Source organism: Nitrospirillum viridazoti CBAmc, from assembly GCF_000730165.1.
In the GTDB taxonomy this organism is placed as follows: domain Bacteria; phylum Pseudomonadota; class Alphaproteobacteria; order Azospirillales; family Azospirillaceae; genus Nitrospirillum; species Nitrospirillum viridazoti.
In genome coordinates this window covers 1,562,033-1,617,655 of sequence record NZ_CP022110.1, presented here as the reverse complement: position 1 = coordinate 1,617,655, position 55,623 = coordinate 1,562,033, and the positions used below count along the sequence as shown (strand labels likewise).

52 protein-coding genes and 1 tRNA gene (2 of these 53 only partly in view) are annotated in these 55,623 nt (G+C 67.8%); 18 read left to right on the top strand and 35 right to left on the bottom strand.

All coding sequences use genetic code 11. The annotated features are described in order from the left end of the window. The 7 genes from Y958_RS07490 to Y958_RS07460 form a co-directional block, all read right to left on the bottom strand. On the bottom strand, window positions 1-205 hold the start of the coding sequence (locus tag Y958_RS07490; RefSeq protein ID WP_088871502.1) for an SRPBCC family protein. Its footprint begins 329 nt before the window's first position; the window shows 205 of its 534 coding nt (coding positions 1-205); the start codon lies at window positions 203-205; its stop codon lies beyond the left edge, outside the window. 34 nt (window positions 206-239) lie between these two features. Continuing rightward, a complete protein-coding gene (locus Y958_RS07485) occupies window positions 240-710 on the bottom strand; it encodes a VOC family protein (protein ID WP_088871501.1) in 471 nt (156 codons plus the stop codon). Between the two features lie 99 nt (window positions 711-809). Beyond that, the gene (locus Y958_RS07480; RefSeq protein WP_088872546.1) at window positions 810-2,084 is read right to left on the bottom strand and encodes an RNA polymerase sigma factor; all 1,275 of its coding nucleotides are present in this window, start codon (window positions 2,082-2,084) and stop codon (window positions 810-812) included. Window positions 2,085-2,088: 4 nt separating this feature from the next. Continuing rightward, window positions 2,089-2,472, bottom strand: coding sequence for a YciI family protein (locus Y958_RS07475; protein ID WP_088871500.1), 384 nt, complete (start codon window positions 2,470-2,472; stop codon window positions 2,089-2,091). A gap of 113 nt (window positions 2,473-2,585) precedes the next feature. Beyond that, window positions 2,586-3,641: a serine hydrolase domain-containing protein gene (locus Y958_RS07470; RefSeq protein ID WP_088871499.1), complete on the bottom strand. Its 1,056-nt coding sequence runs from the start codon at window positions 3,639-3,641 to the stop codon at window positions 2,586-2,588. Between the two features lie 191 nt (window positions 3,642-3,832). Further along, window positions 3,833-4,261 carry a VOC family protein gene (locus Y958_RS07465; protein ID WP_186291109.1) on the bottom strand — a complete coding sequence of 143 codons (429 nt, stop codon included), beginning with the start codon at window positions 4,259-4,261 and terminating at the stop codon, window positions 3,833-3,835. 79 nt (window positions 4,262-4,340) lie between these two features. Then, on the bottom strand, window positions 4,341-5,486 hold the full coding sequence (locus tag Y958_RS07460; RefSeq protein ID WP_088871497.1) for a sialidase family protein: 1,146 nt from the start codon (window positions 5,484-5,486) through the stop codon (window positions 4,341-4,343). A 138-nt stretch (window positions 5,487-5,624) separates the two neighbouring features. On the opposite strand from Y958_RS07460, the gene Y958_RS07455 reads away from it, so the two are divergent. Continuing rightward, complete coding sequence (locus tag Y958_RS07455) at window positions 5,625-6,800, top strand: glycosyltransferase family 4 protein (protein WP_088872545.1); 1,176 nt, start codon at window positions 5,625-5,627, stop codon at window positions 6,798-6,800. A gap of 11 nt (window positions 6,801-6,811) precedes the next feature. Then, window positions 6,812-7,780 (top strand): alpha/beta hydrolase, encoded by a 969-nt coding sequence (locus tag Y958_RS07450; protein ID WP_088871496.1) that lies wholly within the window; start codon window positions 6,812-6,814, stop codon window positions 7,778-7,780. Window position 7,781: 1 nt separating this feature from the next. On the opposite strand, the gene Y958_RS07445 is transcribed toward Y958_RS07450, so the two are convergent. After that, window positions 7,782-8,684, bottom strand: a complete 903-nt coding sequence (locus tag Y958_RS07445; protein ID WP_088871495.1) for a LytTR family DNA-binding domain-containing protein — start codon at window positions 8,682-8,684, stop codon at window positions 7,782-7,784. A gap of 133 nt (window positions 8,685-8,817) precedes the next feature. On the opposite strand from Y958_RS07445, the gene Y958_RS07440 reads away from it, so the two are divergent. Next, window positions 8,818-10,041 carry an acyltransferase family protein gene (locus Y958_RS07440; RefSeq protein ID WP_088871494.1) on the top strand — a complete coding sequence of 408 codons (1,224 nt, stop codon included), beginning with the start codon at window positions 8,818-8,820 and terminating at the stop codon, window positions 10,039-10,041. Between the two features lie 69 nt (window positions 10,042-10,110). Here the strand turns inward: Y958_RS07440 and Y958_RS07435 are convergent, their stop codons facing one another. Together Y958_RS07435 and Y958_RS07430 are read right to left on the bottom strand one after the other, a co-directional pair. Then, a complete protein-coding gene (locus tag Y958_RS07435; protein ID WP_088871493.1) occupies window positions 10,111-11,070 on the bottom strand; it encodes a PAS domain S-box protein in 960 nt (319 codons plus the stop codon). 246 nt (window positions 11,071-11,316) lie between these two features. Continuing rightward, window positions 11,317-12,186 (bottom strand): LytR/AlgR family response regulator transcription factor, encoded by an 870-nt coding sequence (locus Y958_RS07430; RefSeq protein WP_186291108.1) that lies wholly within the window; start codon window positions 12,184-12,186, stop codon window positions 11,317-11,319. A gap of 173 nt (window positions 12,187-12,359) precedes the next feature. Between Y958_RS07430 and Y958_RS07425 the strand changes: the two genes are divergently transcribed. From Y958_RS07425 to Y958_RS07410, 5 genes are all read left to right on the top strand, one after another. Further along, window positions 12,360-13,589, top strand: coding sequence for an acyltransferase family protein (locus Y958_RS07425; protein WP_211098470.1), 1,230 nt, complete (start codon window positions 12,360-12,362; stop codon window positions 13,587-13,589). 188 nt (window positions 13,590-13,777) lie between these two features. Continuing rightward, window positions 13,778-15,673: a methyl-accepting chemotaxis protein gene (locus Y958_RS07420; RefSeq protein ID WP_088871491.1), complete on the top strand. Its 1,896-nt coding sequence runs from the start codon at window positions 13,778-13,780 to the stop codon at window positions 15,671-15,673. Between the two features lie 621 nt (window positions 15,674-16,294). Next, window positions 16,295-16,705, top strand: coding sequence for a helix-turn-helix domain-containing protein (locus tag Y958_RS07415; protein ID WP_040843606.1), 411 nt, complete (start codon window positions 16,295-16,297; stop codon window positions 16,703-16,705). A 104-nt stretch (window positions 16,706-16,809) separates the two neighbouring features. Continuing rightward, complete coding sequence (locus Y958_RS31880) at window positions 16,810-16,983, top strand: hypothetical protein (protein WP_186291107.1); 174 nt, start codon at window positions 16,810-16,812, stop codon at window positions 16,981-16,983. Window positions 16,984-17,298: 315 nt separating this feature from the next. Next, window positions 17,299-18,126 carry a ProQ/FINO family protein gene (locus Y958_RS07410; protein WP_145727827.1) on the top strand — a complete coding sequence of 276 codons (828 nt, stop codon included), beginning with the start codon at window positions 17,299-17,301 and terminating at the stop codon, window positions 18,124-18,126. A gap of 139 nt (window positions 18,127-18,265) precedes the next feature. Here the strand turns inward: Y958_RS07410 and Y958_RS07405 are convergent, their stop codons facing one another. Beyond that, on the bottom strand, window positions 18,266-20,983 hold the full coding sequence (locus Y958_RS07405; protein WP_088871489.1) for a DUF3369 domain-containing protein: 2,718 nt from the start codon (window positions 20,981-20,983) through the stop codon (window positions 18,266-18,268). 261 nt (window positions 20,984-21,244) lie between these two features. Here Y958_RS07405 and Y958_RS07400 point away from each other — a divergent pair, with 261 nt between their 5' ends. Beyond that, window positions 21,245-21,904, top strand: coding sequence for a Spy/CpxP family protein refolding chaperone (locus Y958_RS07400; RefSeq protein ID WP_186291106.1), 660 nt, complete (start codon window positions 21,245-21,247; stop codon window positions 21,902-21,904). A gap of 86 nt (window positions 21,905-21,990) precedes the next feature. Here Y958_RS07400 and Y958_RS07395 read toward each other — a convergent pair whose 3' ends face one another. Continuing rightward, the gene (locus tag Y958_RS07395) at window positions 21,991-23,436 is read right to left on the bottom strand and encodes an MFS transporter (RefSeq protein WP_088871487.1); all 1,446 of its coding nucleotides are present in this window, start codon (window positions 23,434-23,436) and stop codon (window positions 21,991-21,993) included. Window positions 23,437-23,544: 108 nt separating this feature from the next. Here Y958_RS07395 and Y958_RS07390 point away from each other — a divergent pair, with 108 nt between their 5' ends. After that, on the top strand, window positions 23,545-24,171 hold the full coding sequence (locus tag Y958_RS07390) for a helix-turn-helix transcriptional regulator (RefSeq protein WP_088871486.1): 627 nt from the start codon (window positions 23,545-23,547) through the stop codon (window positions 24,169-24,171). Between the two features lie 2 nt (window positions 24,172-24,173). Here Y958_RS07390 and Y958_RS07385 read toward each other — a convergent pair whose 3' ends face one another. From Y958_RS07385 to Y958_RS07365, 5 genes are all read right to left on the bottom strand, one after another. Then, a complete protein-coding gene (locus Y958_RS07385) occupies window positions 24,174-24,596 on the bottom strand; it encodes a type II toxin-antitoxin system VapC family toxin (RefSeq protein ID WP_088871485.1) in 423 nt (140 codons plus the stop codon). Between the two features lie 3 nt (window positions 24,597-24,599). Next, entirely contained in the window at window positions 24,600-24,881 is a 282-nt protein-coding gene (locus Y958_RS07380) for a hypothetical protein (protein ID WP_145727826.1), read from the bottom strand. A gap of 98 nt (window positions 24,882-24,979) precedes the next feature. Then, the gene (locus Y958_RS07375) at window positions 24,980-25,978 is read right to left on the bottom strand and encodes a glycoside hydrolase family 18 protein (RefSeq protein ID WP_186291105.1); all 999 of its coding nucleotides are present in this window, start codon (window positions 25,976-25,978) and stop codon (window positions 24,980-24,982) included. A 130-nt stretch (window positions 25,979-26,108) separates the two neighbouring features. Then, on the bottom strand, window positions 26,109-27,536 hold the full coding sequence (locus Y958_RS07370; protein WP_186291104.1) for a M20/M25/M40 family metallo-hydrolase: 1,428 nt from the start codon (window positions 27,534-27,536) through the stop codon (window positions 26,109-26,111). A gap of 131 nt (window positions 27,537-27,667) precedes the next feature. Further along, window positions 27,668-31,579 carry a two-component regulator propeller domain-containing protein gene (locus Y958_RS07365; protein WP_145727825.1) on the bottom strand — a complete coding sequence of 1,304 codons (3,912 nt, stop codon included), beginning with the start codon at window positions 31,577-31,579 and terminating at the stop codon, window positions 27,668-27,670. Window positions 31,580-31,810: 231 nt separating this feature from the next. Between Y958_RS07365 and Y958_RS07360 the strand changes: the two genes are divergently transcribed. After that, window positions 31,811-32,230 (top strand): response regulator, encoded by a 420-nt coding sequence (locus tag Y958_RS07360; protein WP_186291103.1) that lies wholly within the window; start codon window positions 31,811-31,813, stop codon window positions 32,228-32,230. Between the two features lie 147 nt (window positions 32,231-32,377). Here Y958_RS07360 and clpA read toward each other — a convergent pair whose 3' ends face one another. From clpA to Y958_RS07345, 3 genes are all read right to left on the bottom strand, one after another. Continuing rightward, window positions 32,378-34,693, bottom strand: coding sequence for an ATP-dependent Clp protease ATP-binding subunit ClpA (clpA, locus tag Y958_RS07355; RefSeq protein ID WP_088871479.1), 2,316 nt, complete (start codon window positions 34,691-34,693; stop codon window positions 32,378-32,380). Window positions 34,694-34,698: 5 nt separating this feature from the next. Beyond that, on the bottom strand, window positions 34,699-35,043 hold the full coding sequence (gene clpS / locus Y958_RS07350; RefSeq protein WP_040843733.1) for an ATP-dependent Clp protease adapter ClpS: 345 nt from the start codon (window positions 35,041-35,043) through the stop codon (window positions 34,699-34,701). A gap of 261 nt (window positions 35,044-35,304) precedes the next feature. Beyond that, window positions 35,305-35,865: a phasin family protein gene (locus tag Y958_RS07345; RefSeq protein ID WP_088871478.1), complete on the bottom strand. Its 561-nt coding sequence runs from the start codon at window positions 35,863-35,865 to the stop codon at window positions 35,305-35,307. A gap of 528 nt (window positions 35,866-36,393) precedes the next feature. Between Y958_RS07345 and Y958_RS07340 the strand changes: the two genes are divergently transcribed. Continuing rightward, the gene (locus tag Y958_RS07340) at window positions 36,394-37,797 is read left to right on the top strand and encodes a D-alanyl-D-alanine carboxypeptidase family protein (RefSeq protein WP_244909222.1); all 1,404 of its coding nucleotides are present in this window, start codon (window positions 36,394-36,396) and stop codon (window positions 37,795-37,797) included. Between the two features lie 11 nt (window positions 37,798-37,808). Further along, window positions 37,809-38,750: a CPBP family intramembrane glutamic endopeptidase gene (locus Y958_RS07335; RefSeq protein ID WP_145727824.1), complete on the top strand. Its 942-nt coding sequence runs from the start codon at window positions 37,809-37,811 to the stop codon at window positions 38,748-38,750. Window positions 38,751-38,808: 58 nt separating this feature from the next. On the opposite strand, the gene pgmG is transcribed toward Y958_RS07335, so the two are convergent. The 3 genes from pgmG to galU all read right to left on the bottom strand — a co-directional run bounded on the left by pgmG (window position 38,809) and on the right by galU (window position 42,681). Next, window positions 38,809-40,200, bottom strand: coding sequence for a phosphoglucomutase/phosphomannomutase PgmG (gene pgmG / locus Y958_RS07330; protein WP_088871475.1), 1,392 nt, complete (start codon window positions 40,198-40,200; stop codon window positions 38,809-38,811). Window positions 40,201-40,230: 30 nt separating this feature from the next. Further along, a complete protein-coding gene (locus Y958_RS07325) occupies window positions 40,231-41,550 on the bottom strand; it encodes a UDP-glucose dehydrogenase family protein (protein WP_088871474.1) in 1,320 nt (439 codons plus the stop codon). A 261-nt stretch (window positions 41,551-41,811) separates the two neighbouring features. After that, window positions 41,812-42,681: a UTP--glucose-1-phosphate uridylyltransferase GalU gene (gene galU, locus Y958_RS07320; protein ID WP_088871473.1), complete on the bottom strand. Its 870-nt coding sequence runs from the start codon at window positions 42,679-42,681 to the stop codon at window positions 41,812-41,814. Window positions 42,682-43,235: 554 nt separating this feature from the next. On the opposite strand from galU, the gene Y958_RS07315 reads away from it, so the two are divergent. The 3 genes from Y958_RS07315 to Y958_RS07305 all read left to right on the top strand — a co-directional run bounded on the left by Y958_RS07315 (window position 43,236) and on the right by Y958_RS07305 (window position 46,017). Then, window positions 43,236-43,886 (top strand): LuxR C-terminal-related transcriptional regulator, encoded by a 651-nt coding sequence (locus tag Y958_RS07315; protein WP_088871472.1) that lies wholly within the window; start codon window positions 43,236-43,238, stop codon window positions 43,884-43,886. A 39-nt stretch (window positions 43,887-43,925) separates the two neighbouring features. Beyond that, complete coding sequence (locus tag Y958_RS07310; RefSeq protein WP_088871471.1) at window positions 43,926-44,924, top strand: SAM-dependent methyltransferase; 999 nt, start codon at window positions 43,926-43,928, stop codon at window positions 44,922-44,924. A 184-nt stretch (window positions 44,925-45,108) separates the two neighbouring features. Then, entirely contained in the window at window positions 45,109-46,017 is a 909-nt protein-coding gene (locus tag Y958_RS07305; protein WP_088871470.1) for a sterol desaturase family protein, read from the top strand. Between the two features lie 45 nt (window positions 46,018-46,062). On the opposite strand, the gene Y958_RS07300 is transcribed toward Y958_RS07305, so the two are convergent. The 7 genes from Y958_RS07300 to Y958_RS07270 form a co-directional block, all read right to left on the bottom strand. Beyond that, a complete protein-coding gene (locus tag Y958_RS07300) occupies window positions 46,063-47,268 on the bottom strand; it encodes a BaiN/RdsA family NAD(P)/FAD-dependent oxidoreductase (RefSeq protein ID WP_088871469.1) in 1,206 nt (401 codons plus the stop codon). Window positions 47,269-47,277: 9 nt separating this feature from the next. After that, the gene (gene arfB, locus Y958_RS07295; RefSeq protein ID WP_040849022.1) at window positions 47,278-47,694 is read right to left on the bottom strand and encodes an alternative ribosome rescue aminoacyl-tRNA hydrolase ArfB; all 417 of its coding nucleotides are present in this window, start codon (window positions 47,692-47,694) and stop codon (window positions 47,278-47,280) included. Window positions 47,695-47,862: 168 nt separating this feature from the next. Then, window positions 47,863-48,618 (bottom strand): Crp/Fnr family transcriptional regulator, encoded by a 756-nt coding sequence (locus Y958_RS07290; RefSeq protein WP_145727823.1) that lies wholly within the window; start codon window positions 48,616-48,618, stop codon window positions 47,863-47,865. A 162-nt stretch (window positions 48,619-48,780) separates the two neighbouring features. Then, complete coding sequence (locus Y958_RS07285) at window positions 48,781-49,395, bottom strand: hypothetical protein (protein WP_088871467.1); 615 nt, start codon at window positions 49,393-49,395, stop codon at window positions 48,781-48,783. A gap of 239 nt (window positions 49,396-49,634) precedes the next feature. Continuing rightward, a complete protein-coding gene (gene rpsI / locus Y958_RS07280) occupies window positions 49,635-50,117 on the bottom strand; it encodes a 30S ribosomal protein S9 (protein WP_050898408.1) in 483 nt (160 codons plus the stop codon). A gap of 3 nt (window positions 50,118-50,120) precedes the next feature. Continuing rightward, entirely contained in the window at window positions 50,121-50,582 is a 462-nt protein-coding gene (gene rplM / locus Y958_RS07275; RefSeq protein ID WP_004273148.1) for a 50S ribosomal protein L13, read from the bottom strand. 286 nt (window positions 50,583-50,868) lie between these two features. Then, window positions 50,869-51,366 carry a PaaI family thioesterase gene (locus tag Y958_RS07270; RefSeq protein WP_088871466.1) on the bottom strand — a complete coding sequence of 166 codons (498 nt, stop codon included), beginning with the start codon at window positions 51,364-51,366 and terminating at the stop codon, window positions 50,869-50,871. 105 nt (window positions 51,367-51,471) lie between these two features. Here Y958_RS07270 and Y958_RS07265 point away from each other — a divergent pair, with 105 nt between their 5' ends. Next, entirely contained in the window at window positions 51,472-51,927 is a 456-nt protein-coding gene (locus tag Y958_RS07265; protein WP_088871465.1) for a CoA-binding protein, read from the top strand. Between the two features lie 2 nt (window positions 51,928-51,929). On the opposite strand, the gene cutA is transcribed toward Y958_RS07265, so the two are convergent. Then, window positions 51,930-52,262: a divalent-cation tolerance protein CutA gene (gene cutA, locus Y958_RS07260; protein ID WP_186291102.1), complete on the bottom strand. Its 333-nt coding sequence runs from the start codon at window positions 52,260-52,262 to the stop codon at window positions 51,930-51,932. A 183-nt stretch (window positions 52,263-52,445) separates the two neighbouring features. Between cutA and Y958_RS07255 the strand changes: the two genes are divergently transcribed. Next, window positions 52,446-52,778, top strand: coding sequence for a hypothetical protein (locus Y958_RS07255; RefSeq protein WP_425600658.1), 333 nt, complete (start codon window positions 52,446-52,448; stop codon window positions 52,776-52,778). Between the two features lie 58 nt (window positions 52,779-52,836). On the opposite strand, the gene Y958_RS07250 is transcribed toward Y958_RS07255, so the two are convergent. The 4 genes from Y958_RS07250 to Y958_RS07235 all read right to left on the bottom strand — a co-directional run. Next, window positions 52,837-52,913 (bottom strand) — tRNA-Pro (locus Y958_RS07250). A gap of 344 nt (window positions 52,914-53,257) precedes the next feature. Next, window positions 53,258-54,025, bottom strand: coding sequence for a MerR family transcriptional regulator (locus tag Y958_RS07245; protein ID WP_244909221.1), 768 nt, complete (start codon window positions 54,023-54,025; stop codon window positions 53,258-53,260). A gap of 48 nt (window positions 54,026-54,073) precedes the next feature. Further along, on the bottom strand, window positions 54,074-54,385 hold the full coding sequence (locus Y958_RS07240; RefSeq protein WP_040847058.1) for an integration host factor subunit alpha: 312 nt from the start codon (window positions 54,383-54,385) through the stop codon (window positions 54,074-54,076). A 279-nt stretch (window positions 54,386-54,664) separates the two neighbouring features. Beyond that, on the bottom strand, window positions 54,665-55,623 hold the 3' portion of the coding sequence (locus Y958_RS07235) for a beta-ketoacyl-ACP synthase III (protein WP_088871463.1). The gene runs 16 nt beyond the window's last position; the window shows 959 of its 975 coding nt (coding positions 17-975); the start codon falls outside the window, past its right edge; the stop codon is at window positions 54,665-54,667.

The window sequence follows — 55,623 nt, the reverse complement described above, 5'->3', positions numbered from 1 at the left end:
TGGTGAAATCGCCGGCCCCCGCCGGCGGCTTCATGCCGTAGAAGAAGGTCCCGCCGGGCCGCAGGTCCAGATCGCCGCGCACCCAGGTGAAACCCTTGGGCCCCCACCACAGGCGCAGCCGCTCCGGCTCGGTATAGGCTGACCACAGCAGGCAGGGGCTGGCGGCGAAGCGGCGGGACAGGCGGAATTCGGGGGTCTCGGTCATGGTGCCGGGTCCTTCTGCTGTCGTGTGTCGGGTATCAGCCGGCTTGGCCGGCGGCCAGCGGGCACGGCTCACCGGGTGCCGCCAACGGATGGGCGAAGCTCCACAGATGGCCGAAGGGGTCGGCCACCTGGCCGTAGCGGGCGCCCCAGAAGGCGTCCATGGCCGGCATGGTGACCGTGGCGCCGGCGGCCACCGCCCGTTCCATGGCGGCGTCGCAGTTGGGCACCTCCAGGTGCAGGACCGCGCTGGTGCCCTTCAGCAGATCCGGCGGGGCGCTGGTGCCGCCGTGCTCCGCCCGGTATTCGGGAAAGTCGTCGCGCAGGAACAGGCGGGCGCCGTTCACACGGATCTCCGCGTGCAGCAGGCGGTCGCCGTCCTGGGCCGGCATGCGGAACACCTCCTCCGCGTCCAGGCCCTGGACATAGAAGGCCAGCGCCGCCTTGGCGTCGCCGACCATCAGATGGGGGATGACGCCCTGCTGAATGGGCTGAACGGTATCGGACATGGTTGTGCTCTCCCGTTTGGTTGGGCCCGTTTTTCTTTCCGGAGCCTGGTCCAAGGACGATGGACGCCGTGCCCTTCCGACAGGGCTTGCGGCTTTTTTTCAGGGCGGGGCCACGTCCCGCGCCAGCCGGTCCAGGTGCTGGCGGATGTGCGCCGCCTCCGCCGGGGTGTGGGCCAGGGCGATGGCGCGGTCGAAGGCCACGCGCGCCTCCGCCGTGCGGCCGAGCTGGGTCAGATAGGCGCCCTTCACCCCGAAGAAGTGGAAGTAGCCGGCCAAGCGCTCACCCAGCGGCTCGATCATGGCCAGCGCCGCGGCCGGCCCCCGCACCTTGGCCGTGGCGACGGAGCGGTTCAGCGTCACCACCGGCGAGGGCTGGATATGTTCCAGCGTGGCGTACAGCAGGTCGATCTGCGTCCAGTCGGTTTCGGCCGCCGTGGCCGCGCGGGCATGCAGGGCGGAGATGGCGGCCTGCACCAGGTAGGGCGTGGGCCGGCCGTGGCGCATGGCCTTGTCGATCAGGGCCAGGCCCTCGGCGATCATGGGGCCGCTCCAGCGGCCGCGATCCTGGTCCTCGAGCAACACCACGTTGCCCTCGGCATCGAACCGGGCGCCGGCGCGGGCCTGCTGCAGCAGCATCAGCGCCAGCAGGCCCATGATCTCCGGTTCCGACGGGAACAGGCGCAGCAGCAGGCGTGCCAGGCGGATGGCTTCATGCGCCAGGGGCCCGCGCCGCTCCACCGTGTCGCCGCCGGCGGAATAGCCCTCGTTGAACAACAGGTACAGCATGGCGGCGACGGCACCCAGCCGTTCCGCCCGTTCCGGCGCGCCCGGCGCCTCGAACGGCACGCCCGATCGCGTGATGCGTGCCTTGGCCCGGGTGATGCGCTGTTCCATGGCGCCGTCGCTGACCAGGAAGGCGCGCGCGATCTCCGCCACGCTGAGGCCGGAAACGATGCGCAGGGCCACGGCGATCTGTTGTGTGGCCGGCAGATCCAGCGGGCAGCAGATGAACAGCAGGCGCAGGATGTCGTCGCGGTAGCCGGCGCCGTCCAGGCGTTCCGCCAGTTCGGCCTCGGCATCCCCCTCGCCGCCGTCGCTGTCGGCCAGCGTATCCTCGTCCGGCAGGGGCTGCTGGCGCGCCAGGCGGCGCACCGTGTCCAGGGTGGCGTTCCGTCCGACGAAGATCAGCCAGGCGGCGGGATCGCGCGGCGGACCATTGCGCGGCCATGCCTTCAACGCCCGCAGGGATGCTTCCTGGAACGCCTCCTCCGCCGTGTCCAGGTCGCGGAAATAGCGCAGCAAGGCCCCCATCGCCTGGGGCCGGGCGGCCGTGAGGGCGGTGTTGATCCAGGCCATGTCCGCGCCCTCGGCCATGATCTCACGCCCCGGCGGCAACGGGGGCAGGCGCCGGGTGGTAGAGGCCCACCGGGCGGATCTCGTAGCTGCCGCCCGGGTTGGCGCGGCCCAGCTCGCGGGCGGTGTCCAGGATTTGCCCCAGCGTCTCGCCCTCCACCAGATAGAAGCCCAGCAGCTGCTCCTTGGTCTCGGCGAAGGGGCCGTCGATCACCAGCGGCGGGTCGCTGTCCTTGCGTAGCGTGGTGGCGGCCGTGGTGGGCAGCAGCCGGGCCACGGGGCCAAGGCGGCCCTCGCGCGCCAGCTTCTCATGCACCACCGACAGCTTGGCCATGACGGCGTCATCTTCCTCCTTGGTCCAGGAACCGACGACGTCTTCGCGGTGATAGCACAGGATGGCGTACAGCATGGGTGATCCTCCAGCGGCGGGACGGCCGGTTTGAAACCGGTTCTTCCCCAGGACGGCCGAGTATGCCCGGATCCGACGCCGCCGCCGGAAAAATCTTCGGTGTAATTCCGATCTTAAGACTGCCCGCGCAGGTAGGCCAGGAAGGTGGGGCTGGCGCCCAGCGTCTCGAACACCGGTAGCACCAGTTGGAAACCGTTGTCGCTGTTGGTCAGGAACACCGCCCCCTTGCGGGTGGTCGGGCTGTACCACGCGAAGGTGGCCACCCCCTCGTCCCGGCCGGTGTGCATCATCACGGTCTCGCCGTTGAACTCCAGCACCTGCCAGCCCAGGCCGAAGCCGGCATTGGTCGGGCAGGTGGCGGCCTTGGCGCCGGCGCACATCTCCGTCCTCTGGCTGACCTGGATGTGGCGGCGGTCGGCGGCCAGGCTTGCGGTCAAATCCTGGTCCCTCATCACGCTGGTGATGAAGCGGGCGTAGTCGCCGGCCGTGGTGTAGATCAGGTCGGCGGCATTGTACGTGGTGGCGTAGCCCGGCTGCAGCGCTTTGCCGGACGCGTCCGTGGGCACGGCGACGCGGCCATCGAACCACGGCTTGTGCCCGCTGGCGGTGTCGTTCATGCCTGCCGGCTTGAACAGCACGGCCTGGGCCAGGCTCTCGAAATCCTGCCCCGTCTTCTTCTCCACATAGCGGGCGACGTACTGGTAGCCCTCCCCCGAGTAGCCGTAGGAGGTGCCCGGCGTGAACTGGAAGGCCAGCGGCTTTCCCGGCCCGCGCCAGTTGGGGAATCCCGTCTGGTGGCTGAGCGCCAGGCGCGGGGTCAGCAGCTGACGGCGGTCGTCATTGGCGATGTCGGGATCGGTCCAGTAGTCGGCCATGGGCGCGTCCAGCGACACCGTCTTCCGCGCGGCTAGGCGCAGCACCACCTCCGCCGTTATGGGCTTGGTCAGCGAGGCGATGTTGTACAGCGTGGCCGGTGTGGCGCGCACGCCGGGACTCTGCTCGCCATAGGCGGCGGTCAGCGCGACCTTGCCATCCTCAATCTCGGCGATGGAAACGCTGGGCACCTTGGCGCCGGCCAACAAGCCGGGAACCGCCTGGTCCAGCGCCGCCCGAACCTCCTTGGGCTCTGCCGCCAGGGCGCCGCCGTCCAGAGCCAGAGCGACGGCCATCACCGGCACTCCCCACATCGTCCGTCTCATGGTCACTCCCCACCTTGAGAAAAGTCTTGTGAGGACAAGACACCATGGGGCGGCGGGACCGGGAAGCCCAAGAAACGCAAGCGTTGCAATACCGTAGCAATTTTCCCTGGCCCTGCAACAAAGGCCGCCGCCGGTTACGGGCGGTTACTTGTTACGGGCGGTTACTTGGCGAAGATCAGGGACTCATCACGAAACGCTTTGAATTCCAGGGCGTTGCCGCTGGGATCGTACAGGAACATGGTGCCTTGCTCCCCCACCTGGCCCTTGAAGCGGACATAGGGTTCGATGACGAAGGCCTGCCCGCCGTTGCGCAGGCGGTCGGCCAGCGCGGCCCAGTCGTCCCAGGCCAGGATCAGGCCGAAGTGGGGCACCGGCACCTCGTGGCCGTCCACCGGGTTATGATCGTCGCTGGGCGCCGGCGCCTTGCCCGGCACCAGATGGGCCACGATCTGATGGCCATAGAAGTCGAAATCCACCCATTCCGGCGAATTGCGCCCCTCCGGGCAGCCCAGCAGCTCCCCATAAAAGGCGCGGGCGGCGGCCAGGTCGTGAACCGGGAAGGCCAGGTGGAAACGCGGGCGTTGCGTCATCTTCATCCACTTTCTTAAGATCGGATATTTTAAAGATAAACCAGTGAATTGGCCGATCAGTCTCAGGTGAGAACTCACATTAGATTGGCGCATCCATCACCGTGGCGTCGATGCGGCGGATGCCATCCTCACCGGCGAAATAGTACACCACCAGCACCCGCCCGTCCGCCAGCACCGTCGCCCAGGGATAGCCCAGATCCGGCCCCGGCCCATCGTCGCGCAGCACGATCTCCTTCCCGTCCTCCGGCTGCTGGGTGTCCGGATCGTAGATGCGGGCGCGGATGCCGTAGGGGGCATGGCGGTAGCCGTAAGCCAGGAACACCCGCCCGTCCGGCAGGGGCAGCGGATCGAAGGGATGGCCGACGACGGTGGTCAGGCGCCACGGCGCCCACGTCCGGCCGTCGTCCGGCGAAGCGCTGAGCGCCATCTGGTCGCCCATGCCGGCGGTGCGGTGGAAGGCCAGCAGCCGGCCGTTCCGGGTACGCAACAGCGCTGGTTCCACCAGGCAGCCCATGCCGGCCGCGTCATGCGCGATGGGTCCCACGACCCGCCAGGCGTAACCGTCCGCGCCATCGGGATCGGCGCGGAACAGGTGGCTGCCGCGCTTGCCGTGGGTGCCGCCGGCATAGACGGCCTGCAGCACGCCGCCATCGGGCAGCAGGACGCCGCGGCCCCGCAGCGCCCCGCCATGGTGGGGGCGCACTCCGGCCAGCAGGTCGGACTGGCCAGGCAGGGGCGGCAGGAAGGTGTGCGGCGTCCACGTCCGCGCCTGCGGATCGCCCAGCCGGGCATAGCCGCCCCAGAACAGGAACAGGCCGCTGTCGTCCGCCGTGCCCACCAGGGGGCCACCGGCGGCACGCACCGCCTCGGCCAGGCGCGGCGCCAGCGGGTACCAGGAAAAGCCGGTCAGCAGAAGGCGGCCATCGGGCAAGGTCAGCAGGTTGGCATCCTGGTCCGCCGCCTCGCCATCAGGGGGCAGCACCACCGGCTCGGCCAACGGTTCCAGCGTGCGGCCGTCCAGGCGCAGCAGCACGTGCTGCGACCGGCTGTCGACATGATCCACGCTCATCAGCCCGGTCTGGTCGGTCAGGCCCAAGGCGCGGGCGAACCAGCGCTGGTCGCGGGCCCGGCGGAACACGACGGCCACGGTGCCGTCGGCGAGGGTGGCGGCCGCCGGGAAGGAGGCATAGTAGCGGTCGTGCCGGTACAAGGTCAGATGGCGCATCCGCAACCCCTCGATACTGTGCCCTGCCAGGAACGGGTTCACTTATCCGATAGGACGTATACGACAGGCAGTCGGAAAACCGGTAGAACTCGCCCCCTGTTCCCTGCCATTACCTGAGTGGACGCCGCTTTGGTCATCATGCCTGACGCCCCCCGCCCCACCTTGCTGTTCGTCGTGACGGAGGACTGGTATTTCCGGTCCCACCGCCTGCCCACGGCGCGGGCGGCCCGCGACGCCGGGTTCGACGTCGCCGTGGCCTGCCGGGTGGCCAAGGACGGGCCGGCCATCGCGGCGGAGGGGTTCCGCGTCATTCCCCTGCCGTGGCGGCGCGGCAGCTTCAACCCCTTGAGCGCCCTGGGCGACATCCGCCGCCTGGCGCGGCTCTACCGCCGGGAACGGCCCACCATCATCCACCACATCGCGGTGAAGCCCACGGTGCTGGGCGGCTTCGCCCTGTTCCTGGCCGGCCTGCGCGACAGCCGGGTGGTCGCCACCCTGGCCGGTCTGGGCCTGGGCCTGTCGGGCACGGGAACCAAGGCGGCCCTGGGCCGGGTGCTCCTGCGCCTGGCGCTGAACGCCGCCGGTTGGCGCCGGGGCCAGGCCCTGGTGGTGCAGAACGGCGACGACGCCGCCCTGCTGGCCGCCGGCTGGCCCCGGCCGCCGGCGTCGCGCCTGATCCGCGGCTCCGGCGTGGATCTCACCCACTATGAGGAACTGGCGGAGCCCCTGGGACCCGTCACCTGCGCCCAGGTTTCGCGCATGCTGACCCTGAAAGGCGTGGAGGATCTGGTGGCCGCCGTGCGTCTCGTGCGCGCCCAAGGCACCGACCTGCGTCTGATCCTGGCGGGTGCGCCCGACACCGACAGCCCGGCCGCCATCCCCCAGGCGACCCTGAACGCCTGGGCGGCGGAGCCCGGCATCGAATGGTTGGGGGCCGTCAGCGACGTGCGCACCGTCTGGGCCCGCGCCGGCATCGCCGTGCTGGCCTCCCGCGGTGGCGAAGGCGTGCCAAAGAGCCTGCTGGAGGCGGCGGCCTGCGGCCGTGCCATCGTGGCGACCGACGTGCCGGGCAGCCGCGAGGTGGCGGTGGAGGGGCGCAACGCCCTGTTGGCCCCGCCCCGCGATCCGGTGGCGCTGGCGGTCGTTCTGGCCCGCCTGGCGCAGGATGCGGCCCTGCGCCGCCGGTTGGGCCTGGCCAGCCGCGGGGTGGTGGATCCGGAGTTCGGCGAGGCCGAGGTGGGCCGGCGCATGCGCGACCTCTACCTGGGCCTGGTGACCCCGGTGCCGATCCCGCACCGGGATGGCGGACTGTAAGCGGAGAACGGATGATGCGCGCACGGCATTGGAAACGGGTTCTGCTGCTGGCCGCCCTGCTCGCCACGGGCCGGGCCGGCGCCATGGAGCAGGAGGTCACGATCAACGGCGGCCCCGGTCTTCTGGCCGGTACGCTGCAGATGCCGGACATGGCCCCGCCGGGGCCCGTCCCCGCCGTGCTGATGGTGCCCGCCTCCGGTCCGGTGGACCGCAACGGCAACGGCCCCTCGCTGCGCACCGACGCCCTGCGCCAGTTGGCCCAGTCCCTGGCCCTGAAGGGCATCGCCAGCCTGCGTATCGACAAGCGCGGCGTGAGCGCCAGCAAGGCCGCCCTGACGCGGGAGGAGGACCTGCGGCTGAACACCTATGTGCAGGACACCGGCCAGTGGCTGGCCTTCCTGCGCGCCCAGCCGGGCATCGGTCCCGTCTTCCTGCTGGGCCATAGCGAGGGCGGGCTGACCGCCATCCTGCTGGCCGAACAGGCGCCGGTGGCGGGCCTGATCCTGGTGGCCACCCCCGGCCGCACGTACGGCGACATGATGCGCCAGCAGTTGCCGCGTACGGACTTGGCCCTGGACGTACAGCGGGCGGCGTTGGACGCCATCGCCCAGCTGGAGCAGGGCCGGCCGGTGGCCAAGGTGCCGCCGCCGTTGATGAGCCTGTTCCGCCCCAGCATCCAGCCCTATTTGATTTCGGAACTGACCATCGATCCGGCGGCGGAACTGGCCCGCACCAGCCAGCCCGTGCTGGTATTGCAGGGAACCAACGACATCCAGATCGACATGTCGGACGCCGTCCGCCTGTCCCAGGCCCGCCAGGGCGTGCGGCTGGAGCGGTTGGAGGGTGTGAACCACATGATGAAGAACGCGCCCTTGAACGACCGCGCCGGCAACCTGGCCACCTACACCGACCCCGGCCTGGCCATCAACCCCGGAATCACCAGCGCCATCGTCCGCTTCGTGCGGGGGAATGGGCAGTAGGTCAAACCTGCAGCAGGTCCGTCTTGTAGCGCCGGCTGGCGGTCACCGTCAGGCCGGTGGTCAGGGTGATGTCCAGGTCGCCGGAGGGGCGGCTGTCCACGCGCTGGATGGTGGCGCGGTTCAGCAGGCGGGAGCGGTGGACGCGCACGAACAGGTGGGGCGGCAGGTCGGACTGGATGTCGGCCAGGGAACGGCGGACCAGGTGCACCCGCTCCGCCGTCATGATCTCCACATACTTGCCGGCGGCGCTGACCTGGATGATCTCCTCCGGTGCCACGAACACGCGGCGGGTGCCGACCTTCAATTCCAGGCGGGCCGGAGGTTCTACAGCGGCCGGCGCAGCCGCTGGTGCTGAAACCGCCGCGGCCTGCTGCGCCTCCACCAGCGCCACCACGCGCGACAGCCGCACCAACTGCCGGCCCATGGTCAGGATGGCGGCGGCGATCAGGTACGTCAGCGCGTCCTTGCGGACCTCGTAGAGGAAGATGTCGGCCCAACTGCCGGCGCTATGGTAGTGGCCGCCCACCAGGGCATACACGATGACACGAAGGCCCATCATCAGGCTGATGTGCACCACGCCATAGGCGATCATCAGCAGCAGATGCAGGCCCAAGGTGCGCAGCGGTGCCCGTGCCCAGCCCGGCGCCCGCCTGATCGCCAGATAGACCAGCGGCAGCGCCGCCAAGCCCCCCAGGGCGCTGGAATATTCCCAACACATCGGCTCCCACGCGGCGATGGGGCGGCCGTCGCGCTTATGCTCCGACAGGACCGACAGCACGTTGATGGTGGTGGGCAGGAAATAGAAAACCAGCCACACCAAGGCCCAGGTGGCGCGCGCCGACAGCCGCCATCCCGGCAGCATCACCGCCTGCGCCGTCCCCTCCGCCGCTGGTGCCGTGGACATCGCCGCTCAATCCCCATCCGCGCCCTTTATCCCGCCGCCCGCGCCCTCGCCTCTTGGGGGCGCCGGCGGCCGGATGCCAGCGTAGCGCCATCGCCGGTGTCCCGGCCAGCCTGATCATGAGGATGCGACGCCGATGTCCGTTTCCGCCCCTTTCCCCCTTTCGACACGCCGGCATGACCTGGACTGGATCCGCGTCATCGCCTTCTTCCTGCTGATCCTCTATCACGTGGGAATGTTCTACGTGCCGTGGGACTGGCACGTGAAAAGCCCGCATACGGTTCCGGCGCTGGAACCCATCATGATGCTGACCAGCCCATGGCGGTTGACGCTGCTGTTCCTGGTCTCGGGCGCCGCGACGCGTTTCCTGGCGGACAAGATGGTCATGGCCGACAAGATGGCGGTGGGGGCGCTGACCCGGGCCCGGGTGGCCCGCCTGCTGCCGCCCCTGCTGCTGGCCATCTTCGTCATCGTACCGCCGCAGAGCTTTTTCGAGATCGTGGAGAAGGTGCCGGATCAGGCCCTGCCCTATGCGGCCTTTTACCTGAAATACGTCACCGGCAGCGGCCACTGGTGCCGGGGGACAGACTGCCTGGCGACCCCGACCTACAACCACATGTGGTTCGTGGCGTATCTGCTGGCCTACACCCTGGTGCTGTGCGGCCTGCTGGCGGTCGCGGGATCTTTGCTGACGCGGCTGGAGCGCGGCATGGAACGGGCCTTGAGCGGCTGGCGCCTGCTGGTGCTGCCCCTCCTGTTCCTGGGCCTGATCCGCTACGCCCTGTTGGACCGCTTTCCCATGACGCATTGGATCGTCAACGACTGGTACGACCACGCCCTGTCGTTCAGCGCCTTCCTGTTCGGCTTCTTGATGGCGAAGTCGGAAACGCTGCGCCAGGGCTTCCTGCGCCTGCGCTGGCCGGCGCTGCTGGTGGCCCTGCCCGCCTACGCCGTCTTCGCCACCTATGCCTGGGCCTACCGCGCGGACGATGCGGTGCCGCCCGAGGCCTTGCGCGCCGTCATGCGCTTCGTCTATGCGGCCGACCAATGGGCCGCCATCGCCGCCGTGCTGGGTTTCGGCGCCCGCCATCTGACCCGCGACAGCGCCGCCCTGCGCTATCTGGTGCCGGCCGTGTTCCCCTTCTACCTGGTGCACCAGACGGCGACCGTCGTCCTGGGGCATTACCTGGCCAAGGCGGGCCTGCCCCAGGGGCTGGAGGCGCCGCTGCTGATCCTGGGAACCTTCGCCACCTGCCTCACCGTCTATGAGGCGGTGCGCCGGGTGAACCCGTTGCGGCCCTGGTTCGGGCTGAAGCCCCGGCCGGCGGTGCGCTTGGAGACACAAGCGCAACCGGCGTGAATTTATCAGATTTCCCGCAAGTGCAGCGGCATGAGCAGATGCTCATGCCGCTGGCATGACCGGCGGGCGTCAGTTCATCAGGTTGGCGCGCGGCAGGCTGATGCCCAGGGCCAGACCGCCCTCCTGCCAGTCGAAGTCCAGATGCCCGCCCAACTGCCCCGCCAGCAGCAGCTGGCACACGGTCAGGCCGAAGCCCTTGCGCATCGGCGGACGGATGTCGTGCAGGCCCCATTCGCGCCAGTTGACCGACAGGGCGCTGTCGTCGCTCTGCCACGACAGGTCGACATGGCCGTCCGGATGGTTCAGGGCGCCATAGCGGGCGGCGTTGCCCGCCAGCTCATACAGCGCCAGGCCCAGCGCCTGCGAGGCCTGGGGGCCCAGCACCGTCTGCGGCCCGCTGCGGGTGACACGGGCGCCGCTGGGGTCGAAGGGATCGAAGGAGATGTGGGCCAGGCTGTCCATGTCGGTGCCCACCCATTGGCGGCTGGCCACCTGGCTGTGGATGGCGGCGAGCGCGGAGATGCGTCCCTCCACCAAGGCGACGAAGTCGTCCACCGAGTCCGCCCGCGTCAGGCGCAGGATGGATTGCACCACCGCCAGCGCGTTCTTGGCGCGGTGGTCGACCTCCTGCATCAGGAAGGAGATCTGGCGTTCTGAGCGGCGATGCTGCGAGATGTCGCGGGCGATCTTGGACGCGCCGATCAGGTTGCCGTCAGCGTCGCGCACGGGCGAGACGGTCAGTGAGATTTCCAGCGTGTGGCCATCCTTGTGACGGCGCAGCGTCTCAAAGTGGCTGACGCGCTCCCCCTGTTTCAGGCGGGCGAGGATGCTGGGCATCTCCGCCTCGCGCCCAGGGGGGGCCAGTACCGCAATGTTGCGGCCGATCATTTCATCGGCGGTGTAGCCGAACAGACGCTCCGCCGCCGCGTTCCAACTGGTGACGGTGCCATCCAGCGACTTGCTGATGATGGCGTCGTCCGACGAGTCGACAATCGCGGCCAGAATGGCGTGCGGGGACAAGGCTTCCATCGGTCGGCAGTGCCTCCAACCAACCCAAAAACAAGGTTAACGCCGACCAACGCCGGCTGGGCCGGATTTCGGGCGCCCGTCGCCGTGGACACTTTGGAGAAAGGTGTGAAACCCGCTAGAAAAGTGAGGTCCCCGTCGACGTCGCCAGTCTGGCCCAATGCATGCCCGCACTTCAAACGGACCTTAGACCTATACCCCCGGCTGGTGCGGTGCCGCGGCAGATAATCGCTTGGGCATACGTCTATTCTAGAATAGCTCTGATTTATAGCGGCGGCTGGCCGGGATGGTGGCGCCGTTGGTCAACGTCAAGTCCATGTCGCCGGAAGGCCGGTTATCGATACGGACGATGGCGCCCCGGTTCACCACGTGCGAGCGATGGACCCGCGCGAAGCTTGGCGGCGGCAATTCCGCCTGGAAATCCGCCAGCGTGCGGCGCACCAGGTGGACGGCCCCGGCGGTCACCACCTCGATGTAATTGCCGGCGGAGCGCACCAGCAGGATGTCCGCCGGCGCCAGGTAGACCCGGCGCGATCCCACCTTCAGTTCTATGCGTGTCGGTTCCGCCGCCACTGCCGGTGGGGCCTGTCCCTCTGAGGCGTGAGCCGCCGCGCTTGCCGCCGCCGCCTCGACCAGGGCGAGCGACCGCGACAGGCGGATCAGGTGTCGCACACCCACCACCACCAGCACGATCAGCAGGTAGGTCAGCAAATCCTTGCGGAACTCATACGGCAGGTCGTCCCGCAGGTCGTCCACGGCGTAGCTTTGCCCCAGCGCGCCATAGGCGGCCATGCGCAGCACGGTCATCGCCGCCAGGTGCAGGGTGCTGAAGACCAGGGCCGTGCCCAGGAACTGGACGGCGCAGCGCAGCGGCGCCTCCGACCAGCCCGGCGTGTGGTTGATGGACCAGCGCACCAGGGGCAGCACCAACAGCAGGGCCACGCCGCTGGAATACTCCCGCAGGAAGGGCTCCCAGGCCGGGATGTCCTGGTTGGTCCGCTGATATTCCGTCAACAGCGCGAAGGCGTTGATGGTGGTGGGGAGAAAGGCGAAACCCAGCCACACAAGGGCCCAGGCCTTCAGGCTGGGCGTACTCCAGAAGACTGACAAACGATCCACCGCCGGTCTCATTTTTTCATCCGTTTGACCCTGCCGGCCAACCATCCGTCCCCATCGGCCTCGGAAAACCCGCCGCTCGCGTCAGGGAAATGGCCAGCTTTCCTCCTTAAGGTCAGCCTAGGGCAGTGGCGCGGGCAGCCGCCACATGTCTTACGACCAGGGGCCGAAAGAACATGATGCCTTCCCGTCCTGCGCCAGCCGTCACCCGCCGTCCCGACTTGGACTGGATCCGGGTTCTGGCGTTCTTCACTTTGATCGTGTTCCACGTGGGCATGTTCTACGGGCCTTGGGAATGGCATGTGAAAAGCCCGCACGAGGTAGCGGCCATGGCGCCGGTGCTGATGGCGACCAGCCCCTGGCGTCTCAGCCTGTTGTTCCTCGTGTCGGGGGCCGCGACCCGTTTCATGGCCGACAAGATGACGGTGGCCGCCCTGACCAAGGCGCGGCTGGCCCGCCTCGTGCCGCCCTTGGTGTTCGCCGTGCTGGTCCTGGTGCCGCCGCAGACCTACTACCAGGTGATCGAGCAGGCGGTGACGCCGGTTGAGACCTACTATCCGGCCTTTTACCTGAAGTACCTCAGCGGCACGGGCCACTGGTGCCGGGTCAATGATTGCCTGACGACCCCCACCTATAACCATATGTGGTTCGTGTCCTACCTGCTGGCCTACAGCCTGGGGCTGTCGGTACTGCTGGGGCTGGCGGGGGAGCGGCTGCGGGCGGCGGGGACCCAGCTGGAGGCGCGGCTGGTGGGCTGGCGCCTGATGGCCCTGCCCTTTCTGGCACTGTGCGCCCTGGACATGCTGCAGCTGCGCTTCCCCATCACCCACTGGATGCTGCACGACTGGTACAATCATGTCCTGTCGTTCACCGTCTTCCTCTTCGGCTTCCTGATCGCCAAGTCCCTGCCCCTGCGGGATGGTTTCATCCGCTGGCGCTGGTGGGGGCTGGCCCTGGCCGTGCCCGCCTACGCCGTGGTGGCCTATTACACCTGGGCCTACCCCTTCGGCGCGCCACCCGCCCCGCTGGGCATCCGCGCCGCGATGCGCCTCGTCTATGCCGCCCAGCAGTGGGGCGCCATCGTCGCCGCGCTGGGCTTTGGCGCCCGCCACCTGAACCGTGACGGCCCCGTGCTGCGGTACCTGGTGCAGGCGGTCTTCCCCTTCTACCTGGTCCACCAGACCATCACCGTGGTGGCAGGGCATAACCTGGCGCCCCTGGGCCTACCCCAGGGCCTGGAGGCGGCCATCCTGGTCGTCATCACCTTCGCCGGCTGTTTTGCCACTTACGAGATAGTCCGGCGGGTGAATTTCTTGCGGCCTTGGTTCGGTCTCAAGCGTCTCGCCCCGCCGGTGAAGACAGAGGCGGTGCAGCCGCAAAGCCAGACGCAACCGGCGCAGGCGTGAGCATTGGATAACCTATCCTGAAGATAGGATTGCATTTTATGGAAGCTGTTGGGTGCTGTCGCAAAGTTTAAACCCAAATTTAACACGGCTGTGATTATTCGGTGGCCGGGGCGGTTTGTAAGGTGGGTCCGCCCCGGCCGCCCACCGGCCTTAGGGGTTCTCCGCCCCTGCCAGGATGGCCGCCCCCCATGCGCCAGACGCCCCCCGCCCGCCTTGCCCTCCCCGTCGCCCGCCTCTCGGCCCTCCGGACCGTCCTGCGCACCCGCCTGTCCCCCACGCTGAACAGCCGTGCCGCCGCCGCCGCGGGGCGGTTCCTGGCGCGCCTCGGGCGCGTGCTGGGCCGCCTGGTGCCGCGCCCCACGCGGCTGCGGTCCAAGTTCATGGCCGTGGGCGGCACGCTGCTGTTCCTGGTCCTGCTGCAAAGCGCCATCGGCATCGGCATCGCCCGCCAGTCCCGCGCCATCCTGGAAGGCACCACCGCCCAGACCGACGGCGCCATGGCCGACCTGGGGCTGGCGGCCACCCTGAAGAACATGCAGGTGCAGGTGCTGCTGACCCAGACGCTGATGGGTACCTTGTCCGTGGCGGAACCGGCGGAGCTGAACAACTCCCTGCGGGCCATCGCCACCACCTACGCTGCCGGCCTGGAAGAGGTGCGCCGCGTCGCCGCGCGGGAGCGCGCGGGCGGTACCGGCGAGAACAGCCCGCTGGGGGACGTGGCCACCAAGGTGCAAATGGCCAAGACCCAGTTCGACGCCCTTCAGGAAACCGCCATGGCGCTGAAGCCGCTGGCGGGCAAAAGCGCCGCCCCGGCGGACCAGCTACTGAAGCTGTCGGCCCAGGTCGACGGGCTGAACGACCATCTGGACCGCATGGCGGAGGCGATGAAGCTGGTGGCCAAGGGCGACCAGGCCCAGGTGCGCGCGGGCAACCAGACGGCCCTGGGCGTCATCGACGACCTGAACCACGGCATCCAGGCCAGCACGGCGCTGGGCTTGGTCCTGTGTAGCCTGGCGGCCCTGTTCCTGATGCGCGGCGTGCTTTCCCCCCTGCTGGCCGTGGCTGGCGCCACCCGGGACCTGGCCGGCGGTCGGCTGGACGTGGCCCTGCCTGCGGCCCGCAAGGATGAAATCGGGGAGATGGTGGACAGCCTGTCCGTCTTCCGCGACAACGCCCGCGCCGTGGAGCGCCTGAACGTGGAGCGGGACCAGGAGCGCGCGCGGGCCGAGGAAATGCGCCGCCGCGCCCTGGAGGATACGGCCCATAGCTTCGAGACCAAGGCCGGCCGCATCCTGGGCTCGGTCACAGAGGCTGCCCACGGCCTGGTGGAAACGGCGCGGGCCGTGTCGCGCACCGCCGCCGGTGCCTCCACCGCCGCCAGCGCCGCCGAGACGGCCGCCCAATCGGCCAACGGCACCATTCAGGGGGCCGTGAGCGCGGCCGAGCAACTGCGCGCCACCACGGCCGACGTGCTGGAAAGCGTGGCCGAGGCCGCGAAGTTGGCCCGTACCACCGCCGACAGCACCAAGGGCACCAGCGAGCTGATCGAGCGGCTGACCGTGGCCTCGCGCCGCATCACCGACGTCGTGGCCCTGATCCAGACCATCGCCGGGCAGACCAACCTGCTGGCGCTGAACGCCACCATCGAGGCGGCGCGTGCCGGCGAGGCCGGCCGCGGCTTCGCCGTGGTAGCCAGCGAGGTCAAGGGCCTGGCCGGCCAGACGGCCCAGGCCACGCAGGACATCCAGCAGGAAATCGCCGCCATGCAGGCCGCCATCGCCCAGGCGGTTCAGGCTTTCCGTGAGATCGTGGCGGCGGTGATGCGTATCGACCAGGTGAACGACGGCATCGCCCGCACCATCACCGACCAGGCGCGTGCCACCCAGGCCATCGCCGTCACCATGACGGATGCGGCACAAGGCGTCACCCGTGTCGGCGGCGATATCGGTACCGTGGCCCGCGCCGCGAACGACACGGGCCTCGCCACCAACCAGGTGTTCACAGCCAGCAGCGACCTGTCGGTGCAGGCCAAGGAACTGCAGCGCGCCGTATCCGACTTCCTGTCGGCTATCGCCGCGGCTTGAGCCACAGCCGCCCCCGGGGCGGCATCACCTCATATCTTGCGAGTCGGGACGGGGCGCGACCAATGTCGCGCCCCGTCGGCGTTTGGGGACCATTCGGCGCCCGGCGCGTTCGGTGGGGCCTATACCCTTTGCCCGCGCACGCGCGGCGATGTGCTGCACCTTTTTGGCGGGGGCGGGATCATGGGACCCGCAGCCGGCGGGGAAAGAACTACCTCTGCAGGACAGGGATGCCGGCAGCGCCCCTATCCCCTACTTTGTAGTCTATCAGGAATAAGGGAATTCCCTTATTTACCGTATGTAAACTTGTTTACGATGTCCTTATATGGACTGCCCCGGTTCGGCCCCTTTCTTTATTCGCGGCGTCGCCATCCCTGATGGCTGAGCGCGGATACCAGAGGCGGGTGGCGGACCCGGGCGGCGGAATTGGCGACGATCCCGTGCTGGGGGTGCCGTGTATCGGCCCTTGATGGCGGTGGTCAGAGAGGCCAAGTCCCCAAGATGGCCACAATTCGCGTGGATATCCTGGGGAGACTGCCTCGCCCCCTCACGAGCGATAGGATTTAGGAAATGACGACGACGGACAAGCCGAATACCGGCCGGGGCAAGACCCGCAAGCGCACCATGCTGGCGGCCGAGGAAGAGACCGGCACCAGCGTGGACAGTTATGTCGGCGGGCGCGTGCGCCTGCGCCGCACCCTCATCGGCATGAGCCAGGAGAAGCTGGGCGAGGCCATCGGTCTGACCTTCCAGCAGGTGCAGAAGTACGAGCGCGGCGCCAACCGTATCTCCGCCTCCATGCTGCACAAGATCGCCCAGGTGTTGGACGTTCCCATCAGCTTCTTCTTCGACGGCCTGGGCCCCCAGGGCCAAATTCCGGCGCCGGCCATCGAGGCGGCGGTGGAAGGTGGCCGCCCGCCCAGTGAGCGGCGCGAGACCCTGGAACTGGTGCGGGCCTATTCCCGTATCAGCGAAAGCTCGGTGCGCGACAGCATCATGGCCTTGGCCAAGTCGCTGGCCAACCATAACGGCTGAGGCCAAAGGCGGCCTTCAAAGGCCGTTAAGCCTATCCGTTTTGCGCTGCGGCATGGTTCGGAACCAACCACGGCGCGGATGGATTGAAAAAGCCGGACGATGACATGACCGTCATCGTCCGGCTTTTTGTTTGGAGTCGCCGTCCTGGCTGCATGTCTTCGCCCGGCTTGCGCAAAGGGCTGATCAAGGCCAGCGATCATTGTCTGCCCTGCAACACGCGCGCAGCGGACATGCAGGCAGAAAATGGGAAGACTGTGGGGGCCTGCCGTTACACGTGAGCCTTGTAAAACTTTCCTTAACCGCTGGGGCAGATAGTGATGCTCATGGGGCAAGACGATACCGAACAGGGGTCGCCACCAGTCGCTTCCATGCCATTACTCGTTTCGCCTCCGGTTTCTTTAACGTTTTCGTTCGCCACCGCCCTTGCGGTGAGGGCGGAATTTGACCGGTTGGCACGGCCTTGGCACGCGAAGGCTCGGGTCATGCACGCTGGTTAAATCAAGGCTGCATCAAACGAGGGCTTGGAACTGACTTTCTGGTTGCGGCACCGCAGCAAAAAGCTGGTATCGTTGCCTTGAGCCGGGATGGATGCCATGACAACTTTATCTCTCAAGAAGCCGTTGGGCTTTGAAACTAAACTGACTCTCGACGCCGCGCAGCGCGGTACCGTCGGTGACCGCGGCGCAACAAAACGCGTCGTCGTCCTGGAACGGGCCCCTACGCCGGTACGCAGCCGCAGCGGCGGCCACGCCGATCGTGACACCGGTCGCTTCGACCGGGGCGACCGCCAGCCGGACCAGGAGTTCGGTGAGCGCCGCCAGTCCCGCGGTGACGCGCCCTACCGTCCGGCGCATCACGATTATGAGCGTCCGGACAGCGATTTCCGCCCCAACTACCGGGCCCTGGAAAACCGTTACCAGGACAACCGCGACAGCCGCCCCCACGGCGGTGAGCCGCGCGGCCGTCCTGGCGGACGCCCCGCCCACGGCGGCCGCGGCCGTGAGGACGACGCCAGCGACCGGCCGCACGTCCTGTGGCCGCCGCGCGTGGTGGTGAACGATTTCGATGGCGCCACCATCTCCCTGCCCCGTGTGGCGGGCACGGCGCTGGAACTGCCGGAAGACCTGGCGAACGTCCATACCCAGCTGAGCCGCCGCTTCCCCGAGGCCTTCCCCGAGGATCCGGTGCCGCTGAGCCTGACGGTGGAAAAGGAATTGGCCCGCGCCCTCGGCGACGCCGAGTTGATCGCCGCCGCCGAGTCCTTCCTGTTCGTCTATCGCGCCCATCCGGCCTATCTGGCCGCTGTGGTGCGCAACACCCGACGTGTCACCCTGGATGGCGGCCGGGCGGAACGCATCGAGCCCGAGGAGCGTGAGCAGGCCCTGTGGACCCTGCGCGCCCTGGACACCACGTTCCAGTAAGCATCGTTCTTTAAGGCATCCCGGCCTCATGAACGGCCTCCCCGACCACCGGGGAGGCCGTTCTTGTCTGTGCCTTGCTCCTGGAGCGTGGAGCCGCTCGCTAAAGAAAGGCTCAGCGAACAAAGCCCCGGCCCTATTATCAGGTGGGCGGTGCAGGAGGTTCCTCGGCGTCGGAGAGGAAGCGTTCGCGCAGCAACTCCCAATCCTGCCGCCCGAACTCCACCGCTGACTGGGCGACAGCCACCGCACGGTCCAGGTCCGCCGCCACGCAGGCCTCATGCAGGGCCATGGCCAGATCCTGCAGGCGGATCAGGCCGCAGGTGCCGGCGGTGGCCATCAGGTCGTGCGACTCCGCGCGCAGGGCCTTCAGGTCGCGGTTGCGCGCCGCTTCCGCCAGCGTTTCCACCCGCTGCTTGCCCAGGGTGAGGAAGCCGCTCACGATGCGGATGAAGTCCGGGCGTGCCGCCATGGCGGCCAATTCACCCAGCCTGTCCTCCGCCAGGATGCCGAACAAGGGCGGCACCGAGGCCACGGGTTCCGGCGGAGTCTCCGGTTCGGCGGCCTGGCCGCAGGCCCAGTGCACCACCTTGCCGATGAAATGGCCCCGGTCGAAGGGCTTGGCGACATAATCGTCCATGCCGGCGGCCAGGTATTCCTCGCGCATGCCCGCCATGGCATTGGCGGTGATGGCGATGATAGGCATGCGGGCGCCCATGGCGCGCATGCGCCGCGTGGCCTCGATGCCGTCCATGCGCGGCATCTGGATGTCCATCAGCACCAGGTCGAAGCGGCGGCAGCGCACAGCCTCCAGCGCGTCGACCCCGTCCTGCACCAGGACCGCCTCGAACCCCTCCTTGGCCAGCATCAGGCTGGCCACCTCCTGGTTCACGGGATTGTCCTCCACCAGCAGGACACAGCGCCCCACGCCGCGGCCTTCCGCCGGCATGGGCGGCGCGCCGCTGCCGCCCCAGACCGCGGGGGACGGGCGGCTGGCGGGCAAGGGCGCCGTGAACCCCTCCTGGAAGGGCTGTTCCGCCGGTTCCAGCGGTACCGTGAACCAGAAGGTGCTGCCGGTGCCGGGCTGGCTGGACACGCCGATGGTGCCGCCCATCAGTTCCACCAGCTGGCGGCAAATGGCCAGCCCCAGGCCTGTGCCACCGAAGCGCCGGGTGATGGAGGTGTCGGCCTGGCTGAAGCTTTCGAACAGGCGGGCCGCCTGCTCGGCATCGACGCCAATGCCGGTGTCCCTCACCTCCCCCCGCAGGCTGAGGCCGGTACGGCCGTTGGCGCGCGCCTGCGGCGTCAGCGCCAGGCTGACGTTGACCTCGCCGCGCAGGGTGAACTTGATGGCGTTGCCCACCAGGTTGACCAGGATCTGGCGCAGGCGGGTGGGATCGCCCCGCACCAGCACCAGCCGGCCGCCGGCGTCCAGATCGCCGCCCTGATCATCGCCCCCCAGCAGTTCCGTGCGGAAGGCCAGGCCCTTTTCCCGCGCCCGGGGTGCCAGGATGGTGGCGACACCGTCCAGCAGGCCGCCCAAGGAGAAGTCGACAATGTCCAGGTCGACCTTGCCCGCTTCCAGCTTGGAGATGTCCAGGATGTCGTCGATGACCCCCAGCAGGGCTTCGGCGCTTTCACGGATGGCCTGGGTGAAGCCCCGCTGCTCTTCGTTCAGCGGCGTGTCCAGCAGCAGTTGCACCATGCCCATGACACCGTTCATGGGGGTGCGGATCTCATGGCTCATGTTGGCCAGGAATTCCGATTTGCTCTGGCTGGCGGCTTGGGCCTGGACCCGCGCGCGGTCCAGGTCGCGGGCCAGCACCGCCAGATCATGGGCCTGGCGCTCCAGTCGCTCCTGCTTCTCCGTCAGCATGGCGTTGGTGGCCTTCAGGTCTCGCGTGCGGCGGGCCACGTCGCCCTCCAGCCCTTCCAGCAGGCTGACATTGTCGAAGCCGGCCGGGATCTTGGTGGCGAACAGCTCCAGCAGGCGCTGGTCCATGTTGGAGGGAGGGTCCTGCGCCTTGATCAACACCACCGTGCGTCCCACCTCGCGGCTGGAGATGTGCAGCACGCTGAGGTCGTTCACGAACAGGGACCGTTTGGTGCTGAGCGCCCGCTCGATCAGGTCGGCGCCGGGTATCGGCGCGGTCGCCTGATCGTTCAGGTAGGCGTAGACGCCGCTGGCGGCCAGCACGCCCAGGGGCTGTCCCTCCAGCGCGTGCACGCAGACCACGCCCAGGGGACTGCAACTGAGAAAGCTGCCCACCTGGGTCAGGACACCGGTAGCGAAGTCACGCATGGACCGGATTTGGAACAGGGTGGCGGCGCTGTCGATGATGCGTTCCAGCCCGCGCTTGTTCTCCTCCAGCGCCATGATGTGGCCGTAGGACCGCAGGGCGGTGATGATGGTGGTGGTAAGGCGGGCGGCGCTGAGGTCCGCCTTGGGGCGGTAATCGTCAATGTCGTAGTCGACGATGACCTGTTCCTCCGGCGCCATGCCCGGCTGACCGGTGCGCAGGATGATGCGCGTCGCTTCATTGCCCAGGTCGCGGCGGATGCGGCGGGCCAGCACCAGGCCGGCGTCGTCGGTTTCCATCACCACGTCCAGCAGCACGACGGCGATGTCGGGCATCTCCGCCAGTATCCGGAACCCTTCCGCCCCGGAATGGGCGGACAGGATCTCCACCTTGCGGTCGCGGAAGCGCAGGCGGTTCAGGACCATGCGGGTCAGGGCGTGGACTTCGGCGTCGTCGTCGATGACAAGGATCTTCCAGGGGGGCAAGACGTCCGGCCGCCGTGGGTTGGCTCCGCCGTCATCTTCGTCCCGCCACATGGGCTCCTCGTCCATACCCTGCATCGCCCCTCTTCCTCTTGGGGAAACACGCCTTTCTGCCGGCTGTTCCCCCTATGCGCCACCCCTGTATTGCGAAGCGGCTTGTCACATCAGACTAACGCAGATACCCCAATCGGGACATTCCTCTTAAGGTTTCATCAGCGTTCGGCGACAGTTTTTCCACGTTGGCCCGTATATCCGCTTAGCCGGTTCTAGAACGGCGAAGACGAACCTGACGAGGCTTGTAGATCCATGTCCCGCTTCCGTACCCAACTCCTTTCGACCTTGGCGGTCGGTGTCTTTGCCGTCGGCGTGGCGGCAGGCGCTTTCGCCCAGGACACGTCCCATCCGGCTCCGCCCCCGATGGCGATGGCGCATCAGCACCATCGCGGCGGTCCGTGGGAACATGTGGATGGCCGACTGGCCTTCTTGAAGGCCGAACTGAAAATCACTGCCGCCCAGGAAGGGCAGTGGAAGAAATTCGAGGCCGTCGTTCGCGCCGACGCCGAGGAAATGAAACAGAAGGCCGAGAAGTTCGAGGCCGAGCACAAGGCGCGGTGGGAGCAGATCGAGGCCGCCCGGAAGGCTGGCCAGCCGGTCGAGCGCCCCGCCCCGCCCTCGCTGACTGAACGCCTGGACCGCGCCGAGAAGATGGCGGCCGAACACGCCAAGCACATCAGCGAGATGAAGGCCGTGCTGGCGCCGCTGTACGCCAGCTTCACGCCGGAACAGAAGGAAAAGGCCGACACCATGCTGGTGCGGGCCATCGGACCGCATCATGGTCCGCATGGTTTCGGCGGTCATCACGGCTTCGGCGGCGGCCGTTTCGGTGGCCCCGGTCCCGGTGATCAGGGCATGCACGGCGGCCCCGGCCGTCCGGGCCCGGACGGTGATGACGACGGCGACATGCCGCCCCCGCCGGATCTGCCCGACGATGCCAACTGATCCTGACCGAACGGTTGGGACCATGTGAATGAAGACGGTGGCGGATCGTTGGGATCCGCCGCCGTTTTGATTTGTGTGTGGGGCATCTAGGCGCGGTTGGGCACCAGCGACACCAGGCAGGCGACGGCGCCGGGCACCGCCATCAACAGGAACAGCCAGTGGGCGGCCGACTGGCCGCCGATGATGCCGCCCGGGTCGACCAGGCCGGCGCTGTTGGCGATGACGCCGGACAAGGCGGCGCCAAGGGCCCCACCCAGGGACTGCATGGTGGCGATGGCGGCCGATGCCTTGTCCTGCTCCGCCTCCCCCGCCCGCTTCAGGACGCCCGCCACCAAATGGGCCCAGCACAGGCCCACGCCGCCGCCCATGGCCAGCATGGCCAGGATCGCGGGCAGCAGGGCCACCGGGCCGTCCCAGGCCTCGGAAGCTCCCAGCACGGGGGCCAGGGCCAGCGTCGCGCCCACTTCCAGCGCGCAGCCGGCGCTGATGGCCAGCACCGCCCGCCCACCGCTGAGCGTGCCGGTGAAAAAGGCGGTCAGCGTCCAGCCCAGCGCCACCAGCGCCACCAGATAGCCCGAGGCCAGCGGTGCCACGCCGTGCAGGGTCTGTAGGAAATAGGGGATGTAGACATCGCTGGAGACGGTGACGATCAGGCCGAACATGATGAGGTACAGCCGGGCGATAGGCTGGCCCAGCAGCACCGCCCCCTGGGGCAGCAGGCGGAGGGGGGCACGGCGTTCCACCACCAGCATGGCAGCGAACAGCGCCAGCGCCCCCCCCAGCAGCCCCGCCTTCAGGTCGCCGCGCTCTTCCGTTCCCGCTGTGCTGACCAGCAGCACCGCCGCCAGCAGCAGGCCGATTTGCACCAGGGGTGCGCGGGCGTCGGCTCGCTCATCCGCCACCCGGGGCAGCAGGCGCGGGGCGGAAACCGCCATGATCAAGGCTGGCGGTAGCAGGATGAAAAAGCCCCAGCGCCAGGCGGATCCATCGGCGAACAGGCCGCCGGCGGTGGGGCCCAGGAAGGTGGCCACCCCCCAGATGGCGGCATAGAGGGTCGAGGCCTTGCGCCACAGCGGCTCAGGATAGACATGCCGGATGAAGGCGTAGGCGAGTCCGGACAGCATGCCGGCCCCCAGGCCCTGCACCGTGCGCCCCAGCAGCACCACGGGCATGGACGGCGCCAGGCCGCAGACCAGGCTGCCGGCGCTGAACACCAATGCGCCCACGGTATAGACGCCGCGCAGGCCCAACGTCCGGGGCCGCAAGGCCACGAACAAGGAACCCAGCACCGCCGCCGCGACATACAGCGTGGTGACCCAGGCGAACAGTTCCAGCCCACCGATGTCGCGCACGACGGACGGCGCCACCGTGGCGGTGACATAGGTCTCCACCGCGAACAGGGTGACGCCGCCGCCCAGCATGAGGGTGCCGGGCAACAGCCTGGGGGAGAACAGCTGGAAGACCGAGACGGCCGGGGGCTGGGCCGGGGGCTGGGGCGTCTCGGCGGGGTCGGGTCGGGGATTCACGGACATGGGGTGGCTTTCCTCGCGGGCTTATCCTTGACCTGCCGGATGATTTTTTCCAAGTTATTAATTGGAAAATATGCCCGGCCCGGATTTAAGCAAGCTGAAACTTGGAATATGACCCGCCAGTCACCCGTGAACCGCATCCTGCTGCTGTTGAAGACGGAGGGGCCCCAGGCCACCGCGACCTTGGCCGCTGCGCTGGGCATCACCGGCGAGGCGGCGCGCCAGCAACTGTCGCGCATGGCCGAGGATGGCCTGGTGGTCAGCGTCGGCGAAGGGGCGGCTGGCCGGGGCCGTCCGCGCCAGCTATGGCACCTGACGGCGGCGGGTCATAACCAGTTTCCGGATGGCCATGCCGCGCTGACCACCACCCTGCTGTCGACCCTGGTGGCGCAGCTGGGCGCCGGCGCCCTGGATGCCGTCATCGCCGCACGGGAGGCGGAGACCCTCGCCCGCTATCGCGCCGAGCTGGCGGGCGCCCCAGACCTGGCCGAGCGCGTCCGCCGCCTGGCCGCCATCCGCTCGGCGGAAGGCTATATGGCCGACAGCTGGATGCTGGGTGACGGCAGCTGGCTGCTGGTGGAGAACCACTGCCCCATCTGCGCCGCCGCCACGGCCTGCGCCGGCTTCTGCCGGTCGGAACTGGAGACGTTCCGTGCCGTGCTGGGCGCCCAGGTGGAGCGGACGGAACACATCCCGAACGGCGCACGGCGATGCGCGTACCGCGTCGTGGGAAGTTAAGCCTACAGGCTGCTGAATTGAATAACCTTCAATTCACCACCACTGCGAATCTTCAGGTCATTGGTCAAGAACACATCGCATGCCGCCTCAATGGCGGTTGCGACGTGCAGCGCATCCATCAACTTCATCTGATATCCAGCCCCCATGCGGGCTGCGATTTCGATTGTCTGAAGTTTCACCGGCATAAGTTGGAATACATCCAGCTCATGGAAAAGCTGCCTATATCCATCGACGAGGGATTGGTTTTCGGTTTTATGCGCGCCGACCAGGCACTCACCCACCATGATTTCGCTGGTGATCAATGAAATATGGTTGGCACGTGCATGAGAGAAAACTTCGATGGCCTTCTGCTGAAGGGTTCCGCCAGCCTCCACGAAATAGATAATGATATTGGCGTCGACGTAGAGGCGCTGCGCTGTCAGCATGGATCAGCGATCGTCCCGGAAGTTCCGCACGCACGCATCAATGTCAGCCTGTGTCCGTGCACCGGCCGTTCGCACTCCCAACCCGGCAAGAGCCAGGAAGCGAGCTGTCCGCTCCCTCTCGTCAATGGATGAAGTGGCCGAGGAAGAGGATGCCGGCTCAACCGATTCCGTCAGCACGATGGTGAAAGGCTGATCGGGCGCCAGCCCGGCGGCACGTGCGACCTGAGGGAAGGTTCGTACCGTGACGCCCTCCATCACCCGCTTCATGCCGGTTCCTTTCGCCATCGCAACCTCTGAATAACATGGTATGGGGATTCTATGCCTAGGAGTAGGGGGAGTCAAACCTACCTCCCTAAAGGAAGTCGGCATTTTCCTTAAGGGATTTAACGCCGCCCGGCGAACCCTGAGAATACCTTCGCGTAGGCGTTCGGCGCCTGATCCTGGCCGCTGCAGTCGTTGCGCGCCTTGCCGTCGCCGGGGCAGGCGCCGCTGTCCCGGCCGGTCTGCCAGAACGACAGGCCGGCAAGGCCATGCTGGTTGGCGAAGGTGCGCAGCAGGGCGGCGTCGGCCAGGGTAAAGACCTCATCCCCCGCGTCGTTCTGGCCGATCATGGGCGTGGCGGCGATCATGGCCCAGTATTGGGCGTCCGTGCGGCCGGGCAGCAGGGTTGCCAATTGCTGGCGGACGTGAAGCAGCCCCCCCACGGACTGGGGCCCCATGCGGCCGGCGGACTTGCCGTCGCGGTAGTCCATGGTCATCAGGTTGACGACGTCGAAGCGCACACCGGCCGCCACCGCCGATCGCAGCACCGCCAGATCGATGGGGCGCATGCCCAGGTCCGGGCGCACCGCCAGTGTGAAGGACAGGTGCAGCACCTTGCCCGCCGCGTCCCAACGGTCCTGCAGGCGGCGTAATCCTTGAGTGCGTGCCGCGACGATGGCGGGACGCAGATTGTCATGCACGTCGCCATCCTCGGCATCGATGTCCAGATGGTCGATGCCCAGGCGGGTCAGTGCCGCGTCATACTGGTTGGCGATGGCGTCCGTGTCGGCGCAGCGCTCCGCCAGGTCGTCGGCGTTCCAGCCGCCACTGGACAGGATCACCGCGCCCCCGGCGGCGCGAAAGGCGGCCACCCGTTCCATCAGCCGCGCCTCGGGAATGGGCCAGCCGCCCTGGCAGGCGCCTTGGGCGTTGAAGAAGGCCAGCGTCAGGCCCTTCTGGCCGGTGGCCTTGGCCCAGGCGGCCAAGTCGGGGTCGTGGGTGAGATCGACATAGGGGGCGAAGCCCAGACGGGCGTCAGCCGCCTGCGCCGCCCCGGCTGCCAGCGCCAGGAGGATGGACAACGCCTGAGCCGCGCGCCGCGAGAAATGTCCCAACCCCATGCCCTTCCCTCCCGGATGCCCTTGATGGTCGGGCAACCGTAGTGGAGCGCGCGCGGCCCACGGCACCGGATATTCCGGCAATATCGTCATTTGAAGGTAATTGGGGGAAGGTGAAGGCGCCCTCCCCCTTTTACTTGGTACCCGGGGCGCGGAAGGTACCGCCGGCCTGCATGGCCAGCCACAGCACGCTGGCGTAGGCGGCCGTGGACTGGTCGATGGTGGGACGGTCGATCCGGTCCAGCGTGTCGTCGGCGGTGTGGTGGATGTCGAAGTAGGTGGTGGCGTCCAGCGACAGCTCCGCCACCGGCATGCCGGCCTCGGCCATAGGGCCCAGGTCGGAGCTTTCGCCCTCCCCATCGGCACCCTGGATGACGCGCAGGGGCTTCAGCGCCGCGGCCATGGTGGCGATGGCGCCCTCGGCATTGGCGTTGGACTTCAGCTTGAACTGCCAGACGGGGCCGATGCCCAGGTCGGCCTCGGTGCCCAGAACATAATGCGCGGCGTCGGCCGCGTGGGCCTTGCCATAGGCGGCGGCGCCGTAGGTGCCCTCTTCCTCCGCCGCGAACAGCACGATGCGCAGGGTGCGCTTGGGCTTTTCCGGCAGGCCCTTGATCAGCTTGGCGGAGGCCAGGGCGATGGCCACGCCGGCACCGTCGTCGATGGCGCCCGTGCCCAGGTCCCAGCTGTCCAGGTGCGCGCCCATCACCACGATCTCATCCGGCTTGTCCGCGCCCTTCAGGTCACCCACGACGCTGTAGGTGGTGATGGGATCCAGCAGGCCCACATCCAGCACCAGCTTCATCTTCACCGGTCCACGCTCGAGCAGGCGGTCGAGCTGGCCGGCGTCGATGGTGGAGATGGCGCCAGCCGGGATCTTGGCCACGCCGTCCTCATACCGCGTCATGCCGGTGTGGGGCGTGCGGTGGGCGTCGGTGCCGACGGAGCGGATGATGACCGCCGCCGCACCCTTCTTGGCCGCCGCCGCCGGGCCGGCGATGCGCATGGCCACGGCCTCGCCATAGCCGCTGCCGTCCTGAGTGCGGGCCATGGGCAGGGCGATGTAGGCGATCTTGCCGGTCAGCGAGCCGGCGGGCGCGGCCTTCAGGTCCGCCAGGCTGGCGAAGCGCACCACCTCGGCCTCGATGCCCTCCGGCCCGGTGCCCACACTGGCGCCCAGCGCCGCTACGGCCACCGGCTGCGGCATGGGGGCGATGATGCTGGCGCGTTCCAGGCCGCGCCGCCAGCCGGGCATGGGCACGGCCTCGGTGTGGACGTCCTGCAGGCCCATGTCCTTCATGGCCTTGACCGCCCAGGCCACGGCGGCGGCGTCGTTGGGCGTGCCGGGCAGGCGCGGGCCCACCTGGGTGGTCAGCGATTCCACTACCTCATAGGCGCCGCTGCCGGCTAGCGCGCGCTTCTGCAATTCCTTCACGCTGCTGAGCGCCGAGGCGGGAATGGTGGCCGGCCCCGCGTCGGCCCACGCCGCGGTGGCCAGAAGGCCCGCGATAACGCCCAGGGCAACGCCCGTGCTCAAGGCCTTGTTCTTCAATCCCAACACGCCCTTGTCTCCCATCCATCGCACTGTCCCGGGCGCGGCCCCCGCCATCGTCCCGGTCCATCATTGGATAGGAAACTGCCACGGCGTGAGCCCGAAAGGCCACCACCCAGTTGTCACGATGACATGTGTTTTTACAGGCTGGGTTCCAGCACCGGCGGCGCCTCGCTGGGCTGGAAGCTGCCCAGCGCGATGTGAATGCGCGTCCCCTCGCCCGGCAGGCTGTCCAGGGTCAGTTCCCCGCGCAGGGGGCCGGTCACCAGGTTATGCACGATGTGCAGGCCCAGGCCGGACCCGCCCGCCCCCTGCTTGGTGGTGAAGAAGGGCTCGAACGCCTGGGCCGCCAGGTCGGCAGTCATGCCCCGCCCGTTGTCGGACACGGTGACGGTGGCTTGGCCGCCCGGCGTACCCGCCACCTGGATATGGATGGCCGGTTGGTCCACCCCGTCGAAGGCATGGACCACGGCGTTCTGCACCAGGTTGGTCAGCACCTGGGCCAACTGCCCCGGCCGGGTGGGCACGATAAGGCCGGCTGGCCCCTCCACCGTGGCTGTCACCCCGTGGCCCTTCAGCAAGGGATCCAGGCTGACCAGCGTCTCACGCAGGTATTCCGTCAGGGGAATGGCGCGCGCCCGCTCACTGGTCTGGTCCACCGACAGCTGCTTGAAGCTCTGCACCAGGTCGGCGGCGCGGCGCAGGTTGCGGTTCAGGATCTCGCACTCATCCCGGGCCTGGGACAGGAACTCGTCCAGGTCGCCGCGGCGCAGGCGTTTCTCCGCCACGGCGTCGGCAAGGGATTCGACTTCCCCCTGCAGCTGCGAACCCAGGGTGACGGAGACGCCCAGCGGCGTGTTGATCTCATGCGCCACCACCGCCACCAGGTTGCCCAGCGAGGCCAGCTTTTCCTGCTGCACCAGTCGGGTCAGGGCGTTCTCCAGGTTGGCCAGTGTCTGCGCCGTTTCTTCCCGCGCCCGCTCCACCTCGCGGAAGGCGGCGGCGTTGGTGATGGCCACGGCGGCGAAGGCGGCCATGGAGCGCAAGGCCTCGACATGGCGGGGCAGCGCCGCCTCCGGCCGGCTGATACGCACCTCCACCACGCCCAGGCGGCGGCCGCCAACGCGCAAGGGGGCATAGAGCGCGGTATCGTCGGGGCCACTGCTGGTGGAGGCGCCCTCGGCCGCCCGCTGGTACAGCGGATCCTCCGGCGACAGCGGCCCCAAGTCCGTATCGGGCGTGCCGGCGGCGTAGACCAGGGATAGGCTGGAGGCCTCAGGCTCGGTGAACAGGGCCACGCGCAGGGCCGCGGCCGGCATCAGCTCCGCGACATGGGCGTGCAGGGCGCGGCAGATGGCCTCGCGCTCCAGCGAGGCGGACAGGTCGCGGCCGGCGTCGCCCACGCGGCGCAGGGTGGCGGCGGAGGCCGCCAGATCGGCCGTGCGCGCGTCCACCAGTTCCTCCAGCTCGCGCTGGCGGCGGCGGTGCCAGGCCAGGCGGGCCCAGACCGCCAGGGCCACGGCGCCGATGACGCTGGCCCCCGCCAGGATGCGGAACCACCAAGTCTGGTACCAGGCGGGCAGCACCGTCACGGGCAGCGACAGGGTCTGCGGGTTCCACTGCCCGTCCTTGTTGCTGCCCCGCACCAGCAGGCGGTAGTGGCCCGGGGCCAGGTTGGTGTAGACGGCGCGGCGCCGCTGCGCGTCCTTGTCCAGCCAGCCGCTGTCGAAGCCTTCCAGCATGACGGCATAGCGGTTGCGGTCGGGGGCGGAGAAGTCCAGCGCCGTGAACTCCACCTCGAACCCCCGATCGCCGGGATGCAGGATCAGGGGCAACCCCTCGATGGCGGCGGGCGGCACGCTCTGTGCTCCCACCCGCACGTCGGTCACCGCCAGGGGCGGGGCGAAGCGCCAGTCGGCGATGGCGTCGGGCGACACGATGGTCATGCCGCCATCGCCGGCGAACAACAGCTTTCCGTCCGGCGTCACGGCCGAGGCGTTTTCCCAATATCGACGGATCAGGGCGTTTTCCGCCGGGCCCAGCACGCGCACCGCCAAGCTGCCCACGTCGATGCTCACCAGCTCATCCGCGGTGGTGGCCCAGACATGGCCGTGGCCGTCATAGGTCAGGTTGTTGACGCGCAGGCTGGGCAGGCCGTTTTCCCGGTCCAGGGTACGGAAACGCGGCTTTCCGCCGTCATCACGTCCCTCCAGGATGGCGATGCCGCCTTGGGCGGTACCCACCCACAGCCGGCCCCGCCCATCCTCGGCCAGGCTGTTGATATAGTCATGCGGCAGGGAGCCCAGGTCGTTCTTGTCATGGGCCAGACGCTCCACCGTGCCGGTGGCCGGATCCAGGCGGTTCAGCCCGTGTTCCGTGCCGGCCCACACCGCCCCGGTATGGTCGACCGTCAAGGCGATGATGCGGTCGTCCACCAGGCTGGCGGGATTGGCCGGGTCGCGCCGGTACAGCGTCTTGATGCCATCGGCATCGACGCGTACCAGGCCGGAGAAGGTGCCCACCCAGGTGACCCCACCCGCCGTCACCACGCGGGAGATGTAGGGATAGGGGTTGGCGGTGGGCAGCGCCTCCCGATCCACCGTCCCCGTCACCTCGCCCACGCGGTAGAGGCCGCGCGGCGTGCCCGCCCAGATGTACCCTGGCGCGGCGCCGTCCCCGCCCGCGTGCCGGGCCATGGCCAGCACGTCCAGTTGCGGCAGGCTGTGTTCCGGATCGGCTTGCGCGCCGCCGGCCAGGATGCGGCGCACCTGGCGGGTCGCGGGATCGAACACCAGCACGGCGCCATCGCCGCCCAGCCACAGCGTGCCCTGGGGAGCCACGGCCACGCTCTTGATGGTGGGCAGGTCGCCCAGCGGCGGCCGGCCGTTGCCGGTGAACAGCGTCACCAGGGCGGCGTTGGTGGGGTTGTGTATGTCCAGGCCGGAGTCGCCGCCCGTCCAGATCAGGCCGGAGCGGTCCTTGAGGATGGCGCGTAGGGCGTTGCTGGACAGGGTGGCGGGGATGTCCGGCTCATGCCGGATGGTGTGATAGACGCCCTTGGCGACATCCACTTCGGCGATGCCGTTGCCCAGTGTCGCCACCCAGAGCACGCCCGGCCGCACCTCCACGGCACCCCGCATGGTGACGGCCGCCAGCGGCGGCTCCCCCTCGCCTTGCGGGCGGATGACGGTCAGAGCATGGTCGTGCGGGTCGTAGACGCCCAGGCCGCTGCGGTCGCCGCCCAGCCACAGGCGGCCGTCCGCCCCCTCCTCGATCTGCCAGATGCTGTCGGCCAGCAGGGCGCCGGCGGCGGGGGATGGTGTCACCACCGGCGGCGGGGCAAAGCGGTCGCCGCCGGCCGCGCGCACCACCAGCCCCTTGGCGGTCCCGGCCCACAGGGCGCCGGTGCGGTCCTGATGCACGGTGAAGACGGTGCTGTGGGGCAGCGCGTCGTCGCCAGGTGCCTTGCTTCCAGATGCCCCATCGCCGGGGCCTCCGCCCTTCACGCCCCTGTCGGCATGGCGGAAGCGCTCCAGCACCCGACCGTCGCCGTTCAGGTGATCCATGCCGCCGCGGGTGGCGACCCAGACGCCGCCGTCGCCGTCGTCGCTGATGTCATAGATGGTGGCGGCGCTGACGCCCGCAGGGCCGGGGGCGATGGTGCGGAAGCGTTCCGTCACCGGGTCATAGAGGGCCAAGCCGCCCACGTGGGTGCCGATCCACAGCCGGCCGGCGGGATCGACGTGCAGCGCGCGGATGACGCCGTCCGGCAGCGAGCCCGGCACCTCAGGATCCGGCTGGAACACCCGCATGTGATAGCCGTCGAAGCGGGCCAGGCCGTTGGTGGTGCCGATCCAGATGAAGCCGCGCTGGTCCTGCGCCAGGGAGAAGATGGTATCGCTGGGTAAACCGCGGCTGCGGTCGATATGCTCGAATGCCGTCTGTCCCAGCGCCTGCCATGGTCCAGGCTCCGCCCGCGCCGCGCCCCATGGGACGCAGGCGGCCCCCAGGGCGGCCAGCCACACCACAACGAACAAGGACACTACGCGCATCAGCACAACCACCAGGGTGACGGCAATCGCCGGAGTCACCGATACGGGTGGCCCGAACAATCCTGGATTTTATAGGAAAGGCGGCGCCGCGCCACAAAATCAACGATACCGGTTCCAATGGGTCCTGCGGCAAAGGGACTGTGCGAGGGTGGGGAACAGGCCTATTGTGGCGGCAACACAGGCTTGCGCCCCAGGGCGCGCCTACTGCGAGGAGCCGAGGGGCCGACCGTAATGAGTATCCAAAATACCGGCGCCGCAGACGCCATCCCCGGCCTTCGCGTCCTGGTGGCGGAAGACAATCGAGTGAATCGGGAGTTGATCCTGGCTGTCCTGCGCCGCCTGGGGTACCAGGCGACGGGCGCCGCCGATGGGGCGGAGGCCATCGCCCTGTTCGACGCCGCCGAAACACCCTTCGACCTGGTGCTGCTGGATCTCAACATGCCCGGCGTCGGCGGGGCCGAGGCCGCCCGGGAACTGCACGGCCGCCCCATCCCCGCCGGTCGCGATCGGCCCGTGCCCCTGGTGCTGATGACGGCCGAGACCGACGTCATCGACCACCTGACCACCGGCCTGTTCTCAGGCTACGTCGCCAAGCCCCTGGCCTGGAACGACCTGGACGCCCTGATCAAGCGGTTGGTGGCGTTGTCCTGAGGCGCTCCCTCAAGTGCCGGGGCGCCTCCGTCTCTTTTCACCAGACCTCCAATTTCACCAACCCTCTGTGCAACCGTTCCAAAACGGCACGGGCCCCCAGGAATGTCCTGGAGGCCCGCCCGTTTCCAGCGGGTTGGAGGTGCTGGTTCAGTTGACCAGTTCAGGCACCTTCTCTTCCGGCTTTTCCGACTGCGGCGGACGGGTGCCGCCAGCGACGTAGTCGAAGGACAAGGCGTCGTCCTTCACGGTGACGCGGACGGCGCCGCCCTTCACCAGCTTGCCGAACAGCAGTTCCTCCGCCAGGGGCTTCTTGATGTACTCCTGGATGGTGCGGCCCAGGGGGCGCGCGCCGTACAGCGGGTCGTAACCCTTCTTCGCCAGCCACTCGCGGGCCTCGTCCGTCAGTTCGATAGTGACGCCGCGATCGCTCAGCTGCGCCTCCAGCTCCATGACGAACTTGTCCACCACCCGGCCGATGATTTCCGGCGACAGGCCGGAGAAAGCGATGATGGCGTCCAGGCGGTTGCGGAACTCGGGTGTGAATAGGCGGTTGATCGCCTCCTCATCCTCGCCCAGCCGCTGCTCCCGGCCGAAGCCGAAGGCGGGCTTGGCCAAATCGGCGGCACCGGCATTGGTGGTCATGATCAGGATGACGTTGCGGAAGTCGACCGTCTTGCCGTTGTGGTCGGTCAGCTTGCCGTGGTCCATCACCTGCAGCAGGATGTTGTACAGATCCGGGTGCGCCTTCTCGATCTCGTCCAGCAGCAGCACGCAGTGCGGATGCTGGTCGATGGCGTCGGTCAGCAGACCACCCTGGTCGAAGCCGACATAGCCCGGGGGGGCGCCGATCAGGCGGCTCACCGTGTGCCGCTCCATGTACTCCGACATGTCGAAGCGGGTGAGCTCGATGCCCAAGGTGCGCGACAGCTGGCGCGCCACCTCGGTCTTGCCCACGCCGGTGGGGCCGGAGAACAGGTAGTTGCCGATGGGCTTTTCCGGGTCGCGCAGGCCGGCGCGCGCCAGCTTGATGGCGCTGACCAGGGTGTCGATGGCCTTGTCCTGGCCGAACACCATGGTCTTCAGGTCGCGCTCCAGGTTCAGCAACACCTCGCGGTCGTCGCGGCTGACGCTCTTCGGCGGGATGCGGGCGATCTTGGCGACCACCGCCTCCACGTCCTTGACCTGGATGGTCTTCTTGCGCTTTCCCGGCGGCAGCAGCATCTGGGCGGCACCCACCTCGTCGATGATATCGATGGCCTTGTCCGGCAGCTTGCGGTCGCCGATGTACTTGGCCGACAGCTCCACCGCCGAGCGGATGGCCTCACGGGTGTAGCGGACGTTGTGGTGCTTCTCGTAGTAGCTCTTGATCCCTTCCAGGATCTTCACAGCGTCATCCAGCGAGGGCTCGTTGACGTCGATTTTCTGGAAGCGGCGGACCAGGGCGCGGTCCTTCTCGAAGTAGCTGCGGTATTCCTTGTAGGTGGTGGAGCCGATGCAGCGCAGCGCGCCGCTGGCCAGGGCCGGCTTCAGCAGGTTGCTGGCGTCCATGGCGCCGCCCGAGGTGGCGCCGGCGCCGATCACCGTGTGGATCTCGTCGATGAACAGGACGGAGCCCTCGACCGCCTCCAGCTCCGACAGCACGGACTTCAGCCGTTCCTCGAAATCGCCGCGATAGCGGGTGCCGGCCAGCAGCGCGCCCATATCCAGCGCGAAGATGGTGGCGTTCTGCAGCACCTCCGGCACCTCGCCGTGGACGATGCGGCGGGCCAGGCCCTCGGCGATGGCGGTCTTGCCCACACCCGGGTCGCCGACGTACAGCGGGTTGTTCTTGGAGCGACGGCAGAGGATCTGGATGGTGCGGTCAACCTCCTGCCCGCGGCCGATCAGGGGATCGATCTTGCCGCTGAGCGCCTTCTTGTTGAGGTTGACGCAATAGGCCTCCAGCGCCTCGGTGCCCTTCTTGGGCGCCTTTTCACCGGCGGGCGGCTCCTCCTCCGATCCACTGACGCGCTTGGTCTCCGACCGGCCGGGCGACTTGGCGATGCCGTGGGAGATGTAGTTGACCGCGTCGAACCGCGTCATCTCCTGCTCCTGCAGGAAATAGACGGCGTGGCTCTCCCGTTCGGAGAACAGGGCGACCAGCACGTTGGCGCCGGTCACCTCCTCCCGGCCGGAGCTCTGGACGTGGATGGCGGCGCGCTGCAGCACCCGCTGGAAGCCGGCCGTGGGCTTGGCGTCCTCGGACCGGCTGGAGATCAGGTTGCTGAGCTCGTTGTCCAGGTACTCGCCCAGTTCGACGCGCAGCTTCTCCACGGTCACGCCGCAGGCGCGCAGCACGGCCAAGGCGTCCTGGTCTTCGGTGAGAGCCAGCAGCAGGTGTTCCAGGGTCGCGTACTCGTGCCGACGCTCATTGGCGTAAGCTAGGGCCCGGTGCAGCGTCTGCTCGAGATTACGCGAGAGCATGCCTACTAATCCTTCTCCAAGGTGCATTGCAGGGGATGCTGGTTCTGGCGCGCGAAATCCATCACCTGGGTCACTTTCGTTTCCGCCACCTCGTAGGTGAACACGCCGCACACGCCGACGCCGCGGCGATGGACATGCAGCATGATCCGCGTCGCTTCCTCCCGATTCTTCGAGAAGAAACGCTCCAGGATGTGAACGACGAACTCCATGGGAGTGTAGTCGTCATTCAACATCAGGACCTTGTACATGGAGGGCTTCTTGGTCTTGGGCTTGGCCTTGACCACGACACCGGTGTTGGTGCCGTCGCCGCCAGTGCCGCCCTCATTTCCCTGACTATCGAACTCCGTCATGGCCTTCCAGGTACGTGTCTCTCGGGGTGGTCATCCCAGGAATAATATGAGATCGCGGCGGGCCGTTGGAAGACCCCTGGTAACCTTATTCATGCCTGGGGTGCGATTGCCGCACGGAAATCACCCGGACGCAAGCGAACCGTGTGCCCCGCAACGGCGGTGGTCACAGCGGGCAAAATAAAACCCGGTGGGCGCGGGCCCACCGGGTTCGTCAGCATCGGCGATGTCGCCGGGCCGCACGGGCGCGGCCCGGGCCGTCACTCAGGCCGCCAGGCGCGGCTTGCCGAACTTGGTCACGACCGCGTTGACGCGGGCGGAGATGGGCTCGATCGCCTCGTTGGCCAGCTTCACCGACAGCTCGGAGGTCTTGGTGGCCTCGCTGACCAGGGTGTCGAAGCTGGTCTTGGCGAATTCGGACTGCAGGTCCACGGCCTCGCGCAGGGTCTTCACGGCCAGCAGAGCCTTGGTGGCCGACACGCTGCTCTCCAGCGAGGACTGGGCGTAGGCGACGAAGGACTTGGACAGGCTTTCCAGGCCCTTGGCCAGGACGGTGGAGGACAGCACCAGGGCGTCGACCGTCTCCTTGTTGAAGGCGGTCAGTTCCTCATACGCCTCGAAGGCCTTCTTGCTGGCCTTCTCGACCTGCTCCTTGGTGAGGGCGACGGCCTGCTCGTAATTCTTGGTTACGGTGTCCTGCGCGGCGGCCACGGTGGTCTCGGCCGTCTGCTTCGTGGCGGCAGCGGTGTCCACGGCGGCGTCGGTGACGACCTTCTTGGCACGCGCGACGGTAGCGGTGGGGGCGGTAGTATTCGCGGTGGTCATATCAGTGCTCCTTCCAATGATCGCTAATGATCCATCGGCCGCCCGATGCGGCCCGTACCCGGGTCAGGCAAACCGGCATCGGCCGGGTGGCGTGCCTGCGGCGGACAGCCCATTTCGCGGCACCGTCATGTTGCGTCGCAGCACGATGCCTTATCTGGACCCGGAAAAGGAGTTTGTCAACCCGTTTTTGTGCACCGCAAAAATTTCGTCACACGGGATTGGTGCTTCGCATACGGGGGTAATGCGTGGCTTTCAAGCGTGAAATCGACCTTCATAGGCCAAACCGGCTAGTCACCGCCGCGCCGGAAGGCATGTTCATGTTGCGCTGCAATATATCATATGAATGGGCGGGCCTTCCTCGCCCGGGGTAGTGCGCAGCCCGGAGTCGCAGCGTGTCATGTAAAGGCGGCAATCAAGAACCGTGCATCCTTCGTCCTTAACCGTATTTTCAATACTGGACAGCGAATCATCGTGCCTTTACTTTTATCGCCACCAACGACATGGCATCGGCGGAAGGGGCAGTTCACCGTGACCCATTGGAATCGCTCGAACCTGGCACGACGCCCGGGTTTTGCCGCCCGGCGCTTGCGCTGGGCCGCCCTGGCCCTCCTGGCCTGCTGGGCCCTGGCGCCGGTGAGCGCTTTCGCCAAGTACGCCGCCATTGTCGTGGATGCGGAGACCGGCCAGGTCCTGCACGCCGCCGGTGCCGACACCCAGAATTATCCGGCGTCCCTGACCAAGATGATGACGCTGTATTTACTGTTCGACGCGCTGGACGCCGGCCGCGTCACCTTGGATACGCCCTTCAAGGTATCCGCCCACGCGGCCGCCCAGGCGCCCAGCAAGCTGGGCCTGGACGCGGGCGACACCATCCGCGTGCGCGACGCCATCCTGGCGCTGGTCACCAAGTCCGCGAACGACGTGGCGGTGACGGTGGGCGAGAACCTGGGCGGCAGCGAGCCGCGCTTCGCCCAGATGATGACGGCCAAGGCCCGCGCCCTGGGCATGAGCCGCACCACCTTCCGCAACGCCTCCGGCCTGCCCAACACCGGCCAGGTCACCACGGCCCGCGATCTGGCCCGCCTGGCCCAGGCGCTGATCCACGACCACGCCAAGCAGTACACCTATTTCAAGACGGCCAGCTTCACCTACAACGGTGAGACCATGGCCAACCATAACCACCTGATGTCCCGCTACCCGGGCATGGACGGCATCAAGACGGGGTTCATCAACGCCTCCGGCTTCAACCTCGTCGGCTCCGCCGTGCATGACGGCCGCCGCCTGATCGCCGTGGTCATGGGCGGCAGCAGCGCTGTGTGGCGCGACAACCGCATGGCCGACCTTCTGGACGAGGGCTTCGCCACCAAGTCCGGCGAGGTGCTGACGGCCGAGGCGCCCATCCGCGCCCCGCGCGGCCGCGACGCTGTGCAGATGGCCAGCGCCGATACGGCTGATAGCCAGGACAGCGCCACCTCCGAAGGCGACGAGGATGAGGCCGATGAGGCCCCGGCGCCCAAGGCCATGAAGGCGACCACGGGTGTCCGGCTGGCCAGCGCCGCCGGCAAGGCTGCCAAGGCCGTCGGCAAGGCGGCCGAAAGCGTCGCCGACCACACGCTGCTGGCAGCACCGGCCGAGGCGGCGCCCGCCGTGGCCACCGGCGCCAAGGGCAAGACCATCCCGGCGGGATGGAGCATCCAGGTGGGCGCCTACAACGACCGTGCCGCCACCCAGGCCGCCATCGCGCGCGCCACGCAGAAGGGCAAGGGCCTGCTGAACGCCGCCGTGCCCAATGTGGTGGAGGTATCGTCCGCCAAGTCCACGCTGTACCGCGCCCGCCTGGCGGGCCTGAGCGAGAAGAACGCCCGGGCCGCCTGCGTCCAGCTGCGTCGCCAGGGCCAGGGCTGCATCACCATCGCCCCCGGCGCCAGCTGATCCCTTCCCCGGTGTCGCAGGCCCCTCTTGCGGCGGGCGGTGACGCCGCCCCGTCCCCCTTGGCCCCCTCCCTTCTGGCCCTGGCCCGCCAGCGGCGCGAGCCGTGGTGGGCTTTCCTCGGTGGCCTGGTCATCGTGGCCTTGGGCGCCATCCTCATCGCCGTGGTGCTGGTGAAGGTGCCGCAGTGGGCCCACCTGGACCGGGCGATGAAGCGTGATGAGGGGCTGCGCGCCGTCGTCGAACTGCTGACGATGCTGGGCAGCGTTGCCGCTGCTCTGCTCCCCTTGGCCCTGGCGGTGCGCTGGTTGCACGGGCGCCCGCTGCGCAGCCTGCTGTCGCCCCTGCCCGGCCTGGATGTGGGCCTGGCCCTGCGCTCTGCCCTGCTGTGGGGCGGGCTGGTGCTGCTGGCGGTCGTGACCAGCGGCCTGATCGATGTCTGGAACGGGGAGCCCTTCGCCCCTGGCGGCCAGCCCTGGCCCCAGGTGCTGGCCTTCGCGGCCGCCACCGGCTGGATGGTCGTGCTGCAGGTCACGGCGGAGGAGGCGCTGTTCCGCGGCTACATCAGCCAGGGCCTGTACGCCGTGACCGGCAGCGCTTGGGTTACCGCCCTGCCCGTCGCCCTGTTGTTCGCCGGCCTGCACACCCAATCCTGGGGCAACGCCGTGTGGGACCAGCGCGCGCTGTATTTCACCATCTCGCTGCTGCTGTCGGCGGTGACGGCCCGCGCCGGCCGGCTGGAGGCCGCCATCGGCATCCACCTGGGCCAGAACCTGACGGCCATTTACGTCATGGGCGTGCTGGGCCCACCCTTCCCTTCCCTGTTGGGCGTGGGCGCGCCGGAGAGCAAACCGGCGGGCCTGGAAGACGTGGCCGGCGTCCTGATGACCATGGGCGCGCTGGCGGGCCTTTACTGGTATCTGGGCGTGCGCCGGGGCTGGGTGGTGCGGAAATAAACAAAAGGGCCGCGACCCGTCAGGATCGCAGCCCTTCCCTAAACGCGCATGCTTGGGATCAGAAACCTTCCGGCGCCTGGATGCCGCTCTGGCTCAGCTGGTCGCGGATGCTGCCCTTCAGGCGTTCCAGGCCGGCTTCGCTGAAGGCCTCGGCGCGGGCCACCAGCACGTCCTGGGTGTTGGAGGCGCGCAGCAGCCACCAGCCGTCCTCGGTCTTCACGCGGACGCCGTCGATGTCGTTGACCTCGATACCCTTGCCCGCCAGGGCCTTGGCGCGGGCCACGATCTCCTCCACCGCCTTGAACTTGCGTTCCTCATCCACCTGGAAGCGGACTTCCGGGGTATTGAACACGGGCGGCAGGACGGACTTCAGCTTGGCCAGGCTGCCCTCGCGGCTGACGAGGCCGGCCAGGCGCACGCCGCAGTAGGGCGCGTCGTCGAAGCCGTAGTACTTGTCGGCGAAGAAGATGTGGCCGCTCATCTCACCGGCCAGGGGGGAGCCCGTCTCGGCCATCTTGGCCTTCAGCAGGCTATGGCCGGTCTTCCACATCAGGGGCTTGCCGCCGTTCTTGGCGATGTCGTCGTACAGCGTCTGGCTGGACTTGACGTCGGCGATGATGGTGGCGCCCGGGTGGCTTTTCAGCACGTCGGCGGCGTAGATGGCCAGCAGCTGATCACCCCAGATGATGTCGCCATGCTCATCCACGGCGCCGATGCGGTCGCCGTCGCCGTCGAAGCCGATGCCGATGTCCGCCTTATGGGTGTGGACGGCGTGGATCAGGTCTTCAAGGTTCTCCGGCACGGTCGGGTCGGGGTGGTGGTTGGGGAAATTGCCGTCCACCTCCTCGAACAGCAGGATGTGCTTGCCGGGAAGCTTGTCGGTCAGGCGGCGCAGGACATGGCCCACGGCGCCGTTGCCGGCGTCCCACACGATGGTCAGGTCGCGGGTGCCGTCATAGTCGGCTGCCAGGCGGTTGATGTAATCCTCGCTGACGTCCAGCTTGCGGGAGGAGCCGGCGCCCGTCGCCAGATCCTGGCCGTGGACCAGGCGCCCGATCTCCTGGATCTGCTCGCCATACACCGGGCCCTTGCCCAGCATCATCTTGAAGCCGTTGTAGTCCGGCGGGTTGTGCGAGCCGGTGATCATCACGCCGGCGTCCAGTTCCAAGTGCCGCACGGTGAAGTACAGCATGGGCGTGGGGCCGAGCCCAATGCGGATGACCTCCAGGCCGGTGGACATCAGGCCCTCGACGCAGGCCTGCTCCAGCTCCGGCGAGGACAGGCGGCCGTCATAGCCGATGGCCACGCGGGTGCCGCCGGCGCGCACCACCAGGGTGCCGAAGCCTTGCCCGATGGCGCGGGCGTCGTCCGGGCCCAGGGTCTTGCCGATGACGCCGCGGATGTCGTACTCGCGCAGCACCGTGGGGTGGAACCGATGATTAGCGGTCATGACTTGCACCTGCTCCCTTGCTGCTTTGACTTATCGACGCGCCGGACGGCCGATGGACGTGTAGGTGAAACCGGCGGCGCTCATATCGTCAGGATTGTAGATGTTGCGTAGGTCGACCAGGACCGGCGCCTTCATGGACCGGCGAACCCGGTCCAGATCCAGCGCGCGGAATTCGTTCCATTCGGTGATGATGGCCAGGACGTCGGTGTCCTGGATGGCGGCATAGGCGTCGGCGCACCACACCACCCCTGGCAGCAGATGCTCCGCCTCCTGCATGCCGGCGGGGTCGTAGGCCTGGACCGTGGCGCCCAGACGCTGCAGTTCCGGGATGATGTCCAGCGACGGCGCGTCGCGCATGTCGTCGGTGTTCGGCTTGAAGGTCACGCCCAGGATGCCGATGCGCTTGCCCTCCACGGTGCCGTTGGCGGCGGCCACGATGCGGCCGGCCATGGACTTCTTGCGCTTGTCGTTGATGTCGATGACCGTCTCGACGATGCGCAGGGGCGATCCCACGTCGGCCGCCGTGCGGGCCAGCGCCAGCGTGTCCTTGGGGAAGCACGAGCCGCCGTAGCCGGCGCCGGCGTGCAGGAACTTGCGGCCGATGCGGCCGTCCAGGCCGATGCCCTTGGCCACGTCGTGGACGTTGGCGCCCACCTTCTCGCACAGATCCGCCACCTCGTTGATGAAGGTGATCTTGGTGGCAAGGAAGGTGTTGGCCGCGTACTTGATCAGCTCGGACGTTTCCAGGCTGGTCATGACGATGGGCGTCTCGATGAGGTAGAGCGGCCGGTACAGGGCCTTCATCACCGCCCGGGCACGATCCGATTCAGCGCCGATTACCACGCGATCGGGGCGCATGAAGTCGGCGATGGCAGCACCCTCGCGCAGGAACTCGGGGTTGGAACAGACGTCGAAGTCCAGGCCGGACCGCGTCTCCCCGATGATGCGCGCCACCTCGCGGCCGGTGCCCACGGGCACCGTCGACTTGGTCACGATGACCGTGTAGCGGTCGGGATCCAGCGCCAGCGCCACTTCCTGGGCGGCGGCATAGACATAGGACAGGTCGGCGTGGCCGTCGCCCCGGCGCGACGGCGTGCCCACGGCGATGAACACGGCGTCCACGCCCTTGACGGCGGCGGCCAGATCCGTGGTGAAGCTGAGGCGGCCCGCCTTGGCGTTCTTGGCCACCAGATCGTCCAGCCCCGGCTCGAAGATCGGGATCTCGCCCCGGTTCAGGCGCTCGATCTTGCTGGCGTCCTTGTCGACGCAGACCGTGGTCACGCCGAACTCGGAAAAACAGGCGCCCGAGACCAAGCCGACGTAGCCTGTTCCGATCACCGCAATGCGCATACCGATCCCCTATCGTCACGTAGTCCCGTTTCCCGCGCCCAGTATAGGCCGTGTGGGCGTGCCACAGGCAGGGGCATCGGGATCAGGGGCGGCGCCGGCGACTGGGCCGGACCGCGCCCTTATTTAAGGCGACATGGCTGTGTCGCGCATGTGACCTTTTAGGGTCTTTCCGATTTGAATTAAAGCCCCGGGACAGCCCCTAAATTTCTGTCGGGGCGCGTGAATCGGCGGCCCGGGCAATTAACCCGGGCCAGCCCCCGCTCAGAGCATTTCCTTGAGGGCGGCGCGCACCTTGGCCGCCATGTCGGGGCGTTCCAGGGCATAGGCCACGTTGGCGAGGACGAAGCCCAGCTTGTCGCCGCAGTCGAAGCGCTTGCCCTCGAAGCGGAAGCCGTGGAAGGGCTGCGTGCCGATCAGCTTGGCCATGGCGTCGGTCAGCTGGATTTCGCCGCCGGCGCCGGTCTCGAACCGTTCCAGGTGATGGAAGATTTCCGGCTGCAGGATGTAGCGGCCCTGGATGGACAGGGTGGACGGGGCGGCGGCCGGATCCGGCTTTTCCACCAGGCCCTTCACCTCGGCCAGGCGACCATCGTCCTTGCCGATGTCCAGGATGCCGTACTTGTTGGTCTGCTCGCGCGGGACCTCGAACACCGACAGCAGGTTGCCGCCAACCTGGCTGTAGGCGTCCATCATCTGCGCCAGGCAGGGACGGTCGCCCAGCACCTGCTCATCGGGCAGCAGCACGGCGAAGGGCTCGTCGCCGATGAATTCGCGGGCGCACCATACGGCATGGCCCAGGCCCAGCGGTTCGGACTGGCGGACGTAGGCGATCTTGCCGCTGTCGATCTGGATGTCCTCGACCACCTTCAGGAGGTCGAGCTTACCGCGATTCTTCAGCGTCTGGTTCAACTCATAGTTCAGGTCGAAATGGTCCTCCAGCGGGGTCTTGCCGCGGCTGGTGACGAAGCAGAACATTTCGATGCCGGCCGCCTTCGCCTCATCCACCGCGTGCTGGATCAGCGGCTTGTCGGCCAGCGGCAGCATTTCCTTCGGTATGGCCTTGGTCGCCGGCAGGAATCGCGTGCCCAGACCAGCAACCGGAAACACCGCTTTGCGTACGCGCTTGACCATAGACCGACCCCTGGAGTTCAAGCCCCGGATTATCCGGGGGATTATTGGAATTGGTGGGTGGGACGCCCGATTCCGGACAGCCCCGTCCGTTCGGCCCTTCTGCCACATCGACATCCAGACACGCAATCAAGCTGACGAGACTTTCTGACGCTTTCGTGGCAAGAAAAAGCGCCATTCCAGCCCATCATGGCCTATGCCGGTGTCTATATCCATGGTCGGGGTCGGCGCCCGTTGGTTGGATGAATCTCCCCTCCAAACGATAACTTTCGCCTCAATCACACCTAAATCCGTTGCTTAAATTAACCAACCCAAGTCAAATCAGCGTGACAGGGCCGGGCGGAATTTGTAGTAGTTTAGCTTAAAGTTTGGTGCCTCAATATTCCCGAACCGGGTCTGTTCATCCATACGGCGGCTGGTTTCTGTCACCAGGCAGACGCTAAAGCCGTCGCAGACGTGCCTACCGCAGGTAAACAACCCTACCGCACGTAAACAACATAGTCGTCTGGGTTCGCTGGCAACCTTGGTTCCCTACTACCTCTGAACGAGAGTCGGACATGAACATCCTGATCGGTGACGACCACCTGCTGTTCCGCGAAGGCCTTTGCCGGCTGCTGACCCAACTCAGCGCTGATGCCACCTTTACCGAGGCGGGCACGTTCAACGAGGCACTGGAGTTCGCGCAGGGCGAGCAGGAATTCGATCTGATCCTTCTGGACCTGCAAATGCCCAACTGGCCGGGCTTCTCCGGCATCCAGGAAATCTGCGAAATCCAGGCCGGCACGCCGGTGGTGATCGTCTCCGCCTCCGAAAGCCAGGCGGATGTGCGCGCGGCGCTGGACGCCGGCGCGTCCGGTTACATCCCCAAGTCCTCCAGCGTGAAGATCATGCTGAGCGCCCTGAACCTGGTGTTCTCCGGCGGCATCTACGTGCCCCCGGCCGCCATCCACGGTGAGAGCACGGCCCCGGCCGGCGGCGGTGGCGGCGCGTCCAGTGGCGGCGGTGGTGGCGGCAACAGCCCCTCCCTGACCCAGCGCCAGCGGGACGTTCTGCGCTGCCTGCGCGAGGGCAAGTCCAACAAGCAGATCGCTTATGAACTGGGCCTGTCGGAAGGCACCGTGAAGATCCACGTGACCGCCGTCATGCGCTCCCTGGGCGTGCGCAACCGCACCCAGGCGGTTATTGCGTCGGCCGACATTCTGCCCTAAAGGCAGGGTATCGCTTTCCGACCTTTCAGAAGTACCGACATGACCGGTCATCCGGATGGAACCAACGCCCCGGCGAGCGCAGCTCCCGGGGCGCCGTCTTTTGACGGCGGCGAGTCGCCCGCTCCCGGCGCCGCCTACCTCGCCGCCGACGGCTTCCTTGAGCCCTTGCTGGAGGAACTGGCCGATTCGACGGCCACGGTGCATGGCCGCCTGGTGATCACCCAGGCGCCGCCGCGGCCGGCCGCCTGGTCCATCAACACCTGGCTGCAGCCCCGCCGCATCGCCATCGCGTCCATCAAGGACGGCGCCCGCAGCCTGCGGGCCATCCAGCGCAATTGGGCGGTGTATGAGCATGGCCACCATCGCCGAGCCAAGCTGATCCAGGAACAGCTGCCGCACGTCTCGGCCAAGCCGCTGGTCTTCCCCGCCCCCGCGCCCACCGCCCCGCTGGGCGCCTGGACGCTGCTGGATGAGGGCACCATCCTGGCCAGCCCGGTGTGCAGCAGCGCCTTCGCCAACGGCGAGGTGGCGTTCGTGGAGGACAAGGCGACGCCGCCCAACCGCGCCTACCTCAAGCTGTGGGAAGCGCTGACGCTGGCCGGCCGCATGCCGGGCCCGGGCGACCGCTGCCTGGATTTGGGCGCCTGCCCCGGCGGCTGGACCTGGGTGCTGCAGTCGCTGGGCGCGGACGTCACCGCCATCGACAAGGCGCCGCTGGATCCGCGCATCGCCAGCCTGCCCCGCGTCACCGTGCGGCGAGAGAGCGCCTTTGGTCTGGATCCGGTCACGATAGGGCCGGTCGACTGGCTGTGCAGCGATGTCATTTGCTATCCGGAACGATTGCTGCGCCTGGTCCATCAGTGGAAGGACGGGGGCCACGCCCGCAATTTCATCTGCACCCTGAAGTTCCAGGGCGAGACGGATCACGCCAGCGCCCGCGCCTTCGCCGCCATTCCCGGTTCGCGCCTGCTGCATCTGTCGCATAACAAGCATGAGTTGACCTGGATTTATTTGGCGCCCGAAACATCAGCGGTTTAGCCGTTTCCGCTGTGACGCAGACCCTTGCGCCGGGGGCCGGTCTGAGCGCAAAACGATAGCGGGGCGGTCCTGGTCGTATGGGGGATCGGTCTTAAACTGGATCACACCAGAGGCTGGTTTCGCCAGGCCCCGCTGCCGTTCCGCGTCCTCGATGACCATCGGGGCGCCTTGCGATGGGTGACGAATGCGCCGGGTGTTTTCTTGGATCGCGTGGCCGGGGCTGTTGGCCCTGTGCATTGCCGGTTATGCCTATGGGAACGCGCTGGGCCATCCCATCCTGACCTACAACATCACCTATTTCGGCATGGCCGCCGCCCTGCTGCTGCTTGAACGCCTGATGCCCTATGAGGCGGCATGGGCCAAGAGCGATGGCCAGATGCGTCAGGACATCAGCCACACCGCCCTGAACAAGGGTATCGGTCAGTTCCTGGCCAGCCTCGCCGCCGTGATTGGCGCCAATGAGGTGGCGCCGGCCGCCGCCGGGGGACTCTGGCCCGCCCACTGGCCCATGGCCGCCCAGGTGGTTCTGGGCCTGGTGGTGGCGGAGTTCGGCCTCTATTGGGCGCATCGCCTCTGCCATGAGGTGTCGTGGCTGTGGCCCTATCATGCCGTGCACCACAGCGTCACCCGCCTGTGGGTGGTGAACACCGGCCGGTTCCATTTCGTGGACAGCCTGCTCAGCAGCGGGTTCGCCCTGGCGCTGGGCATGCTGGTGGGCGCGCCCAAGGAGGTCATCGTCTGGGTGCTGGTCATCACCACCTATATCGGCTTCCTCACCCACTGCAACGTGGACATGGATTGCCGCGGCCTGAACTGGCTGTTCAACACGCCAGACCTGCACCGCTGGCACCACAGCCGCATCCCGGCCGAGGGCAACACCAACTATGGTGAAAACCTGCTGCTGTGGGACGTGATCTTCCGCACCCGCTACCTGCCGTCGGACCGCCGCCCGCCGGTTGATATCGGCACCGCCGACGCCGTGCCGCTGACCTTCCTGGGCCAGCTGGCCTTCCCCTTCCGCCGCCCTAGGGCCGCCCCCATCCTGGAGGCGCCGGTGGTGATGGAAGCGCGGGCGGAGGCGGGTGGAGACTGAACAGTCTGATGCGCGCTTAGGCTGCCGCCCGCCACCTGAAGGATGCTAAAGAGCCTGTCCGGCGACCCAGCCTGAGGACCAGGCCCACTGGAAATTATAGCCGCCCAGCCAGCCGGTGACGTCCACAGCCTCGCCCACGAAGTGCAGGCCGGGTACGGCCTTGGCCTCCAGCGTCTTGGACGACAGGTCGTTGGTGTCGACGCCGCCCACCGTCACCTCCGCCGTGCGATAGCCCTCGGTACCGGCCGGCACCACGGTCCAGCGCCGCAGCTGCTCCCCCACCGCCGCCAGGGCCTTGTCCGACAGGTCGCGCAAGGGGCGGCTCTCCACCTCTCCCCCGCTGGCGCCGCCCTCCCCGCACAGCCGCTCGGCGAAGCGGCGGGGCAGGACGTCGCCCAGGATGGTCTTCAGCTCCGCATTGGGACGGGCCCGCTTGGTCGCCTTCAGATGCTCGGCCAAATCCAGGTCGGGCGTGAGGTCGACGGTGACGGGCTGCCCCGGCTGCCAATAGCTGGACGCCTGCAGGATGCTGGGGCCGGACAGGCCGCGATGGGTGATCAGCAAGGCTTCGCGGAACGCCGATTTGCCGGCTTTGACGACAGCATCCAGCGCCACGCCGGACAGGCCCTGGGTCCGCGCCAGATCCTGGGGGGTGAAGGTGAAGGGCACCAGGCCGGGGCGCGGGGTCACGACGTTCAGGCCGAATTGCTTTGCCAGGCGATAGGCGAAATCGGTGGCGCCCATCTTGGGAATGGACAGGCCGCCCGTGGCCACCACCAGCTTGGGCGCTGTCATCCGCCCCCGCGCCGTGTCCAGAACGAAGCCGCCTTCCGTGCCCTGGACATCCCGCACCGCGCAGTCCAGCCGCAGGTCCACGCCGGCGTCCGCCGCCTCGGTCAGCAGCATGCCCAGGATGTCCCGGGCGGAGTTGTCGCAGAACAGCTGGCCCAGCTTCTTCTCATGCCAGGCGATGCCGTGGCGCTCCACCAGGTCCAGGAAGTCGCGCGGCGTGTAGCGGCGCAGCGCCGAGATGCAGAAGTGTGGATTGGCCGACAGGTAACGCGCCGGCTGCGCATCCACGTTGGTGAAGTTGCAGCGTCCGCCGCCGGAGATCAGGATCTTGGCGCCAGCCTCGGGGGCGTGGTCGACCACCACCACCCGGCGGCCGCGCTTGCCGGCGGCGATGGCGGTGAACAGGCCGGCGGCGCCGGCGCCGATGACGATGACGTCGGGGTTGCTGGAAACGGTCATGCGGGTTTCTTAATCGATGTCGACGGAACCGCGCAGGCGCTTCACGCCGCTGCGGGTGGCCTTGGCGTCCAGCCGCCGCTTCTGTGAGCCCAGGGTGGGCCGGGTGGCGCGGCGCACAGCCTGGCGCACCGTGGCCTCGCGTATCAGCTCGAACAGCCGCTCGCGCGCGTCCTCACGGTTGCGCTCCTGGGTGCGGTGGCGCTGGGCGGTGATGACGATGACGCCGTCCCCCGTCCACCGGCGGCCGGCCAGGGTCTTCAGCTTGTCCTTCACCCATTGCGGCAGATTGGGCGAGGCGGCCGCGTCGAAGCGCAACTGCACCGCCGTTTCCACCTTGTTCACGTTTTGCCCGCCGGGGCCGCCGGCCCGCAGAAAGCTTTCCTGCAACTCCGTCTCGGCCAGGCGTATCCCCGGCGCGACCAGCACGGTCGGGCCCTGGAATCGCGGCGGGGAGGACGGTGGCAACATGGAACGGAACGAAAGCAAGGGAATGAAGGCTCGCGATCCTAAACGGCCCTGCCCCGCTTGTCTAACGGCGGCCCCGTATGGCTGAGGCGCCGTATTGCCACCGTCACGTGCCGTCAGGGGCCGTCGTCAGGGAATGGGGGCGTCCACGTCCCACATGGCCACGGGCCATTCTTCCGCCTGGCGGCGACGCAGCGGGCCGGGGGTGGCAAGCGCGCGCAGGGCGTCGAAATCCTTGAGCACGGCCGTCGTACCCTCCAGCGCCACGCCGTGGCGGCGCAGGTCGGTGAAGGTCCAGGCCACATCCTCCGGCGTGGCGGCCAGGGCGGCGGCGACGGCCCCCATGTCCAAATCCAGCCGGCCGCCGGCGCGGCGGTCGTTGTGTTCCTTCAGCAAATGAGCAGCGAGGCGCTGGGGCAGCGACAGGTCCTGCAAGGCGGCCACGGTTTCCACCAGAACCCGTTCCCGTGCCGCCTGCCCCGCCATCAGCGACAGGGCCAGGTCAGCCCCATCACCCAGGCGCGCGCGCAACGCCGCCAGCGGCAGGACCAGCAGGCGGACCGCACCCGCCGCACGCAGGGTGACGGGGGCGGCCGCACCGGTCAGGGCCTCCGCCAGCAGGAAGGTGGTTTCCGGTCCCCGGCGCTGCCCGACCTCGGCATTGCCGGCGACCAGCATCATTGTGCCGGACAGCAGGACGTGGATATCGGTGAGGCGACTTCCCTGCCGGACGGCCAGGTCGCCCGTCCCCAGATCCTGGATGTGGCACGCCGCCGCCAAGGCGGACAGCATGTCGGGCGCCAGGCGGGCGAAGGCCGGCACCGACGCCAGTTCATTCACGATCCCCCGGGCCGCCGCACCACCCACGGCACTGCCCTTTGTCACGTCCACAGTCATCCACCCAACCCCATCTTGCCTGTCGGGCCCATCTTGCCTGTCGGGGGGCCGCAGGCGGGCGGCCACCTTATGCCCTACGGCAGACCCCCAACAGTCGAGCCTTTGCCTTAGGTCTTTTGGATACGCACCGTTTGGAAACGTTCCAATATCCTATCCGCCGCGACGATAACGGCGGCGTTCGCGGGCCAAGGCCGCCGACCGCGCCGCCTGCCGCCAGGCGGCGGACAATGCCGGCACCAGGATCGCCCGTATCCCTTTGGCCAAGGCCACGACAGCCCGCCAGGCAGGCAGCGCCTTCAGCCGGTTTATCCATCCGACGATCCAGCCATGCACCCGCGCGAACCAGCGGATGGTCAGCAGTTTATGCCGGCTGCGCTGGAACAGGCGTTCGACCGTCAGCAGCTTCAGCACCTCCGCCGCCACGATCAGCAGGATGCCCAGGCGCGTCTTGCCTTGGGCGATCAGGAAGGCGCCCAGCGGCTTCGCCGGTTCCAGCACCACCAGCGGCACCAGGAACAGCACCAGGGTGGTCCGTGGCCCCAGGCGATCGATGAAGCGGCCCAGTGCCTGGAAGGGCGCCCACCGCCCCATGCGGTTGGCGAATGGTCGCACCAGGGGCAGGAAACAGACGTCGACCAGCACGTACGCCAAGGCCGCGGCCACCGCCAGCGGGGTCAGCAACCGTCGCAGCCACAGGCGGGCCTGCGGGCTGGGCCGCCAGCCCAAGGCGCGGCGCACGCGGCCGTGCGGCTTCTGATCCGGCATCCGTGTATCCTTCTCTGGGCCTGGCCTTCCCTAGGCCCGGCCTTCCCTGGGCCTGAAATGGACCCATGACCCCGCGACGGTGGCCGGAGCCCACCAGATGCGCAAGGTCCACTTGGTGGCATTTTTGTAGAGCCTTCTCGCACGAATGCGCGAAACACCAAAAGGAAAAGGCGCCTTCCCCGGGGGGAAGACGCCTTTCCGTCGCCAGTCGAAACAACTGGGGCCAAACGGCTGAAGGATCAGCGCTTGGAGAACTGGAAGCTACGACGGGCCTTGGCCTTACCGTACTTCTTACGCTCGACCACGCGCGGGTCGCGGGTCAGCAGGCCGGCGACCTTCAGCGGCGGGCGCAGGGCCGGCTCGAAGTAGGTCAGGGCCTTGGAGATGCCGTGGCGCAGGGCGCCGGCCTGGCCGGACAGGCCGCCGCCGGACACGGTGCACACCACGTCGTACTGCTCAACGCGGCCGACGATCTGGAACGGCTGGTTGATCATCATGCGCAGCACGGGGCGGGCGAAGTAGACGGTGATGTCACGGCCGTTGACCGTGACCTGGCCCTTGCCCGGCTTAATCCAGACGCGGGCGACCGCGTCCTTGCGCTTGCCGGTGGCGTAGGAACGGCCCTGGGCGTCGATCTTCGGCTGAGCCGGCTCGGCGGCCTCGGTCGTCACGACGGCGGCGCCCTGCTTCAGGTCGGCCAGGCTGTTGATGGTCTGAGCCATGGATTAGGCCCCCTTGTTCTTGGGATTCAGGGCGCCGACGTCCAGCACCTCGGGGTTCTGCGCTTCGTGAGGATGCGTCGGACCCTTGTAAACGCGCAGGTTACCCATCTGGCGACGGCCCAGCGGGCCGCGGGTGATCATGCGCTCGACGGCCTTCTCGATGACCCGCTCCGGGTACTTGCCGTCCAGGATCTGGCCCAGGCTGCGCTGCTTGATGCCGCCGGCATAACCGGTGTGCCAGTAGAAGATTTCGTCGCTGCGCTTGTTGCCGGTCAGCTTCACCTTCTCCGCATTGATGACGATGACGTTGTCACCGCAATCCATGTGGGGGGTGTAGGTCGGCTTGTGCTTGCCGCGCAGGCGCATGGAGATGATGCTGGCCAGGCGGCCGAGCACGAGGCCGTCGGCGTCGATGAGAAGCCACTTCTTCTCGATCTCAGACGGCTTGAGAGACAAGGTTTTCATCCGCGCACTCACTCAAAATGAGGTCCGGGCCCAAAGGGGCCCCAGGGGCACCGCTCCTGGGACCGGCACCGAAGTGGGCGGTTTTTATGTCGGTGACGGTCGGGTGTCAACGGGAAAAAGACACCGTCCATCAAATGCTTACCACTGCGGTATCATAATACCCATAGCTCAAACCTATTGATTTTATTGACATTTTTAAGACCGTCGAAACGGCGCCGTTTCCGTTTTCCCCAATAAATCCAGGACATTGGCGGAACCATCCCAGGCGGCCCGCCCGGTGTGCCTCTCAGCCCCGCGGAATCGCATAGGTGCCCGTCGCGTGCGCTACGGGATCGTCCTCGCCCTCGGAATGGATGGTGACCTCGCCATAGGCCAGGCTGCGGCCCATGCGCACGATGCGGGCGTAGGCCAGCAGCGGCTTGGCCGGCGGCCGGCGCAGGAAGGTGATGTTCATGTTGCTGGTGACGGCCAGCACGATGTGCCCCGCCATGCTGAGCACCGCGCCATAGAGCGCCACGTCGGCCAGCGCGAACATGGTCGGGCCGGAGACGGTGCCGCCCGGCCGCAGGAAGTCCTCCGACACCGGCATGGTCAGGGTGATGGTGCCGTGCCCCATCTCCTTCGTCCGGATGCCGGCGCGATGGGCCTGGGGCAATCCCTTTTCCAGCAAGCGGTCGAAATCCACCGGCGTGAAGACGGGCGCCTTGCCCATGGCCGCCAGCCTGTCGTCCGCCTTGGCGTCGGGCGCCAACGCATCGGGGCCCGTGTCCATGTCGTCCGTCATTCCAAAACCCCTCCCCTCATCCCATTTATGGTGTCCGGTATACCCGTCCCCAGGCGCCCTGCACACCCTGCCGTGGCTGCCTATCGTACAAGGATCCCGTGAGCCATGAGCGAGAAGATCACCGATGACATCCTGCGCGACGTCTTCCTGAAAACGAAGACGGTGGCCATCGTCGGCATATCGCCCGACCCGGCCAAGCCCTCGCACTATGTGCCGGCCTTCATGCAGCGGGAATACGGCTACAAGATCATCCCGGTGCACCCGGCCCATGTCGGCACCACCATCCTGGGGGAACCGGTGGTGGCCACCCTGGCCGACCTGCCCAACGGCGTGGACTTCGTGGAGATCTTCCGCGCCGCCCCGGCCATAGCCCCCTTCGTGGTGGAGGCGGCGCAGCGCGGCATTCCCTATATCTGGATGCCGCTGGGGGTGAGCCATGAGGAATCGGCCGCCCAGGCGCGGGCATTGGGCGCCACGGTCATCCAGGACCGCTGCCCCAAGATCGACCTGCCCCGCCTGTTCCCCGGTGGTCTGCCCAACAGGGAACAGGCGCGCGATTGACCCTAGTCGTGGGTGGCGTCGGGTGCCGCCGAGGCGGCGATCCACTCCAGGAAGCCCGGATTGCCCGACACCACCGGCAGGGCGACGATGCAAGGCGTGTCGTAGCTGTGCAGCGCCTTGACCCGCTTGGTCAGCGCCTCGAACCGGTCGGCGCGGGTCTTGGCGATGAAGGCCACCTCCGCCGCCGTTTCCACCCCATCCTTCCAGCGATAGATGGACTGGCTGGCGCCTAGGATGTTGACGCAGGCGGCCAACCGCTCCTCCACCAGCGCCCGGCCGATGGTCTCCGCCTCCTCCCGCGAGGCCGCCGTCATATAGACCAGGAACGCCGCCATCACCCACCTCTCGGTTCGAAGATATTCCGCCCGGATGCCGCCGCCAGCCGTCCGGTGCCGCAAGCACCTGGCGCAGGGGGCCGTTTGACGCCCGGTCCCGTCAGCGTAAGATACCGGCGGGCCCCGCGCCATGCCCAAAGGGCGTGGCGGTTCCGAATGGGCCGATTGACGGGGAGACTGGGCATGGCGCGCGGCAAGGCAGCTGTTCCTGAAACACCCATGCACGAGGCCCCGCCCCCACTTCTTCCCACGCCCGTGCAGAAACGCTGGCTGCGGCGCGGCCTGGACCAGGCCGGCGGCAAGCTGCCCCTGTTCTGGGCGGATGGCAGCAAGGTCACCGCCGCCACGGTGAAATCTTGCCTGGAGGCCGGCTGGGCCACCCCGTGGTTCAGCAACCCGCTGAAGCCCGATTGGCTGGTCTGCCGCCTGACGGATGCCGGCCGCGCCGTGTGCGGCCGGGCCCCGGCGCGCAGGAAGGCGGACGGGAGGGTGGTCACAGGGGAAACAAGTGCCTGAAATGGAAACGGCGCCTGGTCCTTCACGGGACCGGCGCCGTCTTCATGGTTTCGAGAGATGGTCGGAGCGACAGGATTCGAACCTGCGACCCCCAGACCCCCAGTCTGATGCGCTACCAGGCTGCGCTACGCTCCGACCTCTCGAGTGAACCGCGGTAGGCTGCGGTTCGGGCGCGGACTATAGCCACGAGATTCACCAGATGCAACGGCGTTGGACGCCTAAACGTCAAAAAAATGAATTTTCTTATTTTCTATTTTTATATCAACGAGTTACCGACCCGTTTTGGCGCGATCCAAAAGCATTGGACCACCAAAGCGGGCTCGGGAGGCTTATCGGATCACCTTTCCCGGGCGGCTTGACGACGCTGTTCGTTACCCCGCTCGCGCCAGGCACCGGACGACGGGCAGGAACAGCCGCGCGGGCGACACCGCCAAGACGGGATTAATACGGGGGCGCATATAGCGGTGGGGGAGCGCTGCTTACACCACGCGGCGCAGCAGGTCGCGAATCTCTTCCAGGTCCGCCAGCACCTGGCCCAGCGCCTCACGCTTCGGGGCTGACAGGCCCTTCTCCACCTTTTCCGTGGGGGCCCGGCGCAGCTCATGGGCGCGGGGGGCCGCAGGCTCCGGCGCGGATGGCGGCGTGCGCGACCATTCGGGATCCGCCTCGGGATCGTGGTCGAACAGACCGATGATGCGCAGCTTCTCCTCCGGCTGCGCACGGGGCGCGGGCGGCGGGGATGGCGGTGCCGGTTCGACCCAGCTCTCATCCGCAGCCTCGGCGGCCTCTTCAGCGCCGCCGGCGGACTCGCTGATGGGGGCATTAGGGGGCAACGTGCGACCACCGCCGGTGCGCAGCAGACGCTGCACGCCCTTGATGGTGTACCCTTCCTTATAGAGCAGCACCTGGATTCGGCGCAGCAGCTCCACATCGTCCGGGCGGTAATAGCGCCGGCCGCCGCCGCGCTTCAGGGGGCGGATGTGGGGGAACTTGGTTTCCCAGAAGCGCAGCACATGCTGCGGTACGTCCAACTCCGCCGACACCTCGCTGATGGTGCGGAAGGCGGTGGGCGACTTGGTCCCCGCGCGGCCGCGATCAGCCACCGGCATCTCGTTTCCCGCCTCATCCGGACCCATCTCATCCGGGAGGTCGGATTCGATGTCCGTGTCCGCCACCACCCCATCGGCCGCGTCCGTCATGTCGGGCGCGACGAGGTCGTCCCCGGTTTCGACACCATCAGCCGACATGTCTTCAGCCGGTATCCGGGGCTCAGGCGCGGGCATGCCGGACATGACTTAGTGCTCGTTGGCCGACAGGACTTCGTTGATGCGGTTCTTCAGCACGTGGCTGGCGCGGAACACCAGGACGCGGCGGGGCAGGATCGGCACCTCTTCACCCGTCTTGGGGTTGCGGCCGATGCGCTCGCCCTTGGACCGCACGGAGAAGCTCCCGAAGGAGGAAATCTTGACCATTTCCCCCCGCCCCAAGGCGGAAGCGATCTCATCCAGCACGCTTTCCACCAAATCGGCGGACTCATTCCGCGACAGCCCTACCTCTTGGTAGACGGCCTCGCTCAACTGAGCGCGCGTGACGGTGTGATCTCCCATGGGTGCCCTCCCTCAACCAGTGGCCCCTTCGCCAACTGCGGGAACGGTAATGCCAGGCGGGAAAGCCGTCAATTCCAAAGGTTTGCCAAAGTTTTGTCAGATTCGGCTAGACCATCCGTCAGGGCGAAACGGCTGTTGCAGAGCACCCAAGAATGGTGCGCCGCGAAAGCGGAAGGGCTGTCACCGCAATGGCAAAGGGGCGCCCCGGCGGGACGCCCCTTGAATACATCGGTAATCGGATTTGCCGGCCGGCGTGAGTCCGCGGATGAGTGGCCCGGCCTAGAAGCGAACCAGCGCGGCGCCCCAGGTGAAACCGCCGCCCATGGCCTCCAGCAGGACAAGCTCGCCCCGCTGGATGCGACCATCGGCCACGGCCTCGCACAGAGCCAAGGGAATGGACGCGGCCGAGGTGTTGCCGTGGTGGTCCACGGTCATCACCACCTGGGCGGGATCCATCTTCAGCTTGCGGCCGGTGTTCTCGATGATGCGGCGGTTGGCCTGGTGGGGCACCAGCCAGTTCAGGTCGGCGGGTGTCAGGCCGTTGGCCTCCAGCGCCTCACCCACCACCTCGGCCAGGTTGACCACGGCGTGCTTGAACACCTCCTGCCCCGCCATGCGCACATGGCCCACGGTCTGGGTGGAGGACGGACCGCCGTCGACATACAGCAGGTCGTGATGGCGGCCATCGGAATGCAGGTGGGTGGACAGGATGCCGCGGTCGGCGGCCGTGCCCTCGCCTTCCTCGGCGCGCAGCACCACGGCGCCGGCGCCGTCGCCGAACAGCACGCAGGTGGCGCGGTCGTTCCAGTCCAGGATGCGGGAGAAGGTCTCGGCGCCGATCACCAGCACCGTGCGCGCCTGGCCGGCCTTGATGAAGTTGTCGGCCACCGACAGGGCGTAGATGAAGCCGGAGCAGACGGCCTGCACGTCGAAGGCGGCGCCCCGGGTCATGCCCAAGGCCGCCTGCACCTTGGCGGCGGTGGCGGGGAAGGTCTGGTCGGGGGTGGCGGTGGCCAGGACGATCAGGTCCAGCTCATCCACCGCGACGTTGCCATGGGCCAAGGCGGCCTTGGCGGCGGCCAGCGCCAGGTCGGAGGTCATCTCGCCCTCGGCGGCGATGTGGCGGCTGCGGATGCCGGTGCGCTGGGTGATCCACTCGTCCGAGGTGTCGACCATCTTGGCGAGGTCGTCGTTGGTCAAGACGCGGGCGGGCAGGTAAGAGCCGCAGCCCACGATCA

Excerpts from the sequence above, each read along its gene's own strand:
- Y958_RS07345 (WP_088871478.1), bottom strand. The coding sequence starts at position 35,865 with ATGACCACCGCGAATACTACCGCCCCCACCGCTACCGTCGCGCGTGCC.
- Y958_RS07395 (WP_088871487.1), bottom strand. The coding sequence starts at position 23,436 with ATGTCCGTGAATCCCCGACCCGACCCCGCCGAGACGCCCCAGCCCCCG.
- Y958_RS07245 (WP_244909221.1), bottom strand. The coding sequence starts at position 54,025 with ATGTCGGCTGATGGTGTCGAAACCGGGGACGACCTCGTCGCGCCCGAC.
- Y958_RS07455 (WP_088872545.1), top strand. The coding sequence starts at position 5,625 with ATGCCTGACGCCCCCCGCCCCACCTTGCTGTTCGTCGTGACGGAGGAC.
- Y958_RS07265 (WP_088871465.1), top strand. The coding sequence starts at position 51,472 with ATGAGCGAGAAGATCACCGATGACATCCTGCGCGACGTCTTCCTGAAA.
- Y958_RS07445 (WP_088871495.1), bottom strand. The coding sequence starts at position 8,684 with ATGTCCACGGCACCAGCGGCGGAGGGGACGGCGCAGGCGGTGATGCTG.
- Y958_RS07425 (WP_211098470.1), top strand. The coding sequence starts at position 12,360 with ATGATGCCTTCCCGTCCTGCGCCAGCCGTCACCCGCCGTCCCGACTTG.
- Y958_RS07435 (WP_088871493.1), bottom strand. The coding sequence starts at position 11,070 with ATGGAAGCCTTGTCCCCGCACGCCATTCTGGCCGCGATTGTCGACTCG.
- Y958_RS07360 (WP_186291103.1), top strand. The coding sequence starts at position 31,811 with ATGAGTATCCAAAATACCGGCGCCGCAGACGCCATCCCCGGCCTTCGC.
- Y958_RS07310 (WP_088871471.1), top strand. The coding sequence starts at position 43,926 with ATGACCGGTCATCCGGATGGAACCAACGCCCCGGCGAGCGCAGCTCCC.
- Y958_RS07405 (WP_088871489.1), bottom strand. The coding sequence starts at position 20,983 with ATGCAGGGTATGGACGAGGAGCCCATGTGGCGGGACGAAGATGACGGC.
- Y958_RS07270 (WP_088871466.1), bottom strand. The coding sequence starts at position 51,366 with ATGACGGACGACATGGACACGGGCCCCGATGCGTTGGCGCCCGACGCC.
- cutA (WP_186291102.1), bottom strand. The coding sequence starts at position 52,262 with ATGGCGGCGTTCCTGGTCTATATGACGGCGGCCTCGCGGGAGGAGGCG.
- Y958_RS07380 (WP_145727826.1), bottom strand. The coding sequence starts at position 24,881 with ATGGCGAAAGGAACCGGCATGAAGCGGGTGATGGAGGGCGTCACGGTA.
- Y958_RS07480 (WP_088872546.1), bottom strand. The coding sequence starts at position 2,084 with ATGGCCGAGGGCGCGGACATGGCCTGGATCAACACCGCCCTCACGGCC.
- Y958_RS07465 (WP_186291109.1), bottom strand. The coding sequence starts at position 4,261 with ATGACGCAACGCCCGCGTTTCCACCTGGCCTTCCCGGTTCACGACCTG.
- Y958_RS07255 (WP_425600658.1), top strand. The coding sequence starts at position 52,446 with ATGGCGCGCGGCAAGGCAGCTGTTCCTGAAACACCCATGCACGAGGCC.
- Y958_RS07450 (WP_088871496.1), top strand. The coding sequence starts at position 6,812 with ATGATGCGCGCACGGCATTGGAAACGGGTTCTGCTGCTGGCCGCCCTG.
- Y958_RS07390 (WP_088871486.1), top strand. The coding sequence starts at position 23,545 with ATGACCCGCCAGTCACCCGTGAACCGCATCCTGCTGCTGTTGAAGACG.
- Y958_RS07300 (WP_088871469.1), bottom strand. The coding sequence starts at position 47,268 with ATGACCGTTTCCAGCAACCCCGACGTCATCGTCATCGGCGCCGGCGCC.
- Y958_RS07240 (WP_040847058.1), bottom strand. The coding sequence starts at position 54,385 with ATGGGAGATCACACCGTCACGCGCGCTCAGTTGAGCGAGGCCGTCTAC.
- Y958_RS07325 (WP_088871474.1), bottom strand. The coding sequence starts at position 41,550 with ATGCGCATTGCGGTGATCGGAACAGGCTACGTCGGCTTGGTCTCGGGC.
- Y958_RS07470 (WP_088871499.1), bottom strand. The coding sequence starts at position 3,641 with ATGGCCGTCGCTCTGGCTCTGGACGGCGGCGCCCTGGCGGCAGAGCCC.
- galU (WP_088871473.1), bottom strand. The coding sequence starts at position 42,681 with ATGGTCAAGCGCGTACGCAAAGCGGTGTTTCCGGTTGCTGGTCTGGGC.
- clpS (WP_040843733.1), bottom strand. The coding sequence starts at position 35,043 with ATGACGGAGTTCGATAGTCAGGGAAATGAGGGCGGCACTGGCGGCGAC.
- Y958_RS07305 (WP_088871470.1), top strand. The coding sequence starts at position 45,109 with ATGCGCCGGGTGTTTTCTTGGATCGCGTGGCCGGGGCTGTTGGCCCTG.
- Y958_RS07365 (WP_145727825.1), bottom strand. The coding sequence starts at position 31,579 with ATGCGCGTAGTGTCCTTGTTCGTTGTGGTGTGGCTGGCCGCCCTGGGG.
- Y958_RS07475 (WP_088871500.1), bottom strand. The coding sequence starts at position 2,472 with ATGCTGTACGCCATCCTGTGCTATCACCGCGAAGACGTCGTCGGTTCC.
- Y958_RS07415 (WP_040843606.1), top strand. The coding sequence starts at position 16,295 with ATGCTGGCGGCCGAGGAAGAGACCGGCACCAGCGTGGACAGTTATGTC.
- Y958_RS07375 (WP_186291105.1), bottom strand. The coding sequence starts at position 25,978 with ATGGGGTTGGGACATTTCTCGCGGCGCGCGGCTCAGGCGTTGTCCATC.
- Y958_RS07315 (WP_088871472.1), top strand. The coding sequence starts at position 43,236 with ATGAACATCCTGATCGGTGACGACCACCTGCTGTTCCGCGAAGGCCTT.
- Y958_RS07385 (WP_088871485.1), bottom strand. The coding sequence starts at position 24,596 with ATGCTGACAGCGCAGCGCCTCTACGTCGACGCCAATATCATTATCTAT.
- Y958_RS07285 (WP_088871467.1), bottom strand. The coding sequence starts at position 49,395 with ATGCCGGATCAGAAGCCGCACGGCCGCGTGCGCCGCGCCTTGGGCTGG.
- rplM (WP_004273148.1), bottom strand. The coding sequence starts at position 50,582 with ATGAAAACCTTGTCTCTCAAGCCGTCTGAGATCGAGAAGAAGTGGCTT.
- Y958_RS07485 (WP_088871501.1), bottom strand. The coding sequence starts at position 710 with ATGTCCGATACCGTTCAGCCCATTCAGCAGGGCGTCATCCCCCATCTG.
- rpsI (WP_050898408.1), bottom strand. The coding sequence starts at position 50,117 with ATGGCTCAGACCATCAACAGCCTGGCCGACCTGAAGCAGGGCGCCGCC.
- Y958_RS07410 (WP_145727827.1), top strand. The coding sequence starts at position 17,299 with ATGACAACTTTATCTCTCAAGAAGCCGTTGGGCTTTGAAACTAAACTG.
- Y958_RS31880 (WP_186291107.1), top strand. The coding sequence starts at position 16,810 with ATGACCGTCATCGTCCGGCTTTTTGTTTGGAGTCGCCGTCCTGGCTGC.
- Y958_RS07440 (WP_088871494.1), top strand. The coding sequence starts at position 8,818 with ATGTCCGTTTCCGCCCCTTTCCCCCTTTCGACACGCCGGCATGACCTG.
- Y958_RS07460 (WP_088871497.1), bottom strand. The coding sequence starts at position 5,486 with ATGCGCCATCTGACCTTGTACCGGCACGACCGCTACTATGCCTCCTTC.
- Y958_RS07420 (WP_088871491.1), top strand. The coding sequence starts at position 13,778 with ATGCGCCAGACGCCCCCCGCCCGCCTTGCCCTCCCCGTCGCCCGCCTC.
- pgmG (WP_088871475.1), bottom strand. The coding sequence starts at position 40,200 with ATGACCGCTAATCATCGGTTCCACCCCACGGTGCTGCGCGAGTACGAC.
- clpA (WP_088871479.1), bottom strand. The coding sequence starts at position 34,693 with ATGCTCTCGCGTAATCTCGAGCAGACGCTGCACCGGGCCCTAGCTTAC.